This window comes from Niveibacterium sp. 24ML, assembly GCF_026586805.1.
Classification (GTDB): domain Bacteria; phylum Pseudomonadota; class Gammaproteobacteria; order Burkholderiales; family Rhodocyclaceae; genus Niveibacterium.
Window position 1 is genome coordinate 113,386 of the sequence record NZ_JAPFHA010000007.1, and the last position, 54,688, is coordinate 168,073.

A 54,688-nucleotide genomic window follows, 5' to 3' on the forward strand; every position below is an offset into this window, starting at 1 on the left:
CTGCACAATGTAGTTGCCGATGTCCTTGACCTTGTCGTCGCCCAGTTGCGAGTCGCGCAAGCGTGAAACCGCGTCGTACTCGTAGAGGCCTTGCTGGGCTTTGGTGGTGGACTTGATGTGCCACTGGAACAGCGGCAGCCCCAGTGCGCTGGCAACCTCCTCGGCAAGCATCGTCTTGCCGGTGCCCGGTTCGCCCTTGATCAGCAGGGGGCGCTGAAGCCGGATTGCTGCATTCACGGCCAGCATCAAATCTGAGGTGGCAACGTACTGGTCGGTACCTTCGAATCGCGTGCTCATGGGTTTTCGTCGTTCAAGGTTGAAGCTTCAATCATGCGGCCCAAACCCTGCCTGTGCAACAAACAGCTTCGGCGCGCGCATTTGATCCGGCGCAAAACAGGGTCTCCGAAAGGTTCTTTGACGCTTGAAAACTGCCGGGCATAGAATCAGCCCGCTGCAACGCCTCCCAACCCATACCATCAGAGGGGACACATGAGAAGAACGAAGGGGCTGTTGGTCACCGCGTTGCTGTGTGCCAGCGGCGCGGCGCTTGCGGTACAGGGTAATCCGGATGCCGGGCGCAAGAAGGTTGCCATGTGTTTGGGCTGTCATGGCATTGCCGATTACAAAACCACGTTTCCGACTGTCTACCATGTTCCAAAACTGGGCGGTCAGCATCCCGAGTACCTCGTGCGCGCGCTGCAGGCCTACAAGAGCGGTGAGCGTAGCCACCCATCGATGAAGGGGCTTGCCGAGGCCTTGTCCGATCAGGACATGGCCGACATTGCCGCATTTTTCGGAGCACAGAAATGACGCGCGCTTCGCTGACGACATTGCTTGTGCTGGCGGGGCTCTGGTCTGCGGCGGCAAATGCCGGTGATGCCGTCAAGGGCAAGGAGAAATCGGCTGCATGCGCGGCGTGCCATGGCGCCGACGGCAACTCCGCCGCGCCGGACTTCCCGAAGCTGGCCGGGCAGCATGCTGACTATCTGGTGCGCGCCTTGACTGACTACAAGGCGGGCAAGCGCAAGAACCCGATCATGATGGGCATGGCCGCGCCGCTTTCGAAACAGGACATGGCGGACCTGGCGGCGTACTACTCGGCGCAGAAAGGTCTGGTCATCGTCAAACGCTGAGGCCACGCGGCCTTGCCAAAGCCCGGCGCACGTCACGGCCGGGCTTTGTGTTTCTTGCTCAGCGTGTGCTGCGTGCGCGTCGGTGGATCGCTTCGACGTAGGCCACTGCATCAAGCGGCGAGCCATCGCGTTGCGATTGCCAGATCGTTTCTCCAAGGCTCTCGATCACGTCGTGCAGCGCGGCGTGACGGTCGCCCTTTGCGGCAAGGCACGCATCGTAGGCCGCGCGGATACCCGGTGGCTGATCGATGCTCAGCTGCTCATGCACGGCCAGGTGCAGGGAAAGATGCAGGAAGGGATTGATCTGGCCGTCCTCGGGCGCGAAATCGCGCTCGGCCGACTCTGGGTCCTCGAGCAGTGCGTGGTATTCCGGGTGTTGTTGCGCCAGTTCTGCCGCGATCTGTTCGATCGGTGTCAGCGCTTCCTTGGCGCATGCCTTCTTCCAGGCATCGATGAAAAAGCGGCGGGCCTGATCGCGGGATGGATTGAACACGTTCGACTCGATTCGTTCGGGTGGGCCTGAGGCGCGGTGCAACTCAAGCGGCTTTGTCGCGCGATTCGCACAGGTCGCGCACGATGCACGTGCCACATGCGGGCTTGCGAGCCACGCACACATAGCGACCGTGCAGGATCAGCCAGTGATGTGCGTCCAGCAGGTAGGCCTTGGGGACTCGCCGCAGCAGGCTCTGTTCGACTTCGATCACGTCTTTGCCCGGCGCCAGCCCCATGCGGTTGGCAACCCGGAAGATGTGCGTATCGACGGCCATGGTGGGCTGACGAAACAAGGTGTTGAGTACCACGTTGGCGGTCTTCCTGCCCACGCCCGGCAAGGCTTCGAGCGCCTCGCGATCTGACGGCACTTCGCCTGCGTGCCGCTCAAGCAGCATCCGCGAGAGCGCCGCAACGTTCTTTGCCTTGTTCCGATACAAGCCGATGGTCTTGATCTGTTCGGCAATGCCGGCTTCCCCCAGCGTTGCCATGGCGGCAGCGTCGGGCGCAAGGGGGAACAAGCGGCGGGTCGCGAGGTTTACGCCCTTGTCGGTTGATTGTGCTGAGAGCACAACCGCCACCAGCAGCTGGAATCCGTTTCCGAACTCAAGTTCGGTGGTCGGTTCCGGGTTGGCGTCGTGCCAGCGGCGGAAGGCTTCCGCCACGGCGGCTCGGGGCATCAGCCTGGGCATCGCTCAGGTGCTTGCAAGCGCTGCCGGGTCCTTCGGGCTTTGTGCGGCTTTGCGCGCAGCGCGTGCGTCGAGCCAACTCTTGCCCGCGATCAGCAGCGCGAGGGCAATGAATGCCCCGGGTGGCAGGATCGCGACGAGAAAGCCCGGATAGTCTGCCGGCAGGATGCGCAGCGGTTCCGCGCCGGGAATGATCATGTCGATGCCGTTCAGGATGTGGCCGGTGCCGATCAGCTCGCGCGCGCCGCCGAGCAGGGCGAGCAGCCACACAAGGCCTGCGCCCATCGCAAAGCCATCCACAGCGGATGAGAGGGCGCCGTTCTTGGCCGCAAAGGCTTCAACCCGCGCGAGGACGATGCAGTTGGTCACGATCAGCGGCACGAAGATCCCCAGCACCAGGTAGAGGCTGTGCAGGTAGGCATTGAAGGCGAGATCGAGCACCGTCACCAGTGAGGCAATGATCAGGATGAATACCGGAATCCGGATCTCGTAGGGGATCAGGTTGCGCAGTGCTGCGACCACGCCGCCCGATATCGCCATCACCACCGCGGTGGCAATGCCAAGACTGACGCCGTTGATCAGGTTGGTTGATACCGCAAGAATCGGGCACAGACCCAGGAGTTGCACCAGGCCGGTGTTGTTCTTCCAGATGCCGGCGCGGGCGATCTCGCGCAGATGTTGGAGATCCATGTGCGTTCCTAGCGGAAAAGTGATTCGCGGTTGGCGGCGGCGTAAGCGGCGACGCGGCCGACGGCGCGCGTAACCGCGCGTGCGCTGATGGTTGCCCCGGTGGCGTAGTCAAACTGGCCGCCGTCTTTCTTTACCGTCCAGGCCGATGCGGGCAGTTCCGCGCCGCGGTGCTCGAACTGCGAAATCCAGGGCTTTGCCTTGTTCTTGTCCTTGCGGGGGTCGATGTAGTCGCCAAGCCCCGGCGTTTCGCGGTGCTGGGTGACCCGAGCGCCGAGCACTTCGCCGGTTGCCGACACGGCAACGACAAGCTCAATGCGGCCCGAGTAGCCGTCAGGCGCCGCCGCTTCAATGACCAGTGCCGCGGGTTTGCCGTCCATGCGGGCGCGCCAGACGTTGCCACCCTGGTCGAGGCCGATCTCCTGTGTCGCAGGCAGGGTCTTCACGTCTGAGAGCAGTGCATTGTTGTAGGTCGAGCGCGGCAGGATCTGATCGATCAGCAGCAACTTTTCCGCTTCAGCACTCTTGGCAATGCGGTCGCGGGTGAGCAGGTAGCTGCCGGCCATCAGTGCCGTAAATGCCAGGGAGAAGACCAGCATGGCGACTGCGGTGCGGAGCGAGAGTCCGCTTGCGGTGATTTCCTTGGTCACGCTGCTCAGCCCTTCTTCTTGTGACCAAACACGGCGGGCTGGGTCTTCATGTCGATCAGCGGCACGCAGAGATTCATCAGCAAGGTTGCAAAAGCCACACCGTCAGGGAAGGCGCCGAAATGGCGAATGATCCAGGTAATCAGTGCGGCGCCCGCCGCGTAGATCAGCTTGCCGCGCGGCGTGGTGGCACCGGACACCGGGTCGGTGAGGATGAAGAAGGCGCCCAGCATCGCGGCGCCCGAGAAGAGCGAGAACAGCGCACCGGGGTAGGCTTGCGGTGCAAGCAGCGACGCCAGCGTTGCAAGCAGGGCCAGGGTGCCAAGAAACGCTACCGGGATGTGCCAGGTGATGATCCGGCGTGCAAGCAGATACACGCCGCCGAGCAGGAAGGCCGCAGTCACCCATTCCCAACCGCGCGCGGCGATATGCCCGAAGGCGGCGCCGTCGAGCAGGCTTGCGACGCCTGCACCTTCCGCGCGCAGGCCGGTGCGCAAGGCATCGAGCGGCGTTGCAGCGGTGATTGCGTCGATGTCGCGTGCGCCGCCGAAAATCAGTTCAAGCTGAGCGCTGGCGTCCAGTTGCCCCGCGCCGGGCCACTGTGACATCAATGCCGGGAAGGCGACGATCATCACCGCGTAGGCGACCATCGCCGGGTTGAAGGGGTTCTGCCCCAGCCCGCCGTAGAGGTGTTTGGCGACGATGATTGCGAAGCCGGTTGCCACGACGATCAACCACCATGGGCCGATCGACGGGAAGGACAACGCGATCAGCCAGGCCGTGACCACCGCGGACAGATCCGCGAGGGCCGGTTTGATCGGGCGGCCCCGCATGTGCAGGAATGCCGCTTCGAAGGCAAGCGCGGCGGCGGTGGCCAAGGCCAGCTGCACCAGGATGCCCGCACCGAAGAACCATGCGTAGACGGCAATGCCAGGCGCCATCGCGAGCAGAACCTCTGCCATGACCCGGCTGACGCTGGTGGGTTTGCGAAGGTAGGGTGAATTCAATGACATGACTTGGGCGCGGCCTTCAGATCGAACGGTCTTGCGGAGCGGGGGCCGTGGTGGCGGGCGCGCTGTCTGGGGCGGATGCCGGCGGCGTTGCGACCGGCGCGGCCGCCTGGTCGGCGGCATCGCGCTGCGCTTTGGCGCGCGCCATCGCAGCGGCGATCAGCGCCTTCTTGGAATCGTCGGCGGCTGTGCTTGCCGCAGCGGGCGCAGCCTCGCCTTGTTCGGCGCCCGGTGCGCTGCTTGCCGCAGCGCGGCTGGCGGCCGTTTTTGCAGCCAGTTTCTCGGCCTTCTCGCGCTTTTCGCGCTCGATTCGCTCGTTGCGGAACTCAAAGCGCTCGCGCGCAACATCCGCAGCATCCTTCTGCCGCTCGCGCGCCCACACTTCGCTTTTGGCGAAGCGGTAGTAGTCGACCAGCGGAATGTGCGACGGGCACACGTACGCGCAGCAGCCGCATTCGATGCAATCGAAGAGGTGGTACTCCTGTGCTTTGCCGAAGTTCTTGGCGCGCGAATGCCAGTAAAGCTCGAAGGGCTGCAGATCGGCCGGGCAGGCGCGGGCACATTCGCCGCAGCGGATGCAGGCCATCTCCGGCGCCGGCGCGGGGAACAGCGCCTCGCTGCCGACCAGCACGCAGTTGGTGGCCTTGACCACCGGCACGTCATATGCGGGCATGCGAAAGCCCATCATCGGGCCGCCCATGATGAAACGGTCGGTGTCGGCCTTGATGCCGGCCAGCGCGGCCAGGTGATCCATCGGCGTGCCGAACAGCACCTCGTAGTTGCCAGGGCGCTCGACATTGCCGGCGACAGTGACGATGCGCGAAATCAGTGGCCGGCCTTTTTCAACGGCATCGGCAATCGCGTAGGCGGTGCCGGTGTTGAAGCACTGCACGCCGTAGTCGGTGGAGCGGCGGCCGTGCGGTACCTCGATGCCGGTCAGGACACGGATCAACTGCTTCGCGCCGCCGGCCGGATAGCGTGTCGGGATCGCGATTACTTGCATGCTGGTGGTGCCGTTGCGCTGCACCGCCGCTTGCATCTGGGCAATGGCTTCGGGCTTGTTGTCTTCAATGCCGACCAGCACGCGCTGCGCCTTGAGCATTGCCTGCATGATCAGGGCGCCACGTACGATCTGGTCGCCACGCTCGCGCATCAGGAGGTCGTCGCAGGTGATGAAGGGCTCGCATTCGGCGCCGTTGATCACCAGCGTGTGGGTGCCTTCATTGCCGGGCTTGAGCTTGAGGTGGCTGGGGAAGACCGCACCACCCAGGCCGACGATGCCCGCGTCGCGCAATTCGTCGCGGATTTCGTCCGGGCTCATCGAGCGCCATGGCATCGGGGCGGTGTCGATCCAGCGGTCTTCGCCATCCGGTTCGATCACGACGCTCAGCGAACTCAGGCCCGAGGAATGCGCCATCACTCGCGGTTCGATGGCGAGCACACGACCCGAGGTCGGGGCATGGATTGCACTCGAAACATTGCCGTCGGCCGCGCCGATGCGCTGGCCCTTGAGCACCTGCTCTCCGGCTTCGACCAGTGGATGCGGCGTGCCGCCGACATGCTGGTGCAGCGGCACGACGAGTTGCCGAGGCATCGGCACCGGCTTGATCGGATCGCGTGTCGACGCCGCCTTGTTGGTGGCTGGCTTCACGCCACCGTTGAACTTGAAGAGCTTTTGCAGCATCAGGCGGCCGTTTTGATCGGGATGACGGGGTAGTGCCACTTCCAGGTGTCGACGGTTTCGCCGACCGGTTCCATCGTGATGCAGTCGACCGGGCAGGGCGCAATGCAGAGTTCGCAGCCGGTGCAGAGCGGATCAACCACGGTGTGCATCTGCTTGGCGGCGCCCGCGATGGCATCGACCGGGCAGGCCTGGATGCACAAGGTGCAGCCAATGCAGGTGTTTTCGTCGATGACCGCGACCGACTTGGGTTTTTCAACCCCGTTCTCGGCGTTCAGCGGCTTGAACTCGCGCCCGAGCAGATCCGCCAGCTTGCGGATGCCTTCTTCACCGCCCGGCGGGCACTGGTTGATCTCGGCTTCGCCGCCAGCGATGGCAGTGGCGTAGGGCTTGCACCCCGGGAAGCCGCACTGGCCACACTGCGTTTGCGGCAGGATCGCGTCGATCTTGTCGACCAGCGGATCGCCTTCGACACGGAAGCGCACGGCGGCATAGCCCAGGGCCCCGCCAATCACGACGGCCAGCGCGGCCATCACCAGAAGTGCACTCAGCATGGTTTCGCCAGCCTCACTTGAACCGGTCCAGCCCGGCAAAACCCATGAACGCCAGGCTCATCAGCCCCGCTGTCACCAGCGCAATCGGCGTGCCGCGAAAGTGCAAGGGCACGTCGGCGCCGTCGATCCGTTCCCGGATCGCGGCAAACAGCACCAGCGCAAGGGAAAAGCCCGCCGCACTGCCAAAACCGAACAGCAGGGCTTCAAGAAAGTTGTGCTTGAGGGCGACCGAAAGCAAGGGGATCCCCAGCACGGCGCAGTTTGTGGTGATCAGGGGAAGGTAGATGCCCAGCACCTGGTGCAAAACCGGGCTGGTCTTCTGGATCACCAACTCGGTCATCTGCACGATCGCCGCGATGACCACGATGAAGGCCAGCGTGCGCAGGTAGCCCAGGTCAAAGGGAGCAAGCAGGTAGTGATCGATCAGATAGCTCGATCCGCAACCGAGTGTCAGCACGAAGGTTGTCGCCATGCCCATCCCGATGGCGGTGTCGAGTTTCTTCGACACGCCCATGAAAGGGCACAGCCCGAGGATGCGGACGAACACAACGTTGTTGACCAGCACCGCGCCAAGCAGCAGGAAGATGTAGTGCGCCATGGGCTTTCAGGGGGAAGGCGGGGGCGAAACCGCAGGATTATCGCCGTTTCAGGGGGCCGGACTCAAGCCGCGCGCGGCGTGGCCTTGCGCGCGAACTTGAGTGTGCTTCCTTGGATGGCGAATTCAGACGCGGCTGAATGCGTCGGTCGCCTTCACTGTTTCAGCCGCCAAACCCGGCCCCTTGTAGATCAGGCCGGTGTAGAGCTGAACCAGTTCGGCGCCAGCATCGAGCTTTTCCAGCGCATCCTTGCCGGAAAACACGCCGCCGACAGCGATGATCGGCAGTTCGCCGGCCAGCAGCTTGGCGAGTTCTGCGACCACTTCGGTGGAGCGGGTGCGCAGCGGGGCGCCCGAGAGGCCGCCGGTTTCGTCGGCGTGCGGCAGGCCGGCCACGGCCTCGCGCGAGAGCGTCGTGTTGGTGGCGATGACTCCGTCAATGCGATGGCGGCGTAGCGCGTCCGCCATTTCGCTCAACTGTTCGCTTTGCACATCCGGCGCGATCTTGAGCGCCAGCGGCACATAACGGCCGTGTTCATCGGCCAGCCGCGCCTGCCGTGCCTTGAGGGCGGCAAGCAGGGCGTCGAGCTCCGAGGCACCTTGCAACTGGCGAAGGTTCTTCGTGTTGGGGGACGAGATGTTGACCGTCACATAGCTGGCGTGCGGATACACCTTGTCAAGGCAGGCGAGGTAGTCGTCGGCGGCCTTCTCGATGGGGGTGTCGAAGTTCTTGCCGATGTTGATGCCAAGGATGCCCTTGAACTTGGCCGAACGAACGTTTGCGACGAGGTTGTCGACGCCGGCGTTGTTGAAGCCCATGCGGTTGATGATGCCTTCGGCCTTGGGCAGGCGGAACAGGCGTGGTTTGGGGTTGCCCGGTTGCGGGCGCGGCGTGACGGTGCCGATCTCGATATGGCCGAAGCCGAAGTTGGCGAAGGCATCAATCGCTTCACCGTTCTTGTCGAGCCCCGCAGCAAGGCCGATGCGGTTGGGGAAGCTAAGGCCCATGACTTCGACGGGCTTGCCGCGCGATCCACAAACCGAAGGAATGAATCCGCCGAAGTGGTGCAGGCTCCAGATTGTCAGATCGTGGGCTGCCTCAGGGTCGAGCAGGAAGAAGAAGGGGCGTGCAAGTGAGTACATGCCGTGAAGTTTACCGCGACTGCCCGCTTATGTCCGGTAGCGAAATTGCTAGGCATGGATTAGACGCAGGTCAGTATGACCCCGGATCAGGGACTGCCCCATCGAGCATGAACACGATAGCCTTGCGAATGCGGCTTGCCGCCGTGCAATCGCAGTTCTTAAATGGAGGCGACATGAAAAACGTTCTGTCTCGCATCGCGTTGCTGTGTCTGGCGTTCGGGGCGTCGGCACTTGCGGCCGCCGAATTGCCGGGTGGGCAGGTGTGGTTGCAGCATGTGCAGCGCGATCTCTTGCCTTTCTGGTCGACGCCCGCAGCGATGGGCCGCCCGGTCGGCAACTTCCCGACCTTCCGCTGCAATGACGGCAGCGCGTTCGTGCTTGAGGCACCTTGCGACGAGCTCAAGTCGCCGCCAGCCTGGATCAAGCCCGAACTGGCGCGCGACTACGTTCGCATGCAGGCGCGGCAGACCTATGCGTACGGGGTTGCCTTCAATCTGACCGGCGAGCAGCGCTGGCTGGATCTGGCCAAGGCCGGCGCTCGCCGCACACTGGCATTGCTGGATCCGGCTGCGGGTGCGCCGACCTGGTTCGAGCAGGGGCGCGGCGGGCCAGCGCCTGAGGCGCGCACCGCGCAGGACCAATCCTATGCCGTGGTCGGCATCGCGATGCTGTACTACCTGACCCGCGACGAAGCGCTGGAGCGCGCCCTCATCGCCCATCAGCGCTACATCTTCGAGCGCTACTGGGACGAGGCCTGGGGCATGCTGCGCTGGGTGCCGCAAGGCGGCCCGCAGGAGGAGGCGGCCAAGCAGGAACTGGTGGCGCAACTCGATCAGCTCAATGCCTACATGTTGCTGGTGGTCCCCTACCTGCCGCCGGCTGCGCGCGACGTCTGGCATCGAGACATCCGCCGCGTCGCGAACACCCTGATCAAGCAATTCCATGATCCGGCCAGCGGTACATTCTTTGGCACCCTGGAGCGGGGTGAGGAGAGCCGCCGTGCCGGCGCTCGCCACAACGATTTCGGGCACACCATCAAGGCCTACTGGATGCTGATGCTGGCCGGGCGTGAGTTGGGCGACGCCGAGTTGGAGCGCTTCGGGCGCGAGGGCGGGCTGGCCATTCTCGACAAAGCCTGGAACGCCGACAGCGCGGCATGGGCCTCGGGCTGGCGGGCCTACGGCATCGATAAGGCCAAGAGCTGGTGGATCTACGCCGAGCTCGACCAGATGGCCAGTTTCATGGCGCTAGAGCGACCCGAGCTGCGCAAACGTCTAGCGTCGAGCTGGGATTTCTGGTTGAAGAAGCAGACAGCGCCCAACGGCGGCGAGGTGTATGGCTGGGTTGATCAGAATGGCGTGGCGCCGCCCAACAGCCTGCGCATCCACCACTGGAAGAGTGGTTATCACTCCTTTGAGCATGCACTGGTGAGCTATCTCACCGCGCAGGCGCTCGCGGGCAAGACCGGGCGGCTTTACTTTGCGGCGGGAGATCGAAGCACCGATTTCCGGCCCTATCTGCTACCCGGCAAGGTGGGCAAGCTGCGTTCGGAAAGTGGGCGTCAGGTGGTGGAGTTTGTCATTCCGGTGGCGGGCAAATAGGCGCTTACCCGCCTGAATGTCACCGCCCGTGGGCGGTCGCTCGATTGATCTTGAGGTCTGATCGTTGTGCGGCCGGCCGGGGGCGGGGTCTGAGACTTCAGTGCCCCGCTTTCAGGTGCAGGGGCTCGACATGCGTTGTGACATGCGCTCCCGGAATCGCGGCCATGATGGCCGCTTCCACTTCGTCGGCCAGGTGATGCGCGTGGTCGACCGTCCAGTCGGGCGGGACCAGCAAATCAAGGTGCAGAAAACGCTCACGGCCGGCCCGGCGGGTACGCAGGTTTTGCCATTGCGCGCCGCGAGTACCGAACCCATCCAGGATCGACACTGCGAGCGCTTGCTCTTGCGGATCCATTGCTTCGTCCATCAGGCCACCTACTGCGCCCTGCATCAGGTGGGCGCCCTCCTTGAGGATGTGGCCTGCAACGAGCAAGGCGATGACCGGGTCAAGCCAGTGCCAGCCGGTCAGCGCGACCATGCCGATGCCGGCGAGCACGCCTACCGTGGTCCACACATCGGTCATCAGGTGGCGGGCGTCGGCTTCCAGCGCAACCGAGTGCAGGCGCCGCGCAGCGCGGAACAGTGTTTGCGCGGTGGCGAAATTGATCAGCGTGCTCAGTACCGAGAGCGCTAGGCCGATATCCAGGCTGCCGATGGGTTGCGGATTGAGCAGGCGGGGGATGGCGGTCGCCGCGATTGCGAGCGATGCGATGAAGATCAGCGTGCCTTCGAACCCGCTTGAGAAGTACTCTGCCTTGCTGTGGCCCCAGGGGTGTTTGTCGTCAGGCGGGGTGCTTGCAATCAGCAGCATCCAAAGGGCGAAGCCTGCGCCGGCGAGGTTCACGACCGACTCCAGCGCGTCGGAAAGCAGGCCCACCGAACCGGTCACCCACCAGGCACCCAGCTTGAGCGAAATGGTGGCGATGGCCGCCGCGATTGAGAGCCAGGCGTAATGATGGGCACTGCGCCCCCCGGTGGAAGGCATGGTTTCGGTCATGGTGATTTATTGCGAGACGCGTGAGGCGCGATCGCGTTCAACTTTCAGGATGTAGCGGTGGATGACGTTTTCGTTGGCGGGCGTCAGGCCGACAAACTGACAGCCGGCCCGCAGCAACTCGCTGCCGTTGCGTTGCGTAACCCTGAAGATGTTGCGTACGCGCAAGGTGGTTTGAATTGGCGCGGTGTCGGGGATCTCAAGCCGGCAATTCGGGATCTCCATGTCCGGATGGAGTTTCGCATCGATCGGTGGTGCAACGATGGCGAGCCCGCCGCCAGAGATATCCAGCACCCGGGCTTCGTGAAAACCAGCGCCACCGGGTAAGGGGATGAAGCACGACATCGTGTGCGACACCGGTGCCAGCAGGCGGAAGTATTCGCGCCGCTGCAGGCGCAGCAAAACATCAGGCAGAGGGGCCGCAAAAGCCGGCGCGCCGCCGTGCGTGATCGGGCGCATCGACACCAGCTGGAACTGCACCTTCACCCGATCAAGCTGGGTGATGCAGTTGACGCTTTCGGCGGCCGTAAGCGCGGCGTTGATGTCGGGATCGGCGGCGACATCGAGCACCAACTCATTGTTGTTCGCGTCCGGGACGATGATGCTGGTCAGGCCAAAATGCGGCGATGTGTCGGGGTAAGCCGAAATGAGCGATCGCTTCGCGGCAAGCTGTTTCATCACGAAGCGAATCTCGCGCGGATCGCGCACAAGATACTGGCTGTACTCGTTGTCAGCTGCGAGGAGCTCAAAACGGACGGGATCAGTATTCGACACAGCACGGCTTCCGGTGGCGCGATCGGGCTGCCGAATATACCACGCGGCTATGGTCGCCCCTTGTCAGGGCGCAGGGGCTTCGCGCTTCTCCACCCGGTAAAGCCAGGCAAGCAATTCGGCCACGGCGATGTAGAGCTGGGGCGGCACTTGAGCGTCGAGATCCACATCCATCAGGAGTGAGACCAGCTCGGGCGACTCATGCACAAAGACCCCGGCTTCTTTGGCGCGCTCGATAATTTCCTGGGCCACCAATCCGCGCCCCTTGGCGACTACCTTCGGGGCGGTGTCGCCGGTTTCGTAGGCGATTGCAACTGCCTGCGCGCGGGCGGAATTGCCTTGTTCAGCTGATGGTTTCATGTGCCACCGCCGCGCCGGTCAAGGGGATGCCCACCGCATCGAGCGAAGTGCCCAAGGCCGGCAAGGCCGCGTTAAGCCGAGCGACGGTGCTTTCGTCTTCTGCGGCAAATCGGATCGCGACGCCGCTGGAGGTGAGGTAGAGCCGCGCCTCCACACCGCCGAGTGAGGGCAGCGTCACCTTGAGCGAGGTGCGCCACTGCATCTCGTCGCCTTGTGCACCGCGCCCGTGCGCGTCGTCCGGCGGTTGCTCGATGTGCCATTCCATCGTTTGGCCGGGCCAGACCTGGCCTTGCCAGCTCAGCTGCTGATTCACCAGTGATTCCAGCTGATTCAGCACCAGGGGCGCGATTTCTCGTGGCACAAGCTGCGCGAGCATCGCGCGTTCGCTCGTTTGCCCTGCGCTGGACTTTGCGGCCGCCTGGTCGGCAATCTCGGCCAAGGCTGCTTTGCCTGCTTGCCCTGCGGCACTGAGCTCGGGTTTTGCCGTGGCGGTAGATGGGCGCTCTGCCTGTGGCGTGGCTTCGGCTTCTTCGGACGGGGCAGGCGTTATCGCATTGGGCTGTGCCTGTGGTTTGGGCGCCAGCGATTGCAGCAGCTTGGCCTGCGGCTCTGCGAGGAGTTGCGCGAAGGGGAACTTTCCCTCGACCCATTGGGCTTGATGGGCTTCGTAGAACATACCGCTGCCGCTCACCGCCCGCTGCAAGAGCGGCGCGAGGGCGGCGCCCGATTTCGGCGGTTCTGGCAAGAGTGGTGCGCCGGCGTTGAGCGGCGCTGGCTGCGCATTGCCCTCGCGGCCGGTGAGCAAATGGCTGATCAGGCGCCCGGTGGTGGAGAGTGTTGCGGCCGGTTGTTGTTGGGCTGCGGCCTCAGCAGAACGGGCGAACACCGCCTCGGGGGTGGCTCGCGTGACGACAAGCTCAAGCACGTCACCGTTCTTGACCGACTTCGGGAGCGATAGGGTCAGCGTTCGCCCGGCGACGATTGCGCGAAAAGTGCCGTCGGGCAGGGCTTGGGTGACTTGTGCGGTAAAGCGTTGGCCGGGCGAGAGATCGGGCAGGATCTCGCGAACCGGCGCGGTCTTGCCGACCTCCGGAAGCGGGAGGTCGAGCAGGTTCTTGATGCGGATTGAAAGGTCGGTCGGGATCATGGTTCACCGCCGCGATCCGGCGACCGGACAGACTTACTCAGCGACGACGCTGTACGCCGCCCGCATCGCACGCCCGCGGGAAGCGCCGCCAAGCATCGTGCGCACACTGTCCATCCAGGGCTCGGTGTGGCGACGGACCTCACGGTCATCGGCAAGGATTCGCTTGATCAGGTCTGCCTTCTTGCGGCGCTCGGTGTCGGACATGAGCGGAGCGGGGCGATCAAGCGAATCGGCATTGAGCAGATCGTTGCGCAACTGCGTGATCTGGGCTTCGAGCGCGCTGACGCGATCCCAGTCGTTCTCGCGCGCGGCGACCGCCATTTGTGCCGAAAGTCCGCTCATGTTCTCGTAGAGGGCAAGGGTGCTCATGCTGGGCTCCGTCAGGCGGCGCTCGCCTGGTCGCGAATGGCTTCCCAGGCACCTTTGATCTCGAGCAGCAAGCCTGCGACTTCCTTGAGCGCAGCTTCGCTGTTGTGCATGTTCGCGTACAGCAGGCGCGAGACCATGTAGTCGTAAAGAGCGGCTAGGCGCTGAGCGAGCTCGCCGCCGGCACTCATGTCCAGGCTTGCTTTGAGGCCGCTGGTGATGATCTCGATCGCCTTGGAGATCGCCATGCCTTTGCCGGCGACATCCGCATGCGATATCGAGATCGCCGCGCTGTTGACGTTGAGGATGGCGCCGTCGAAGAGCATGACGATCAGCAGATGCGGGTTGGACGCAGCGACGTTCGATTCGAGGCCGACGCGGCTGTATGCACTGGCGGGTGATTGCATGGTGGGATACATCCTCTGTTCGTTCCGTTTATATGCCCGGCCTACTTGGGCAGGCGGGCTAGTTGTTGTTGCAGATAGGCGCTGGTGACATTCATCTGCCCTATCGTTGTGTCGAGTGCCGTGAATTGCCGGCGATAGCGTTCTTCAACGATTGCCACACGCGCTTCCACTTCCCCGATTCGCTTGTCGAGCGCGCTGATCGTCTTGTTGATGCCATCGGTGCGCGTGGTGATTACACCTTCTGTGTTCAGCAGTGCAGCCGCTGCGCTTGATACCCGGGTGGCAATGCCCTCTGTTCCGGTAATGCCGGTGAAGAGCTTCGAGATGTCTTTGGCGGGGTCTGCAATTGCAGCCTTGAGTTTGTCGGAGTCCACTTTGAGTGTTCCGTCAGCTTCGAAGCTGATGCCTACATCGGGCAGACGACCGAATCCACCCGGCGAACCAGCCACTGAGCCGATGGCGGCCGAGCGCATGCGCTCCTGAACTGTACGAACAGAGAAGTCGCCATTGAGTGCACCGGCAACTTTGGTGTCGGCGTTGTATGACGAGGTGTCCCGCAACACCTTGTTGAGGTCGTTGTAGGCCTTGACGAAAGCGTTGATCTTGGTTGCGACCGCATCGGCGTCTTTGTCGATGCTGATCTTGACCGGTGTTCCGGTTGTTTCCTTCGCGAGATTCAGGGTGATGCCGTCGATTGCGTCGCTCACCTTGTTCGACGAACGCTCCATTGCGATGCCGTCGATGCTGAATTGCGCGTTCTGCGCGGACGTGATGACCTTTGACGCGTCGCCCGCTGCGACCGACGTGCCGCTATAGCCGAAGGCAAGATCAGCCACCCCGGTCGAGCGTATCTGGTTGTCCGCGCCGCCCTGTTGCGAGGTCAGGATCAATTTGAACGGGGTCGTGCCTGAACCGTCGTTGACGATCGTAGCGGTGATGCCGAGCCCGGCTGCGTTAACCGCGTCGCGTACGCCGGCGAGCGAGAGGCCCTCGACCGAAATCGAGGCCGACTTTGTTTCGGCGAAGCCATCACCTGTCGTGATCGGCTTGCCGAGTTCCAGGTTCATGGTGCCGGAGAAAGTCTTGCCGGCATCAAACGCGAACTTGAGCTTTTGCGCTTGCGCCAGTTGGGTGACTTCAACGTCGTATGAGCCACCAACCGCGCCAGTGGAAGCTGTTGCCGATGCCACCGATGAATCGGAAGAAGTTGCCTTGAATGCGGCAAAGCTTGCCGTCGTTTTGAGCGCGTCTGACGCGCTTTGCAGGGACGACAACGCACTCTTGACCTGCCCGATGGCGGAGAGTTGCGATTTCAGCCCGGACTGCTGCTTCTGCAGCAGCGTGATCGGCTGGCGCTCGACCTTGACCAGGCCTTCAAGCAAGGTGTTGAGGTCCAGGCCCGATCCGATGCCAAGACTACTGAAGGATGCCATGCTGCCCGCCTTCCCGCCGAAGCACTCTCGTCATTCAGACTCAAGCCTTCTGCTTCAAAAATACTCCGATCGTTGATTCGCCATCACCCTTGTTGAGGGCTTTTGCGATGGCGAGTACTTCCTCGCTCGGAATCTGTCTGATCACTTCTTTCGTTGAGGTGTCCACCACCCGCACGACCGTGCGACCGGTGTCTTCATCGATCGAGAATTGCAAGTTGCGTGCCATTGGATCTACCGCCTTCTTCACTTCCTGCAAGGCACGTTCAACCGCTTCGCGATCGGGTTCTTTCTTGCTAGAGGCGGCGGTTGCATTTGTCAGGGCAAGCGCGTCGGCCTCGGGGTCTTTGCGGGGCTCGGATGGCGCAACACCGCCTGCAGGGGCTGCCTGGGCGGTGGGCCTTGCTTCGAACTTGCCTTTTGACGGCGAACCCGACGACGGCGGGAGCGCCCCTGGAGGCGAAGACCCAATGGATGGAATTGTCGTCATGTTGCCTTCTCCTACCCTGACTCACCCGCGCGGCCCAATCCGGCACGGCGGGCGAGCTAGTTCAAGTTTCAGGGTTAGCGGAGCAGGCTCAGCGCCTGCTGCGGGATCGCGTTCGCTTGCGCGAGGATCGCAGTACCGGCCTGCTGCAGGATCTGCAGACGGGTCAGGTTTGCGGTTTCTGCGGCGAAGTCGGCATCCACGATCCGGCCACGTGCGGCCGATTGGTTTTCGACAGCGATTGACAGGTTGCTGATCACAGCCTGGGTGCGGTTGATCGCGGCACCGAAGTCAGCACGGTTCGTCGTGACCGTGTTGATCGCTTTGTCGATCGCAGCGATCGCGGCGAGCGCTTGAGCGGCACCAGCCGAGGCCTTGACTGCACCGCCGACGTTGATGTTGCTCGAGCCAACCGACAAACCACTGCTGGCCTGAAGGTTCTTGGTCGTTACCGAGATCTGGTTGTCCGAACTGGTCTGGGCGCCGACCTGGAAGCTGAAGCTCTGCGCAGAAGAGTTCGTCAGGGCAAGGTTGTTGAACTTGGTGTTCTGTGCAATCCGGGTGATTTCCTTTTGCAGCGCGACAAATTCCACCGAGATGTTGGCGCGGTCGCTTGAGGTGTAGGTGCCGTTGGCCGCCTGCACCGCCAGTTCGCGCATGCGCTGGAGGTTATCGCTGATCTTGGATGCAGTACCGTCGGCAACCTGCACCATCGAAATCGCATCGTTGGCGTTACGCATTGCGACGTTCTGGCCGCGGATGGTGGAGCCGATACGTTCAGAGATCGCCAGGCCTGCCGCATCGTCTGCCGAACTGTTGATCCGCAGACCTGATGACAGGCGCTGCAGCGGGTTGGCCAGATTGGTCTGGGTGGTATTGAGGTTGCGTTGCGCGTTCAACGAATAAACGTTGGTGTTGATCGTCAGTGCCATGATGAAACTCCTTGTCGTTCCGTTTCCGTATGTATTTAGCAACCGACTTTGCCGGTTGATTCAAGCGTCGTTGCGCTTGATTTTGTTAGCGACGTTTGCCTGGAAAACTTTAGGATTTTCTTTGGCTTAGCAAGCTTTGTGCGCCGCATTAAGTGTTATTACGGCGTCAGCGCAGCAAGATTTAGGGGCAGACAGATCTGAGGGTGCGCGTTCGATCGAATCCTCAGGAAAGCAGGGCCTTTCCAGTGTTCTTCCGATCCCACTCGCAGGGCTTTCTGGCTCACAATCGGCACCTGCCGTGGTCTATTTGCCTGCTTTTCGCGGGGCCAACCCTGAGTGATGCGAACAACATGAATGAATCAGAAAGCGCTGCGCCGGCGGAATGGACGCCTCTGCAGGAGGCCTATATCCAGAAGCTGTATGCGACTTACCAGGCGAATCTCTACTTCTTGCGAGCGCACTTTCCTGCAGTCTTTGACACCTTGATGGCGTCGAAGCTGCCTGCGCCATTTGAAGTGGATGCGCAGGCACGCATGACGATCTTCAGCGGCAAGCATGCCGGCGGCGTTCGCGACTTCACCGATCTGGGCCGTGTGCTGCTCAACGAGTTTGAGCTTTCAACCGACGGTACAAGGATCTGGGTTGAAGCGGGCTACCTTGAGAATCCAGCAGAGATTACCGACTACGCGGGGAATCCCGACTTCTTCCGGCCCGTCGAGCACCGCTTCCGCGCCGAGATTGTTCGCCGTTTTCATGAGCGCTGCCCGCGGCCCGAACAGCGCCATCGGCGGCCTGTATTCGGTGATCATGTGCTGCCTGTCGTGATTGTGTTTGGTAGCGGCTTTGGCTGGCACCTTGAACGCCTGGTCGATGAGTACGAAATCTTCCATTTGTTCATTGTCGATACCGATGTCGAGCGCTTGAACATGTCGCTCTATTTCGTCGACTACATCGCTTTGCATCAACGCTTCGAGCGCAACGGGCGCACCTTCTCGATAGCCTTGCACGATGACAACGAGTTGCTCGCCGCCAGCGTACTGGCGACGATCCAGAAGCATGCTGCGCCATACATGGTTCAGGGCGCGGCGCTGTTTTTCCACGATTACGATTCCGAACGCGTTCATGACCTCTGGAAGCGTATCGGCGCCGACATGACGAAGTTGTTTCGCGGTTGGGGCTTCTTCGATGATGAGGTTCTTGGCCTTCGCCATGCCGTTGAAAACGCGATGGCGCGGCGACCGGTCTTTGTCGGCGGCGGGGTAGTGCCGACCGATGCCGTGGCGGTGGTGGTTGGCGCAGGGCCTTCGCTAGACACGTTGTTGCCGGTGTTGCGGGCTCACCGTGATCAGGTGGTTGTGTTTTCCTGTGGCACGGCAATCTCGGCGCTTGCCAATGCCGGGGTTGATCCGGACTTTCATATCGAGATCGAGCGCACCGCGGCGACCTACCGGATTCTCGATACACCGCGGACACGGGCCGTCCTGGCGCGCACGCCGCTGCTCACCTCGGCAATCATGTATCCCGGCGTCTTCGACCTCTCGCCGAATCCGGCCATGTTCCTCAAGGACATCGATTTCGGTTCGAACATGCTTGATTTCGACCGCCGCTTGCCACGGGTTCGCACCAACCCCACCTGCACGAATGGTGGGCTCGATCTGGCCTTGAAGATGGGGTTCCGCAAGGTCTTCCTCTTTGGCGTCGACCTTGGCTTCCACCCGGATGGTGCACACCATTCCCGCAACTCGATCTACTACAACGGCGAGGCCAAGGGTGACTACCTCACGGGTGTCGTTGCCGGCACAAACTGGCTGCACCGCAGTGGCAACCCGGTACCCGGCAATTTTTGCGAGACCGTCTTGTCGACCGAGCAACTGACCTACTCGCGCGATGTGTTGCAGGTATCGATTGCCGCCCACCCGGACGCGGTGGTGTACAACCCCAACGACGGCGCCCGCATTGCCTGGACAGAACGGATCCGGCCTGAAGAAATCCGTATCGATGCCTCGCCGGCCTCGCGACAGGCTGCGATCACGGCCGTCTCAAGCGCGTTCATGCGCGGCGTTCTGGATGACATGCCGGGAAACATCGCCAATCTGCTTGCGCAACTTGACGCCGTGATCGCAGACCTCACCGAACTCTTCGCCCGGCCGCTTCAACGCAAGGCGGACCTCTTCGTGCGCCTGGCCGATATGCATGCGTACTTCTTCAAGGCCGAGCATCAGGATAGCCAGGTGTTCCCTCTGGTCCGCGGGTCCATGCAGCACATGGGGCGCTTTGCCAACGACTGTTTTGCGCTGATGAAGGATGAGGCCGACGCGCTGAGCTACGGTGCCGAGGTGTTTGATCTCCTGCTCGAGTTCCTGCGGGCAGGGCGCGAGAACATCCTTGCATTGCATACCCTTGCAAGTACGGGGACACTGCCGGAAAAAAGGGAGGAGTGATCGATGTTCAACGACAAGAGCATCCTGGTAACCGGAGGCACAGGTTCTTTCGGGCGGCGCTTCATCGCCACCGTGCTGGAGCGCTACAAGCCGCGGCGCCTGATCGTGTTTTCACGCGACGAACTCAAGCAGTACGAAATGGCGCAGCACTTCACCGACCCGTGCATGCGCTACTTTCTTGGCGATGTGCGAGACGGCCAGCGCCTGATCCAGGCCATGCGCGACGTTGACTATGTGGTGCACGCCGCAGCGCTCAAGCAGGTGCCAGCTGCGGAGTACAACCCGATGGAGTGCATCAAGACCAACATCCACGGCGCGCAGAACGTGATCGAGGCGGCGCTTGCCAATGAAGTGGAGAAGGTCATCGCATTGTCGACCGACAAGGCGGCCAACCCGATCAACCTGTATGGCGCCACGAAGCTCGCCTCCGACAAGCTGTTCGTCGCCGGCAACAACCTTGCCGGGCGGCAACGGACGCGCTTCTCGGTGGTGCGCTACGGCAACGTGGTTGGTTCGCGCGGGTCGGTCGTCCCGCTATTCAAGAGACTTGTGGACGACGGCGTCGCCGAGTTGCCGATCACGGATCTTCGCATGACCCGGTTCTGGATCACCTTGCAGGAGGGCGTCGATCTCGTTCTCGAAAGCTTCGCCCGCATGCACGGTGGCGAGGTGTTCGTGCCGAAGATTCCGTCCGCACGGATCGGTGATCTGGCCGAGGCGATCGCGCCCGGGCTTGCCCGCAAGATCATCGGCATCCGGCCGGGCGAGAAACTCCATGAGGTGATGGTGCCGGTCGACGATGCCTTCCACACGCTGGAGTTTCCCAACCACTACGTCATAAAGCCGAGCATCCAGTTCGTTACCGAACCCGAATACGAGACTGATGCAACCGGCGATTGCGGTGTGCCGGTGGAAGACAGTTTTGAATACAGTTCGGGCACCAACCCGGTGTTCCTGACCGTTGACGAAATTCGCAGCCTGCTCGTTCGTGCAACATGATTCCGTACGGCCGCCAGAGCATTTCGCATGAAGACCTCGCCGCTGTCGAAGCCGTCCTGCGCTCCGACTGGCTGACACAGGGGCCTGCCGTGTCGCGCTTTGAGGCGGCCGTGGCCGATTACGTCGGCGCACGCCACGCGGTGGCGGTTAACAGTGCTACGTCTGCGCTTCACATTGCCTGCGCGGCGCTCGGCGTGGGGCCCGGTTCTCGAGTCTGGACGGTGCCGAACACCTTTGTCGCTTCGGCCAACTGTGCGCGGTATTGCGGCGCCGAAGTGGGTTTCGTCGACATCGACGCCCGCAGCTACTGTATCGATGTCGCGGATCTCGCGCGTCGCTTGCAGGCCGCACGCGCTGTGGATGCGCTGCCGGATGTGCTGGTGAGCGTCGATTTCGCAGGGCAGCCCTGCGACTATGCGGCGATCGCCGATCTCAAGCGCGAATACGGCTTCCGCCTGATCGAAGATGCCTCGCACGCGATCGGTGCCACGCTGGCCGGGGCGCGGATCGGTGCTTTGCCTGTCGCCGACATCACGGTATTCAGTTTCCATCCGGTGAAGATCGTGACCTCGGCGGAAGGGGGCATGCTGCTTACGGCCGATGCGGACCTCGCCGCTGCGGCGCGCAGGCTTCGCAGCCATGGTATCGAGCGGGATCCGGCGCGCCTGACCCAGCCAGATCAGGGCGGGTGGTACTACGAACAACAAGAACTCGGCTGGAACTACCGCATCACTGATCTGCAAGCTGCGCTCGGCGCCAGCCAGATCGCGCGGATCGATGCCTTCCTTGAGCGTCGCCGAGCGCTGGCACAGCGCTACGATGAGGCGCTGGCTGACCTGCCGCTTCAAAGGCCGTGGCAACGGCCGGGCGCGCTGTCGGCCTACCATCTTTACCCAATCGTGCTGCGCGATGCCGATCAGCGCCGGCAGGTGTATGAGCGCCTTCGTGAAGCCGGCATCGGCGTGCAGGTGCATTACCTCCCGGTTCATCTGCAGCCTTACTACCGAGCGCTGGGCTTTGCGCCGGGGCAGTTTCCGGTGGCCGAATGGTATGCCGAGCGAACGCTCTCGCTGCCGCTCTACGCAGACCTCACCGAGGCCGCGCAGGACTGTGTGATCGCGGCGATGAGAGAGGCGCTCAAATGAAACTGTGCGTGATTCCCGCCCGGGGCGGCAGCAAGCGCATTCCGCGCAAGAATATCCGCTCGTTTGCCGCCCGGCCGATGATCGCGTGGTCGATTACCGCGGCGCTGGAAAGCAGGCTTTTCGACCGTGTTGTGGTGTCGACCGACGATGCCGGCATTGCCGCGGTGGCGCAGGAGTGGGGCGCGCAAGTGCCGTTCACCCGCCCGCCAGCGTTGTCGGACGACCATGTTGGCACCGCGCCGGTGGTGGTGCATGCGATCGATTGGCATGCGGCGGCAGGCGAAACGCCGACAACGGTGTGTTGCCTCTATGCAACCGCGCCATTCGTCAGGGCGCAGGATCTGATCGCAGCCAACGCGGTGCTTCAGGAAAGCGGCGCCTGTTTCGTGTTCACCGCGACGACCTTCGACTTTCCGATCCTGCGTGCAATCACGCTGGATGCGCAGGGCCAGCTCGGGCCGATGTTTCCCGAGTACATCGGCAAGCGTTCGCAGGATCTTCCTGAAGCCTTTCACGACGCCGGCCAGTTCTACATCGGCGACGCGCAGCACTGGCGCGACAACGTACCGATGTTCGGGCCGCGTGCGCAGATGTTCCTGCTGCCCCGCCATCGGGTGCAGGACATCGATACCGAAGAGGACTGGCGCAGGGCCGAGTGGCTGTTCCGCGCGATGCGCGAAGTCGGCGAATGAAGGTCGTCTTTCGTGCTGATGCGTCCCCGGCTATCGGCCACGGCCATGTCATGCGCTGCCTTGCACTTGCCGACGCGCTGCGCGTTCACGGCGCGCAGTGCATCTTCGTGTGCCGGCGAGGGGGCGACGCGGCTGCTGCGGCGGTGAGCGCGGCAGGGTTCGCCCTGCGCGTGATCGTCGCCAGTGATGGTGAGCTGCATGCCGACGCGGCCGCGACATCGGCGGCGCTGGCGGGCGATTCGGTCACGGATTGGCTCGTCGTTGATCACTACCAGCTTGACGCAGCATGGGAATCGGCCTTGTCGGCCCAGGTGGGGGCGGTGATGGCCATCGACGATCTGGCCGATCGGCCGCACGCTTGCCGCTTGCTGCTCGATCAGAACTGGCACGACGATCCGGCCGCGCGCTACGCAGGCCTGCTGCCTCCGGGCTGTGACACCCTGTTTGGCCCGGCATGGGCGCTCCTTAGATCGGAGTTTGCAGCCGCCCGCGCAACTCGCCCGGCAAGGCGCGATCAGCCGCATCGGGTGCTCGTGTGTTTCGGTGGTGGCGATGCACCGAACGCGACCGGGCAAGTGCTGCAGGCCTTGGCGCCGCTTGCGCCGCGCTTTGAGCTGGACGTTGTGGTTGGCGCAGGGAACCCGCACCAGCACGCACTGCGCGATCTTTGCCGCAGTCTGCCTGGCGCGAGCCTTACGATCGGCGCGGGTGATGTTGCGCACCGCATGGCCGCCGCGGATCTGTTCATCGGCGCGGGCGGCACGATGACGTGGGAGCGCGCTTGTCTTGGGCTACCCGGCATCACGATCGCGATTGCGGATAACCAGTTGGCGCTGAGCCGCCGGCTGGCTGCAGCCGGCGAGGGGATCGATCTCGGCAGCTTGTCGCCGGACGCGCTTGCGCGATTGCCCGCGGCGGTCGAAGCCATGCTTGCCGATGCAGATTCGCTGCAGAAGATGAGTGAGGCGCTCTCGCGCCGTTGCGATGGCCTGGGCGCCGCGCGGGTTGCGGAACGGCTCTACGGCTTGCGCGCGAGCTGAACCACGTCGAACACCGCTTCGCCGCGGCGGCGCTGGTAGCGCCCGGTCTCGCGAAAGCGATGGCGCAAATGCATTTGCAGCACGGCGGTGTTGAACGCGAACACCTCACAACGCACTTCGTTTGCGCCAAGTTGTGCTTGCGCCCAGGCGAGCGACGCGACTTCCATGCCATTCCAGGCCCGCAGCCGCTCGAGCCCGTCGGCGAAGCCGTCTGGATCGAGGTAGAAGCCCCATAGCCAGGCGCAGTCGTCGTCGGCGCAGCGCGAGAAGGTCACCACGCCGCAGGGCGTAGCCTGGTGTTCGATCACCAGCAGCTGGTAGTCATCGCGGGTTTTGAGGCTGGCCCACCAGCGCGCATGTTCGGCGGCGCTGATCTCATGCTCGGTGAACATCACGCGGCGCACCTCTGGGTGGTTGCGCCAGCGCAAGATGGTGGCGGCATCTGCATCGACCGCCTTGCGCAAGATGGTGTTCTGCGGCGCGTTCATGCGATCACCACATGACGCGAGAAGGCCATCAGCAGGTCGTGCCCGTCCCAACAATCGCCAAAGCGCAGCGCATCGCCGATGGGCACCACCCGGTCCACGGCGCGGTCGGGCAGGGTTTGCACCCAGTCGGTGAGTGCCGCGCGCTCAAAACCGAAGTAGGCGACCGTCTGATCGGCTGCGACGAACAGGTCGCGCGTGTCGCCGAGATGTGCGCGCGTGATCTCGTAGAACAGGCCGTAACCGCAGTGCCCGCCGCGCAGCTCGGGGGTAAACGTGTCGGCATCGAGCCGCAGTGGCCAATCGCTGAGGCTGCCGTGCGGTTTGACGTCCCCCGCTGCGGCGGCACGGTGGGCCGCGACGAGCCGGTTCGCCAGTTCGCTGGCATCCGGCGTTTCGCCGCGGCGGGCGAGTTCCTCGCGCACAGCTTGCCAGAATCGGTTCTTTGCCTGGGCAACCTGGGTCGTGGCGCCAATCCACACCACGGCGCGTGGCGACGAGCAGGCCTGCTGCGAAAACCAGAATGCATCGTTGTGGAAGGCACTTGCGAGGCGGCTGATGGTGTCGTCGTCCGCGTTGATGAGCGAAGCGGCATCGAGCAGCGCCCAGGATTGGCGATCCGGGAACACGAGTTCGGTTGCGAGCGGCGGTAGGGGGATGCGGCGAAAGTGCGCCACCGTCTCGTTTCCGCCCCACACGACGCGTAAGCCGCAGCGGGCCGATAGCTCGGCGCTGATTGCGTCGTCACGTTCGTAGGCAAGGACAGCATTGCACGCGGCAATGTGCGGATGCGCGGCGAGCGTGTCGGCAAGCAGTTGCAGCAAGGTCGCGCGATGCGCATTGTCGCGGCGCGAGATCCGCACGATGTTCCGGTTGCCACACAGCAGCGAGAGGAACCAGCTGTACACGAAGACCGCGTCCACATTCGCCGGCGCGACATGGAACACAACGCCCCGCGGTCGTAGCACGCCGCTGGCGGCCAGCCTTGCGTGCCTTTGCCGCAGCACCTCGACCGCTGCAGGGCGGAACCAGTAGCCCAGCGCGACCAGCTCCGGGGCGCTTCGCAAGGCATGGTCTTGCAACAGCCGTGTGGAGAAATCGGTGAGGAAGGCGAGCGTCCTGGTGTCAAAGGCCTGCAGGGTGCGCTCGCCAAGGCCGTCGATTTGGGCGCGTGCGTCGGCGTCGGCACGGTGCGGGAGAATCAGATCCATGGCGTCCTCATGCCGCGCGGGTGTCACTGCAGCCGCGCAGCTCCGCGCGCGGCAGGCGGCCATCGACCCGAAGCGCGCGCCCCATTCGCCCGCAGGGGCAATCGTCCTCGCCGAGAATGGCGCCGATGTCTTCGGTCAGCAGGCTGTGGCCGGGGTAGCTGCCGGGCAGGTCGCTGAGCAGTTGAATCACACCGGTGCTGCCTAGTGGCAACGGGGCGAGGCTGATCGGATCGCGCACGATCGCCTCGGCATAGTCTGGTGTGTGCAGCCGCCCGGCGCCGCATTCCATGAAGATCGAGCCGACCTGTTCGGCCATGCCGTAGTAGTTATGCACCTGTTCGATGCCGAGCACTTCGGCCACCGCTTGTTTGAACTGCGAATTGCCAACCTGCTGGTCGGTCAGCCGTTTCCAGCCGCCGCCGTGCAACATGATGCTCCCCGGCGGAAACGCCAGGCGCTCGCCGCGCGAGCGAAGCGTCTGCACGAGATCGCGCCACACCACAAACGTGAAGCCAAACACCAGCACTGCTTCGTCGGCGAAGCGGGTGACGAAGTCGCGCACCGCATCGAGATCCAGGCTCAGGTCCGGTTTCAGCGCGTAGCTGTGCTGGCGGCCGAAGTTGCCGAAGCCGAGCACCGCAGCGCCGCGCGCCGATAGCGCCTCGCCGGAGCGCAGCAAGTCATTGCGGTCGACCACCAGCATCGGCCGGCGGGCACGACCCAGCACATCGCCGACGATGCGCGCGAGCGCACGCGTCTGGTTGGCCGCTGTGTCATGATCAAGCAGCACGCGCGAAGGCAGGCTGCCGCTGGTGCCAGACGAACGCAGCTCGCGAACGATCTGTTCGTCTGGAATGCTGGCGAGCCGCAGGTGCTTGAAGATGCCAACGGGAAGCCAGGGCAGGGCTTCAAGCGAGTCGGCGGCGCGCCAGTCGGCATGCAGGGAATCGAGCATCCGCGCGTAGGGGGCGCAGTGGGCGTAGTGCTGTGCGGTGAGCGCGTGAAGGCGCTCGAACAGCCGTGCGCGCTTGTCGGCCTGCGGGATCGCGAATGGGCCGACCGCTTGTAAGGTGTCAGCCATCGGTTTGGCCCTTCAGTTGCAGGCGCAGCGCCGGGTAATCCAGTTTGCCGGAGCTTGTGAGCGGGAACTCGATGACGCTGCAAACGCGCAAGCCGCTCGGATGTACGCCCAGCGTGCTGCGCAGCACCTCAAGTGCAGCCGCTTCTTGGCGCGAGTCGGTCAGCACCACGCGTAGTGCGTCGTCTTCATCGAGTGCGGCGACCGCACTGCCGAGCCGAGCGCCGAGTAGCGTCTCGACTTCATCGAGATTCACACGATTGCCGAACACCTTGGCGATCCGCTTGATGCGGCCGGTGAGCCAGAAGATGCCGTCTTCATCCTGGCGAGCGAGGTCGCCGGTGTGTAACACGCCGTTCAAGGTGTCGCCCCAAGCAAGCTCGTCGCGGGATTCGGCGTAGCCGAGCATGACATTGGGGCCGCGATAGACAAGTTCGCCCTCGTCACCCAGTGAGAGGGCGCCGCCGGGAATCGCCTTGCCAATGGCGCCGAGTTTGGTGGCCAACAGGTCGGGTGGCAGATAGGCAATCCGTGCGGTGGCCTCGGTCTGCCCATACATCACGAAGAAGCGCCAGCCCTGGGCCTCGGAAACCCGGCGGAAGTGTTCAGTCAGTTCCGGTGACAGGCGGCCCCCGGCCTGTGTCAGCGTGCGTAGCGACGGCAGGGACATGCGCTCGATGCGCAGGCGAGCCAGCATTTGCCATGTGAAGGGCACGCCCGCCAACGACGTCGCACCACCTTCGCGGAAAAGATCCCAGAACGGGCGTGAGGTGACTGCGTCGTCGGTCAGGAGCGCTGCCGCACCCACGTGCAGATGGCTGTTGATGACCGATAGCCCGTAGGAGTAGTGCATCGGCAGCGTCGTGATCGGCCGCTCGCTGCTGTTCAGTTCAAGATACTCGGCGATCGACGCCGCGTTCGCAGCCAGGTTGGCGTAGCTCAGACGCACCATCCGTGGGCTGCCGGTGGTGCCGGAGGTGGACAGCAGCAGCGCCAGATCCGGGTGGATCGGGCGTTCATCGCGCGGCAGCAGGGCCAGGCGCTTGTCGTGCCAGTCGAGACCACCGCGGTCTTGCATGCGGGCACGGGGCCCGAGCAGCCAGTCGGGCAGGTAGCGTGCGATCAGCGCATCAAGCTCCGCGTCGGGGAGGGTGTCCGGCAGCAGCGCCACGCAGTCGCCCGCGCGCAGGCTTGCGAGATAGGCCGTCAGGCTCGGTACATCGTTACGGCAGAGCAGGAAGCCAAGACGTTTGTGCTCGCGCCTGCCCAGCATGGCGTTGAATCCGTCGCAGGCGGCGGTCAGTGCCCCGTAGGTAATCGTCCGCAGCGGGTTGCCGACAAGCAATGCCGGCGCATCAGCGTCGCCCGCGAGCAAGCAGAAACTCATACCTGCATGCCGCCGTCCACACCCAGCACCTGGCCTGTGATGTAGCCGGAAAGGTCCGACGCAAGGAACAATGCGGCGTTCGCAACTTCGTCCGGGGTTCCGGGACGACCCATGCCGATACCGGCGATGACACGTGTGCGAACCACATCCTTGTAGTGCGCGGTCATCGCTGTATCGATGAAGCCCGGCGCAATCGCGTTCACACGGATGTGTTTCGGTGCGAGCTCGCGTGCAGCGGACTTCGTTGCGCCAATGACGGCGGCCTTGCTGGCGGCATACAGGGTCTGATTCGCACCGCCGACCACACCGATGATGCTGGTCAGGTTGATGATGCTGCCGCTGCCATGCCGCGCCATCAGCCGCGCGGCGTACTGCATGTGGTGAATCGTGGCAGCGACATTGACCTGCAGGGTGCGGTCGATCGCTTCGGCGCTGATCATGCCGAGCGGCGCGTCCTGCATGATGCCGCCAGCGTTGACGAGGATGTCCAGGCGCTTGTAGGTGTTGGCAAAGCCCTTCAAGGCCGCGGCGATTGCGTCGGGGTCATCAAGGTCGTAGGCCAGTGTCGTCAGCGGGGCGAGCCCCTCTGCCCGCAGAGCTTCTACCTGGGCGGAGAGCCGCTCGGCGCTGCGGGACGCCAGCGCGACGCGCGCACCCTGTGCGATCAGCTTGCGCGCGATGGCGCCTCCGATGCCGCCGGTGGCGCCGGTTACAAGTGCTACGCGCTCACTCAGGTTGAAGCTGGTGTCGGGATGCATGGGGGCAAGAGATATTCGATGGCGTCGGTGAGTCGGGCTATCCGTGCGCTGGCGTGCGGATCATCCGGCGCGCTGTGCAGCGGATCGTACAACAGCCGGTGAGCGACACCCGCCCTGGCACCGGCCTCGGTGTCGCTCAGTTTGTCGCCGATCAGGATCGACGTATCAAGCGTGATGCCGAGATCGTCGCGTGCGCGGAACAGCATGCCGGGGGCAGGCTTGCGATCCGGGGATTCGCGGCGGTACTCGCCGATCCCGTGGTCCGGATGGCTGGGGCAGTGATACACCGCCGAGAGGGGCGCGCCCGCTTCGTCGAATCGCGCACGCATCCACTGCATCAGTGCATCGAACTGCGCTTCGCTGAAGTAGCCGCGCCCGATGCCGGCTTGATTGGTGACGACGACGATACGGTAGGCCCTCGCGTGCGCGGCGCGTGCCAGCTCGAAGATGCCAGGGATGAAGCGGACGTCTTCGGCGCGATGCACGTAGCCGGGGTCTTCGTTGATCACGCCATCGCGATCGAGGAACAGGGCGCTGCAATGGTTCATGCGACGCGCGCGAAGAAGTCGGCCCCTGCGGCATAGGTTTCCGGCGTGCCGATATCGATGAAATGGCGGGACTCGCAGCGTGCGGCGATCCGCCCGTCGGTGTAGGCCGGAAACACCTCGCGCTCAAGCGAAACCGCACGACCGTCGGGAATCGCGGCGATGACTTCGCGCTCGATCAGGTAGATGCCGGCGTTGATCCAGCCACAGCCACCGGAAGCCTGCTTTTCGCGAAAGGCGCTGACGTAGCGGCCGTCGCGATCGAACGCCAGCGCGCCGTAGCGCGACACGTCGGTGACCTGCACTGCGCAGAGCGTGATCGCTGCGCGCGCAGCACGATGGGTGGCGAGCAGGGCTGCCAGGTCTGCTTCGACGTAGGAGTCACCGTTTAAGACCAGGACCGTGCTGCTGTGAAGTTGCGGCAGCGCGTGGCGCAGGGCGCCGCCAGTGCCGAGCGGCGTGGGTTCAATCGATGTGAGGATTTCCGGGCCGCGCTCGCAGCGCCACTGATCGAGGATCGGGGCCGCAGAATCGGCCAGATGGCCCAGCGCGAAAACAATGCGCCGGACGCCGGCCCGCCTGAGCTGACGAAAGATTCTCGCTGCAAAGGGCTCGTTCGCTACGCTCGCAAAGGCCTTCTGGCGATCTGCAACAACGCTGCGCAGGCGCGTGCCAAGACCGCCGGCAAGCACCACCGCATCGATTTCGGCTAGATCAAGCGAGTTCATCGTCGAAGGGCGCGTAGTAAATGATTTGACTGCCTTGCGTGTCAAAGCGGAAGGGTACGCACAGCAGATGCTTGAGCGCCTCGCGGATCGCTGCGTGCCGCTCCGGTTCGGCAATGAAGAGCATGAAGCCGCCGCCACCTGCGCCCAGCAGCTTGCCGCCAGCGGCGCCGGCCTTGATGCCCGTCTCGTAGATCTGGTCGATCGTGTTGGTGCTGATCAGGTGCGAGAGCTGCTTCTTCACCTGCCACTGTTCGTCAAGCAGGCGGCCTAGCTCGGTGATCGGCTGATCCACGTTGACGAGAATCCGCACCGATTCATCAACGATTTCGCTCATCCGCGACAACTCGCTGGCCTTCTTCGGCGTGGCCTTGACCTGCTCGGCGGCGATCTCGCTCGCCTGACGCTGCAAGCCGGTGAAGAACAGCAGCATGTGCTTCTGCAGATCAGCGAGGCGGGAGGCCGACAGGATCACCGGTTCGACCATCACTTCCTGCTGGCCACCGAAGTGGATCAGGTTGAGCCCGCCGAAGGCGGCAGCCGTCTGATCCTGTGAGCCGACCTGTTCGCCCAGCACGTTCTGCTCTATGTGGATCGCCTTGACCGCGAGTTCGCGCTTGGTCGGCATGCTGTGGGTGAGCGCATGCAGGCTGTGCAGCATGCCGACGGTGAAGCTGGAACTCGATCCGAGCCCGGACATCGCGGGCAGGTCGCCGTGGTGCACGATGTCGATGCCGCGTTCGACGCCCATGTAGCGCAGGCATTCGCGGATCGCCGGGTGCTTGATGTCGTCGAGGCAATTCACCTCTTCGCGCTTGTAGTAGCGGATGCGGTACTTGTAATCGAAGAATGGCGGCAGGTAGCGCAGCGTGATAAAGCTGTACTTGTTGATCGAGGTGCTGAGCACCTTGCCTCCGTGCTCGCGGTACCACGCCGGGTAGTCGGTGCCGCCACCGAAGAAGGAGATGCGGAGCGGGGTACGGCAGATGATCATGGCAGTCCCCTCAGGCGAGCGCTGCGTGATGTTGCAGGATGCGATCGAGCACCTGCGCGCGGCCGATGCCGGCTGCGTCGTGGATCTGGTCGCGCGCGCCGATCTCGAAGATGTAGCGATCACCGACGCCCATCGCTTCGAGCTTGCCGCCTGCCATGCGCCGCAGCGTGTTCTCGATGCTGCGATCGAGTACTGCCTCTTGAAGCAGCAGCGTGCGTGGTACGTGCGCAAGCTCGGCTTCCAGTGCTGCGGTGTCGACGCAGTTGTAGGCGACGAGGTCGATCAGCAGCGGGTCGATGCCCTCGGCGCGCAGTTCGGGCAGCAGGCCAAAGGCCACATGGCTCATGTAGCCGGTGCTGACGACGGCCAGATCGCGCCCGGCGTTCAGCACGCGGAATCCGCGTTCGATCAGGCCATCGTTGCCGGCGTCGCAGACCGGCTCGTGCGGCTTGGCATCGAAGCGCAAGTACTTGATGCCGGGCGTGGCGAGGCAGTGCTTCGCAAACAGCGGCGCCTGGGTGTGGTCGCTGAGGGAATAGACCGACAGGTTCGGCAGGGCCGACATCACCGCGAGGTCTTCAATGCAGTGGTGCGTGGGGCCGGAGACGTCGTAGCTGAAGCCGGCGCCGACGCCGACCAGGGTCACGTTCATCGGCCGCAGTTGCGAGAGGATCGCGAGGCTCACACGGATCTGCTCGAAGCAGCGCATCGTGATGAAGGGTGCGATCGCGTAGCCGATCACGCGGAAGCCTTCGAGCGCGAAGCCAGTGGCGAGGTTGATCAGGTTCTGTTCGGCGATACCGACGTTGACGAAGCGATCCGGGAATTCGGCGCGGATAGCGTCGATGGCTGGCGCGCCGAAGTCGGCTGACAGCAGAACCACATCGGGCGAGGCCCGCATTTCCTCGAGCACCGTCGCGAGGAAGGTGTCACGCATCGTGGTCTTCATTGCGCACCTCCGTCACCGAGGATGGCGTCGATTTCCGCGCGGCCGACGCCCATCACATGCGCCAGCGGTGAGCTTTCGAGCGAGGCGACGCCCTTGCCCTTGAGCGTGTTGGCGATCAGCACTTTCGGTTTGGGCGAATCGGAGCTAAGCAAGGCATCGAAGCCGGCAAGCAGTTGCGCCACATCGTGACCATCCTCGACGGTGTGCGTCTGCCAGCCGAAGGCGGCGAACTTGGCGTCGAGCGGGTTCAGGTTCACGACGTTCTCTGTGTAGCCGAGCATCTGGCGGCCGTTGCAATCGACCATCGCGATCAGGTTCTTCAGCTGGTGATGGGCGGCGAACATCACCGCTTCCCACACTGCGCCTTCGTTGAGTTCGCCATCACCCAGCAGCACAAAGGTTCGCTGCGCTTTGCCCTTGGTGCGAAGCGCCAGCGCGGTGCCGCTGCCGACGCCGAGACCATGCCCCAACGAGCCGTTGATGGTTTCGTAGCCGGGGATGATCGGGTCCGGAATGCCGCCGAGGAAGCTGCCAGGTTTGCAAACGGTTTCCAGCGCCGCGAGCGGGAAGTAGCCACGATCGGCGAGGATCGGGTACATGCAGATCGAGCCGTGGCCCTTGCTGATGATGATGCGGTCGCGGTCGGCGTGCAGGGGCTCTTCGGGGGTAATCCGTGCGATGCCGCTGTAGTACAGCACGGTGAGCAACTCGACGGCGGACAGCGAAGACGCAACACGCGTTTCCGGCGCGCGGCGGTGAATCGCCAGCGTCTGCTCGCGCACCCAGCGCGCCTTGTCGGCGAGCGCCTGTGCCCGCGTCGCGGGGTTGAGGAATTCGGCTCGGGCGTTCATGTGCATCTCCTCAGGCCGTGGCAGGTGCTACTTCGAGCAGCTTCCGACGCAGCTTGATCGAGAGCACTTCGTCGAGGTGGTCGAGCACCGGCTGCCCGAACTTCTCGCGCACCATGTCGCGGTAGCGCGGCGCGCTGAAGTAGGTGTTGAAGGCGTGATCGCGGAAGGCCAGGATCTCTGCGGCGCTCAGCGCCTTGTTGGCGAGGGGCATGGTGTCCCAGGCGTGCTGCGAGTAGGCGCCCCAGTGTGGCGGCAGGGCGATGCCTTCGCGCTGCGCCAGGGTGTAGAGCTGCGAGCCGGGGTAGGCCATCGCCGAGTAGAAGTTGGCGAACTCGCAGTTCAGTTCCAGTGCGAGATCCAGCGTGGCCTGCATCGATTCGTGGGTGTCGTCGGGCAGGCCGAAGATGTAGTTGCCCATCACGCGGATGCCGTGCGCCTGGATCTTGCGCACGATGTCGATGATCTCGTCGGAGCCGAATGACTTCTCGGCGCCGTCGCGCACATGCTCGCTGCCGCTCTCGATGCCCAGGCACAGCCAGTTGAAACCGGCGGCGCGCAGCTTGCCGAGCATGTCGTCCTTCACCGTATCGACACGGGCGTAGGCCCAGATGTTGAGGTCGTAGTCGCGCTCGATCAGCAGGTCGCAGATGCCTTCAACATGGCGCCGGTTGAGCACGAACATCTCGTCGACGAACTTGATGTTCTTCACCCCGTAGGTCTTCACCAGATGGTCGATCTCGGCGACTACGGTTTCGGGACTCCACATGCGGTAGGCGTTCTTGCCGAAGGGCGCGTTGATGCAGCAGAAGTTGCACTTGAACGGGCAACCGAGACTGGTGTGGATCGATGCGTAGGGCGTGCGCTGCTCGATATGGTCGAAGCAGTGCCAGTTGTGCGCGCGGTAGCGCGACATGTCGAGCAGATCCCACGCGATGCCGGGCATCTCGGTGTCGAGGTCTGCGACCAGGGCTTCGGCCGATTGCGGCGCCATCACCAGCTTGCCGCGCTTCCACCACAGCGAGGGAATCGCCGAGAAGTCGGTCGTGCCCGCATCCAGCGCTTCGACGGTCTTCAGAATCGTAACGGGGCCTTCAAGGCTGCAGACGAAGTCGACCTGTTCTTCGCGCATCGTCAGATTGGGCAGGGCCGCTGGGTGGGTGCCGGTCATCATCACCGGCACCTCTGATTGCGCCTTGATCAGCCGGGCGATCTTGCCGGCCGATGGCATGTTCTGTGTCGAGGCCGAGGGCTGCAGGCCATACACCACCAGCACCACAAGCTTCGGGGCGTAATGCGCCAACATGTTCGTGACTGCCTGCTCGGCCGATTCGCGCGTGGCCGGCACATCGTAGATGGCGACACGCTTGCCCTTGTTGCGCAGGTAGGTGGCGAACAGGCCGGCGAACACCGGCGGCTCGATGGCGGCGATGGTCTCGCCCAAGCCCTGATAGGTGCCGCGATGATCGCCCGGGTTGATCAGCAGGACGTCGATGGTGTCAGCCATGCTGGCCTCCCTTGTTCAGCGAGTAGCGCAGCCACGCGATGTTGGTCGCCGGGTCTTCGATCTCGCCACGGGCGAGCATTTCGCGTACCTCGGCTTCGGGCAACCAGTCGAATCCGGTGTGGCCCATTTCGGGCCCCGCGGCGCCAAAGGCCCCCGGCAAGTGCGCCACGAACAGCGCCACGCGCGCCTGCAGCAGCGCAGCCTCGGGCGTGAAGTAGCCGAGCGGTTCCAGGTGTGCGGCGTCGATGACGATGCCGGTCTCTTCGACCAGTTCGCGCTGCGCGGCGGCCAGTGCGGATTCGCCCTCGTCGATGAAGCCGCGTGGGATTTCGTAACCGCTGCGACCGAGCGGGTGACGCCACACCTTCAGCAGGCCAACCTTGCCGACCGCGAGTGGAAGCACGCACACACCGCCGAGTTGATCGGCCCCCAGCGCTTTGGGCACGACCGCAAGGAAACTGCCGACCTCCTCCCCGTTGGAGCTGCGGATGTGATCGAAGCAGACGCGGTACACCGTGTTCTGCGCGATTTCCTTGCGAGAGAGGAGGGTGATCGGCGTGTCAGACATTGCCGTACTGCGTGTTCTTCAACATCTGGTAGCCCTTGATCAGCTCGCGGATGCCGTCGTCGAGCGTGTAGGCGGTGCGGTAGCCGGTGGCCTCGACCTTTTCGTTCGAGACGATGTAGTTGCGCTGATCCGGGTCTTTGCCGAGCGGGGCTTCGAGGAAGGTGAAGTCCGGCACCTGAAGGGCAATGCGCTGGCAGAGTTCCAGCTTCGAGATGTTCGCGCTGGAGAGACCCATGTTGTAGATCTGGCCGCGCATCGTTTCGAAGTTGTCGAAGCCGTGGATGAAGGCACGCACCACATCGCGCACATGGATGTAGTTGCGCTTGAAGTGGGCTTCGAACAGCACGATGAAGCGATCGTTCACGGCGCGGTAGGTGAAGTCGTTGACCAAGAGGTCGATCCGCATGCGTGGTGACATGCCGAACACCGTGGCGAGGCGGAAGCTGATCGCATTCGGGTGTTGCAGCAGCATTTGCTCAACCTTCACCTTCTCGATCGCATAGAGCGATATCGGTTTGAGCGGTGAGTTTTCGTCGCAGTAGTTGTTCTCGTCGCCGGTGCCGTAGGCCGAGTTCGTCGTCGGCATCACGATGCGCTGCTCTTTGCTGACATGCCGCAGCATCATCTCGATCGCATCGTGGTTGGTGCTCGATGCACCCACCGGGTCGCGCGCGCAGAGCGGCGCGCCGACGTAGGCGGCGAGCGGGATGATCGCGTCGGCCTTGGCGATGAGCGGCTTCATGACGTTCTCTATGCGCACATCACCACGCACTAGGTCGAACTTCGGGTGCGCGCAGACATGGCCGAGGCTGGCCTGCTTGTACATGAAATTATCGACCACGGTGACTTCGTGGCCGGCCGCCAGCAGTTCGGGGACGAGGACGGAGCCGATGTAGCCGGCACCGCCGGTGACCAGAATCTTCATGGTGTCTCTAAGCCTTTACGCGTTAGCGGGTGGCAGCGTCGAGCACGCGCTGCAGGGTGTCGATACGATCGCGCAAATCGAAGGGATGGTTACCGACGAAAAAGCCCCGATCATGGGCGGTATTCGCGTTGATGATTTCACCCACGCAGTCGTAGTCGTAGTACTTGATCGCGTCGTGGCGCAGGAAGTTGCCGCCGGTGATGATGCGGAAGCCGATGTCCGCCTCCTTCATCGAGCGCATCACATGGCGCCGGTCCAGATCCATCTCGGGGTTCAGGATCAGCGTGAAGGAGAACCAGCTCGACTCGCCGTTCTCACGCTGGATGATGAAGCGCGGGTCGTTCGCGAACAGCGCCTGGAAGTGGCGCGCGTTGGCGCGGCGCGCGGCGGTGAAACCGTCCAGCTTGTTCAGTTGTTCCAGCCCTACGGCGCCGGAAAGCTCCAGCGGGCGCACGTTGTAGCCGGGCACGATGAAGCGGTAAGCCTCGAAGAAGTCGTCGTCGCGCTTCTCGTACAGCGGGCTGCCGGGCGGCTGGTCGCGTGTCCAGCCATGGTTGCGGATGGCGCGGCACAGCGCGAACAGCTCGTCGTCGTCGGTCAGGATCATCCCGCCTTCCATCGTCGAGATGTGGTGCGAGAAAAAGAAGCTGAAGGTGTTGATGTCGCCGAAGGTGCCGGTGAAACGGCCGTCGACCTTGGCGTCCATCGATTCGCAGTTGTCCTCGAACAGATAGAGGCCGTGCTGGTCGCAGAAGGCGCGCAGCGTTGGCAGCTCCGCCGGGTTGCCGAGAATGCTCACTGCCATCACCGCGCGGGTCCGCGGCGTCAGTGCGGCTTCGAGCTTGCTGACGTCGATGTTCAGCGTCTGCAGGTCGACGTCAACGAAGCGCAGTTTCAGGCCGTACTGCTGCAGGGGGTGGAAGGTGGTCGACCACGAAATCGCCGGCACGATGATCTCGTCGCCGCGCTGCAGCGGCTTGTGCTGTTTGAACGAGAGCGCCGCGACGCCGACCAGGTTGGCCGACGAGCCCGAGTTGACCATTACCGCATGGCGCTTGCCAAAGCGCGCGGCGAAAGCCTCCTCGAAGCGGCGCACGTTCTCGCCCATCGTGAACATGCCGCTGTCGATGACGCGGTGGAGCGCCGCGATTTCCTCGGCGCCCCAGGTGCTTGCTGCCAGTTCGTAATACATGATGCGTTCCGTTTGTTCGGGGATCAGTCGTTTGCCGGGTAGCGGGCCCGATAGTCCGCCAGCGCAAGTCGCAGTCCCTCGTTGAGCGAGACGTTCGCTTGCCAACCCAGCGCAGCCATCCGGGAATTGTCGAGCAGCTTGCGCGGCACGCCGTCCGGTTTCGATGGGTCGGTACGAATCTCGCCCGTATAACCCACGATATCGGCAACTTTTTGCGCCAGCTTGAGGATAGAGACTTCCGTGCCGCCGCCGATGTTGATCACCGGGTAGCGGCTGGCGGCGAGCAGGGCGTCGAACTGGGCGTCCGGCAAGTCCGCCAGCAAGTGGATTGCCGCGGCGCAATCATCCACGTAGAGCAGCTCGCGCAAGGGCGAACCGGTGCCCCAGATGGTTTCAACCGGCGTGCGGTCTTTCGCCGCCCGCACGAAGCGGCGGATCATTGCTGCCGCGACATGCGAGTTCGCTGGATCGTAGTTGTCGCCCGGTCCGTAAAGGCTGGTCGGCATCACCGCGAGGTAGCGCGTGCCGTACTGCTGATTGCAGGCGCGGCAGAGCTCGATCGCCGCCAGCTTGGCCATGGCGAAGGCCGAATTGGTCGGTTCCACCTCGCCCTGAAACAGACTGGCTTCGGCAATCGGTTGCGCCGCCGCGCGCGGGTACGAACAATTCGATCCCACGAAGATCAGGCGTTCCACCCCTGCGCGCCGCGCCGATTCGATCACGTTGGTGTAGATCGCGAGGTTGTCGGCAAGGAATTCGACCGGGTAGGTGGAATTGGCATGGATGCCGCCGACGCGGGCGGCCGCAAGGACCACGCGGGTCGGCCGCTCTGCCAGCATGAAGTGTTCAGCAGCGGCTGCATCGCGCAAATCGAGCGCATCGCGTGTGCGCAGGACCAGAGCGCTGTCGTTTGCCGCCGCGCGCACCAGCGCGTTGCCTAGCAGGCCGCGATGGCCCGCGATGAAGGTCCGGACGGCGCGTGCATTCGAGACGGTGGCGATCATGCGTTGAGCCCTCGCGCTTTGAGCAGTTCGAGCAGGCCCTCGCCAAGCGGGATCCGCGGCGACCAGCCGGGCAGTGGGTTCGCTGGCCGCCAGGGCTGCATTGTCTCGCGCGGGCGATTGGCGCGCAGAGCCTGTGCCCGCAACGCGCTGGGACCCGCTCGGCCTGCGTCCTCTCTGGTGATCACTTCGCAAGAGTCATCAGGCGCGATGAACACTCTACGTCCGCAGTGTTTGCTTTCTATCCTCGGCACTATCGGTCGCAGCTGACGAATCGCACTCATGCACGCCAACCATTGCCTACGAAGGCTCACAGTAGAAGTGGGTGAAATACGAACATGGTGAGGAGAGCGATTGTTGTTCTTCATCGATGCCGCTCATGGGGTTCAAAGCCAATCGAAATCAATCCGCCTGCAATAATAATCGACCGCAACGCCAAATCCGGCGCGGGTTTCGGGTTCTTCAAGTGCCTGCTAGCATGACCCCCTCTTTGTTTCCGTTGGAGTTGGAGCTCGTGGCGATCATTCTCGGCATCTCCGCCTTCTACCACGACAGTGCCGCCGCTTTGGTGCGCGATGGCGAGATCATCGCCGCCGCTCAAGAAGAGCGCTTCAGCCGCATCAAGCATGATCCGGCGTTTCCGGCCCAGAGTATCCGTTACTGTCTGGCGGCCGCCGGGGTGACGCTGGCCGAGGTCAGCGATGTGGTGTTTTATGACAAGCCGCTGCTCAAGTTCGAACGGCTGCTGGAGAGCTACATGGCCAGCGCACCGCGCGGCTTTGGCTCTTTTGTGCGGGCGATGCCGGTCTGGCTGACCGAGAAGCTCTACCTCAAAAGTCTGCTGCGCAAAGAGCTGGCCCGGCTGTCTGGGCTCGACAAGCGGTCGCTGCCGCCACTGCGCTTTAGCGAACACCATCAGTCTCATGCTGCTTCGGCGTTTTTTCCCAGCCCTTTTGAACGGGCGGCGGTGCTCTGCCTTGATGGGGTGGGCGAGTGGGCTACCAGCTCGGCGTGGCTCGGTGAGGGCAATCGACTCTCGCCGCTGTGGGAGATCCAGTTTCCCCATTCGTTGGGGCTGCTCTATTCCGCCTTTACCTATTGCTGCGGTTTTCGGGTTAACTCGGGCGAATACAAGCTGATGGGGCTGGCACCCTATGGCGAGCCCCGTTACGCCGACCTGATCCGTCGCCATCTGATTGATATCAAAGAAGACGGCAGCTTTCGTCTGGATCTGAGCTACTTCAATTACGTCACCGGCGACACCATGACCAACGCGCGCTTTGCGGCGTTGTTTGGCGGCCCACCGCGTCAGCCTGAAGCGCCCTTGACCCAGAAAGAGATGGATCTGGCCCGTTCCATCCAGCTGGTGACCGAGGAGATTGTGCTCAAGCTGGCGGCCAGCCTGAAAGCAGAAACCGGCGCTGACTATCTCTGTCTGGCCGGCGGTGTGGCCCTTAACTGTGTGGCCAATGGCCGGCTGCTGCGCGAAGGCCCGTTTCGCGATATCTGGATCCAACCAGCCGCTGGTGACGCGGGCGGGGCGCTGGGCGCCGCGCTGGCCTGTCACTATCAGCTGCATGATCAGGCGCGTGCAGCAACCAGCGTTGACCGTCAGCACGGCAGCTATCTTGGCCCGGCGTATGACGACGCTGCCATTGCCGCGGCGTTGCATGACTGGCAGGTGCCAGCAGAACGGCTGGAGGACGATGCGCTCTTTGCCGACGCTGCCGCTGCGCTCGCTGCTGGCGCCGTCATTGGCTGGTTTCAGGGGCGCATGGAGTTTGGGCCACGCGCCTTGGGCAACCGCTCGATTCTCGGCGATCCGCGCAGCCCGACCATGCAGGCGCAGATGAACCTCAAGATCAAGGAGCGTGAGTCATTCCGCCCCTTTGCGCCGGCAGTGCTGGCCGAGGCGGTGAGCGACTGGTTTGCCCTAGAGCGGCCAAGTCCCTACATGCTGCTGGTGGCACCCGTCGCTGCCGACAAGCAGCTCGCCGACCCAGACGGAGAAGCACTGTTTGGCCTTGATCGTCTCAACCGGCCGAGGTCATTGGTGCCGGCAATCACCCATGTCGATTACTCGGCGCGGGTGCAGACCATTCACGCCGATACCAACCCGCGCTTTCATCGTCTGATCAGCACCTTTGCCGCTCAGGGCGGGGTGCCGCTGGTGATCAACACCTCGTTTAACGTGCGTGGCGAACCGCCAGTCTGCAGTCCTACCGATGCGATCCGCTGTTTTCTGGCCACGGCCATGGATCAGCTGGTGATCGGTAACTACCGCCTGCTGAAGAGTGCTATGCCCGCAGACGCCATCGCCCGCGCCCGGGCCGTTGAATTTGCCCCGGACTGACCCACATGCAACAGATCGCCCGTGATGATGTAAAGAAACTGCGCCAGTTCGGATTGGGGCTGGCCGCCGTGATCTGGCTGTTTTTCTTCCTGCTGTTGCCCTGGTGGTTCGGCCATGAGCGTCACCCCTGGCCCCATCTGGTGGCTGCAGTGATTGCCGCTGTCGCCTTGCTGCGGCCGCTACTTATCCACCCCCTGTTTGTTGGCTGGACGTGGATCGCGCGGCCGCTGGCCTGGTTTAACACCCGATTGATCCTTGGGGTGGTGTTCTTTCTACTGCTGCTGCCGCTGGGTGGCTGGTTGTTCTGGCGCGGCAAACTGCACTTCAAGGCCGGCTTTGACGCGACGGCAACCAGTTACAAGGTGCGGCGTAGCGGCTTTGACCCTAAACAGATGGAGCATCCGTTCTGAGGCTCTATCGAACCGCTGATTCATTCGCTCATCGGCGCGCGGCCGGTGACATGCCTTTGGGATAATGGCGACAGCCCAGCCACGACGAGACCTCACCGCATGCGATCGAGCTTGTCCGATCTGGAGTACGCGGCCAAGAAGATGCAGACGCGGCGCGACCGTTTCCCGGCCGAGATTGATGCCGCGACGCCGTGACGCCGTGGTCGGCGCTGGCGGCCGAGATTGAGCCGTTCTACCCTAAGGGAGAAGGCCGTGTGCGACCGCCGGTCGGCGTGGTGCGGATGCTGCGGATGTGCGTGGCGCAGCAGTGCTTCGGGTTCTCGGGTGCATGATCGCGACGCACGACCCAGGCGTCCTCGCGCAAGGCCACATCCAGACGCCAGTGCAGGTCGTTCTCCACGGCCCAATGCCTAGGTACCATCCCGGCGCACGACTCGGTGTCCAGCTCGGCCGAGCTGATGTAGTAGCGCTGCTCGATGCGTCGGGCCTGTCCGTTTACTATGCGCAACGAGAGCACCCGGCCGCGGCTGCGGTAGTCGGTTCCGCGTTGTGCGTCAACGTGCCCGGTGTTGGAGAGCACCTGCGCGATTTGCTGTGTCTGACGTCCGTGGCCGGTGGTGTTCGACTCACGGGCCACCGTGTCGGGCTGATCGGCAAAGGCATCCTCGAGCGGCTCGCGCAAGCGCGGCTGGTTGCCGTTGACCGCCAGCAGGTGGTCGGCGCCGCGCTGGCGGATTTGGCGGGCGATCTGATGCAGGGCGATTTTAAGACCGCCTTGGCGGGGACGTAGCACGCTTTTGTTTTGACTTCGCCAAGTGCGCGCATCGCTACCTGGCGGAGGTACAGTGCCAATTCAACCGCCTTGCCGATCTGGCCGCCCCGGTACCACGGCTGGCCGTAGCCTTCATGCGCGCCAAGCCATGCCCGAGAAGGCTCAACGTCGATGTGGCTGGCGTACGAACATAGTCAGGACCTATTGAATCTTCACTTCGACGCAACCAGCACAAGGGCAACGGATGACAGCGCAGGTGGATGTCGCGATTCTGACTCGCAGCCGCGGCAGGTATGTCGCCAACGCCCTGCGCTTGGTGTTGCCGCAGATAGTGGGCAATGAACGGGCGGGGGTGGTGGTGATCGACATTGACTGCACCGACGACACCGCTACCCAGGTGGCCCAACTGCAGCAGCAATGGCCGTTGTTGTGTTATGAGCGCTGCGCGGAACTGGGGCCGGGCCAGTCCTGCAACCATGAGCTGGCGACAACCCTAGCTCCTTGGCTGGCCATTCTGGACGATGACGCCGAGCCTATCGCCGACGGGGTGTCCCAAGTGCTGCGGTTGATCGACGACGACCAGTTCAATGCCTTAGGCGGGCTCTACGCCGCCTGCTTCGCCGAAAGGCTGCAACCCTGGTTCCATGGCCGCTGTGAGAGCAACGACAGTCTTGTGCCGGCGGGCGAGCAGTTCCGAATGACCAAGGGCTGTCTTTCCAGTGGCATCGCCGCCTATCGGGTCGAAATGCTGCGTCAGGCGGGTGGCTTGCCGGTGCGGTTCGGCATGCGCTGCGGTCAGGTCGGCTATGGCGAGGAGCCCCCCGCCCGGCAGCAGATTGCGATGCGCGGGGCGCGGTTGGGGGTTGGCCGGCGCTGTAGCGTGCACCAGCTGGTGCCACAGCGCAAACAGCGCAGGCAGTGGACGCGGCGGTGTCAGTTCGCCATCGGCCGCGATTTTTGGCTGATTCTTGACAAGCCCGCGCACTGGCCGTTGCAACGCCACTGTCTGCGCCTGGAGCTGGCGAACAGCTGGCGCCAGACCGGCACGGCGCTGAGCGGGGTTGGTAGCGGCCAAGGTTGGCAGAACCTGCTTGCCGAGAATGCGCGCTGGTCGCGGTTGGCTGGGTTGTGGTGCGGCTCTCGCAATTCGCAGCAGGAGCATCGGTGATGACGACCACCCCAAAACGCTTGCTGATCTACATCGCCGAGCCGTACTTGTTGGACTACTTTCAGGAGGTGGTGGAGGCCCTGGCCGACCTGCCGGGGTTGCAACTGGAGCGGGCCGCTCCGTTTCACTGTGACGACAGCGCTATTCGCCTGCTGCTACGTCAGCAGGTGGCGGCTGAGCAGTGCGATCTGGTATGGACCACCGCTGAGCTGCTGCCGTGGATGCCAGCCGAAGCCCAGCGGATCGCCAGTTTTCACCATGCCGGCTACGGCGAGCATCGCTTTCTGCTTCATCCGGGGGTGCTGGACCACGCCGATCTGTTGTTTTGCGCCAGTTACCGCCCCTCGGCCGTGCTGGCAGACTGCGATGGCTACCGGCCGCTGGTAGCGCGCGGGCGACAGACGCCCCTGCGGGTGGTGCCCGTTGGCTACCCCAAGCTGGATCGCACCATGGCGGCGGTGGCCGCCCGACCGGCGGGCAAGTCGGTGCTCATTGCGCTGTCGACCCTGGCCGATAACCCCTACGCCATCGACCAACCGCTGCGCGCCTGCATCGAGCGGCTGCTGGCGGTCGGTGAGCAGGTGATCCTGCGCCCCTTTCCGCGCGATATCGTGCAGGAGCCGCTGATCCGCCAACTGCTCGTTGACTACGGTGATCATCCCGGTTTTGCGCTGAGCGAAGGCTCCTATCTGCCCGCCTTTGCCGCCGCCCGCGTGATGCTGTTCTTTGGCCGGCCAGATGCCACCACCGCCTTTACCTTCAGCTACAGCAGCCTGCGCCCCTGTCTGTTCTATCAGCCGCAGGCTGCGCAGGGTGGCGAGCCGCACCCCTTGGGGCTTGCACTGGGCGATGGCGAGGCGCTGGCCGAGCAGGCGCTGACCATAGAGCCCGGGCGGTGGCGGGTGCGGCTGACGCAGGCGCGGGCCGAGGCGCTGGCCTACGTCGGCACCAGTGCCGCACGGCTGCGTCAGGTGGTAGGCGCGCTGCTGGCGGGGCAACCGCTGGCTGACAGCTACAGCTATCACCGCCAGCCAGGCGATGGGGAGCTGGCGCTTGCCACCCTGCAGCGGCTTGAGGCCGAGGTGGGTGGGGGCAGCAGCTACCTGCTGATGGCCCACTTGCAACGCTGGCTGGCGTCAAACCGTAGTGGGGCGAGTGATACGGAGTTGATGGCGCTCTGTCAGTTGCTGACTGGACCGCTGGGCGCCGGACCGGCCCAGATCCTGCTGCAGGCGCTGGTGGCGGTTGGGCCGCTCTTGCAGGCACGGCTGACAGAGGCTCAGTGGCGTCCATTGTGGGCCCTGGCCGAGGCGCGCTATCAGCAGCAACCTGTGCCGGCGCCATGGTTGCGGCTGTCGCTGCTGCGCTTACGGCTGCTGGCGAACGATGAACCGGGCAGCGCGGTGCTGGCTGCTCAATTGCTCGTTTGTGGCGACAGTGCGGTGCTTCATGCCCTGGCGGACTACTACCAGCCACGCGATGCCAGCCCTTATCAGGGGGCCTGCGCCGCCTTTGTTGCCCACAGCGGCCTGTGGCAGCTCGATCTGCTGCAGCAGTGGGCGGCGCGGGCAGGCGGTTATGATCTCTTTGGTGACGGCCGCGCCAGCCGCATGCTGCTCGCGTACCTGAAGCAGCAGCAGTGGCCGCTACCGCAACGGGTGTGGGCCGATGAGCCGGCGGCAGAGCTGTTTGACGGCGTGCCGGTGTCCCGTCTGGACGGCGCTGCAGCCACCAGCGTGAAGCTGCCGCTGCTGATCGCCTCGCCGGAGTTTGCCGCGCCGATCCGTCAGCGGCTGCTGGCGCTGGGGGTAGCGCCAGCGCTACTCATTGACCTGGCGACGAAGGGTGGCTAGCTGAAAAACAACCGCTGATAGAGCGCCAGATCGCTCTCGGCGTCGACTTCCCCCCAGGGGTCGGCGTAGGGGCAGACAGTGATGGCTGGCTCGCCCTGCTGCAGCAAGCGTTTGAGCAGCGCGGTCATGTCCAGCCGGTCCCAGCTAGCGCCATCCAGCTGCTGTTGCAGCCGCTCAACTACCGCCCAGCTGGCCGGGGTAAAGCGCAGCAGCCCCATGTACTGCCCCCGGATCTCGGCGGTGGATGCGGCCCGGCCGCCAATGGTCAGCAGCCGTTGATGCCGGTCGTAGCTGAAGGTCTCGGCATCGCTCAGCGGATCGGCAAAGCGCTGCTGCCACAGTGACAGCCAGTTCTGATCAAAGGTGATGGCCAGCTCGGCGTTGCTGTCGATCAGCGGGCGCACGGCGTTGCTGGTGTAGAAGATGTCGCTATAGCTGACCACGCAGGGCTGCTGGCGCAGCCAGCTGGCGGCACAGGCCAGCGAGGCCACCATGTTGGTCTCGGCCCAGCGCGGATTATGAAAAAAATGGAGGGGACGCTCGGCCAGCGCCTGCTGCTGATAGCCGGTGACCACAGCGATGTCGTCGATGCCAGCCTCGCGCAGCGCCTGCAGCTGGCGGTCGAGCAGGGCCACGCCCCCCACCTTGACCAGACATTTGGGCTGCTCGGCGGTCAGCGCCCCCATGCGGCTGCCACGGCCAGCGGCCAGAATGATCGCTTTCACGGATGTTCCTCGCTAAACAACTGATGAGCCCGCGCCAGCCAGAGCGGGTCGAACGGCTGGTCCCGTTCCGGATGCCACATCCACCCCTCCCACTGGCGCTGTCGATGGCGGATCGCCTCGATCTCGCCATCCACACTGGTGGCCAGCAGCCGGTAACCGGGCGGGCAGGCGGCTAGCGCCTGCTGATGGTAACTGTTGACCCTGCCGGTCAGCTCGCCCTCAAGCTGATGGTGGCAGGCGACATGCCCCTGACAGGGCTGAAGTGTGCCCCCGGCGTGGTGCGCCAGTAGCTGCATGCCACGGCAGATACCGAGCACGGGCTTGCCTCGTTCCTGCGCCCAGTCCAGCAGGGCCAGCTCCAGCTGGTCGCGCGCCGGGCAGCTGCCGATGTCGTTGCCGCCCGACAGCAGCAGGCCATCGCCGTCGACCTGCGCCAGCCAGTTGGCCAATGCTGACGGCGTCAGGCTGCAGCTGACGGCAAAGGGCAGGGCGCCGAGGGCCTGCAGCCAGTGGTTGAGGTTGAGATCGAGCGCTTCGCGCAGCTCGTCGCGGCCAGCGACAGCGTCGACCCGCTGGGTGACGATCAGGCGCAATGGGCGGGTGCTCATTCGATCACCTCAACCCGGCGCAGGGCGCAGTCGATGGCCAGACGGCGGGCGCTGCTCCAGCGCCGGAAATGGCTCTCGCCGGCACCGATCACCGCCGGTAGCCCCAGCTCACCGGCGCGAATGGCCATGTGCGAGTTAACCCCACCCCAGGCGGTGATGAGACCGGCGATCGGGTAGCCGAACAGCCAGTCATAGCCGGGATCGGCATTGGGGATGCAGACGATCGCCCCGGCTAGCGCGGCGCGTTCTTCATGGCTGACTACGCTGGCCATCACCTGCTTCTGGGTGATGAAGTTGGGCACGGTTTCCGGCCAGCTGAAGGCCCAGACATCGGCCAGATTGCGGATCACCGGTGGCAGGGCCAGATGGCGGGTGTCGCTGTAGCTCTGCTGGCCGCGCTCGATGCTGTGGCGCAGCAGGCTGTGGGCATCGACGGCGCAAACCTCCAGCTGCTGGATGCACTGGATGTCGCAGCAGGCGATCTCCTCGGCGCTGAAGCCCAGCTGCTGGCCGTAAGCCGAGAGCAGCGACAGCGCGTCCGACACATTGCGGGTAAAGCAGAATTTGGCGTATTCGCGCAGCTCGATGCCTGCCTGCAGGAACTCGAACAGACCGACCACATCGTGGTTGAGGCCATGCTCCTGCAGCAGGGCACTGATCCGTTTCATCTGCGCCAGAGTCAGGGCAAAGGGGGCAACCGCTTCTGGCGCGGGCGGCTGCTGCTGCCAGTCAAAATACTGATCGGGCGCTTCGTCGTAGCGGGGCGAAAGCAGATCGTAGGTGCCGGGGCGCAGATGGCCGTAGCGGGCCAGAAACAGTGAACGGTCGCTGCTGCTGCGGTCACGGCTCATCTGTTTGCTGACGGTGCTGATGCTGGCCAGAAACTGGTCGTAATCGGCGCTGCTCAGCACCCCCACATCCACCAGCGAGCGCAGCAGCTGCACCGCCACAAAGCCAGCCCGGGCCAGCCCGGCGAAGGGCAGGGTGCCATAGCGCTTGGCATCCTCCAGCAGCCAGTAGATCTTGGCCGGCGCATCGAGGTCGGCGTTGAGCACCGCCTCGCGCCGTTCGCGCAGGGTGTCGAGCTTGGCCGCGTCCTGCCGCCACAGGCCGCTCTGGCCATCGATGATGCCGTTGGTCAGGCGGCGCAGGCTGTCGGCAATCTGGGTCAGCTCATCGGCGCTAAAGCCGTGAGCTAGCAGTGGCTGCAGCCGCTCGGGCAGATCCAGGGTGTAGCAGGAGAAGACGATCTCAAACTCCACTTTGTCATGCAGCGCCGGTTGGGCCAGCAGTTTGTCGATGTAGTAGTCGACCAGCCGCCCGGCCAGGCTGTCGGGCAGATCGGCCGGGATAAAGGAGTTGAACGACAGCCGCACATCGATATAGGGCAGGCCGCAGAAGTGCTGCATCAGCGGAAAGCTGCGCAGGTTACGGTAGCCGTAGTTATGGCGCTGATAGGCCCAGATGGCGTCGGTGACCAGCTCGCGGTAAAGCGACAGGGCCAGAGGTTTGGGGCGGATGCCGATGATCTCGGCCGGGTTCCAGTCGGGCATCACCCCGTAGATGGTGCGCTGACCGATCAGCAGCGGGTGAGGCTTGAAGCCTTTGGCCACCTTGCTGGCGATCAGGCTCAACAGCTGCTGCTGGCGCTCGCTGCTCTGGGGTGGTTCACGCAGGATCAGCGGCCGTAGCTGCAGCAGCCACAGTTGCGGCTGGCTGTCCGCCTCGGTCACGGCAAATTCGAGATCAAAGGGCTGGTCGCCGGTCAGCGCCTGCAGCTCCTCCATCAGCGCCAGCACCGGCGCGATCGGCGCAGGCGGGGTGACCTCGGCCGGCAGCCAGGCGGCGCCCTGCCAGGTCTCGCTGCCGCTGCTGCCGCTGCTGCCGCCGGTAACGGCGGTGGTATCGCTGCCATCACGCCAGCTGATCACCCGATAGGGGGCGCAGGTGTTGGGATCATGAGAAAAGGCCACACCACTGCGCGCCACCCGCTGCAGCATCGGCTGGATCAGCACCTCATCCTCGGCGGCGATGCGGCCGTAGGAGGCGATCACCGCGTCGATGGCGGTGGCCACAGCGGCGCAGTCGTCGGCGGCGATATCCAGCCGTGACAAAAAAGCGCCAGCCTGACTCTGCTGGTGGCAATCCTCCAGAGTGCAGCTGGAGCGGATGATCAGCTGCTGGCCGGCGAACTGCTGCTGGACCTGCATCAGGCTGGCCGCGCGCTGCTGCTGCCAGTCCGCCACGCCGAGGCGCAGCAGCGGCGGGATGGCGGCCAGCGTCAGGCGCCCCTGCAGCGCCTGCAAGGTGCCGGCCTTGGTGGCAAAGGTGAAGCTGGCCATGGTCTTTTAGCCTTTGCGCCGCGCCGACCAGGCGCGGGTCAGATAGGTGGCTTCGATCACTGGCAGGCCGGCGATGCGCTGCTCGACAAAATCGAGAAACTGCTGGAAGCGCTGTGGGCCAAGCTGGGCCTGCAGATCGTTGACCGAGCGCCAGGCGCCGAGATAACGCTCGGGGCTCATGGCGATCACATGGCGCCCCTCCAGATAGACCACATCCTCAAACCGGGGGCTGTCCCACAGTAGCTCGGTCAGCTGTTCGGTGATGCCAGAGCGGCCAGAGGAGACACGTTTAACATTGGGCTTGAGGGTGTTGAGGTGGGCCTCGATCTCCACCAGCAGCGGGTTAACTTCCAGCAAGCGCGGGTTCCACAGCGCCGTGAAGCGGCCGCCGGGGCGCAGAATGCGCTGGAATTCGGCGGTGGCCCGCTCAAAGTCAGCCCAATGGAACGACGACGCCATGCTGACCCAGTCGCAGCACTGATCGGCCAGCCCGGTCTGCTCGGCGCTGCCAGCCAGCCAGCGGATCGGCCGTGGCTGGTGCTGCTGTTGATCGAGGGCGATAGCGGTGGAACGCATGTCGTCATTGGGTTCGACGGCGGTGACCGAGGCCACCCCGGCATCGCGCACCATGCGCGTCCAGATGCCGGTGCCAGCCCCGACATCGACAAAATCGACCTGGCTGGCCGGGCAGGGCAGCAGGCCAAGCAGTGCCTTGAGCACCGACGGACAGTAATCGGGACGGTAGCGGGCGTAGTCATCGGCCAGGCCGGTGAAATCGCCAGCGACAACCGGCTGGACGGAGGGGACTGTGGTCATGGCCGTTGCTCCTGAGACAGGCGTTGCACAATCTGGTCGACAAACTGCTGGGGCGCTGAGTCGGCGCTGCCGCACAGCAGCAGGTGAGGGTCGCGTGGCTCATCGACCAGCAGGTCCAGCCCGGCCACATGCTGCAGTTCGCCAGCCGCATGGCGGGCATAGATGCCCTTGGGGTCACGCCGGCGCAACTCATCCAGTGGCACCTTGAGGTAGACCTCGAGATAACCGGGCAGGTGACGGCGGTTCCAGTCGTGAACTTCATGAAACATCGAGATGGTGGCGATGACCACCGTCACCCCCGACTCGGCCAGCATGGCGCATAGCCGGGCGTAGCGCAGCGCCAGGTTCAGCCGCACCTCACGGCCGTGGTTGGCGGCCGATGGATCGACCGCATCGAACAGGCTGCGCAGGCGGTCGCCATCAAGCAGCACCACCGGCTGCTGCTGGCGTAACCGTTCGGCCAGCGCCGTCGCCACCGTCGACTTGCCAGCGCCAGAGAGGCCGGTGATCCAGATCACCTGAGCCTGTGGCCGCATAACGCTAGCGTTGCTGGTCATGGCCGGCTCCGTCAGATGGGGCATGAGCAGCGCTTACCACAGGGTGTAGTTGTCGCCCTCGCGCGGCTGTTTGCGACGCTTGTCCCAGTGGTACAGACCAATGATTACGACCAGCGCCAGAATCAGAAGTAGCCATTTCATGCTGTGAACTCCCTGCTGTTGGAGTGGGGTTGGGGCCGCGCCCGTGGTTGGCCATCAGCGTTCAGCCCTGCCCGCCGGCGGTCACCGCGGGGGTGAAGATCTGGCGCAACTGCCCGGCAACATAGTCGGCGACCCAGTCGCAACCCAGATCGGTGAAGTGTACCGAGTCAAACATCATCTCGCGGGTCTTGGGGATCGCCCGATCAAGGTCGATGAGAGGAACCTGCAGTTCCGTCGCCACATCGCGCACGCACTGGTTCAAGCGCTGATAGTAGCCGCACACCTCGTCATAACTGAGTCCTTTGCCGTCCATCATCAGGGTCACATGGTTGACGATTTCGGGGTCGCCATTGGCGATCAGTCGGCTGGCCTGAGTCAGCAGAATCGGTGTGATCCCCTTGATCGTGCAGATGCTGCAGAAAACGCGCAGGTTGTCGCTAAACAGCTGGTCGAAGGTGTTGGGGTCGAGCCGGCTTTGCTGCTGGCGCAGCGCCGCAAACTCATCTGTCGCCGCAACCTGGGGCGCACGCCTGAGCAGCCGCTGCCAGCTGCGCTTAAGGGCGTTGCTGATGAGCCGCTTGCAGGCGCCCTCCGCCGTCATGCCATCAAACTCGGTGCGGACAAACAGGTTGCGCGACGGAATGCGCGCGTGCCAGTAGTCCTGCTCGTGGATCATCAGCACCAGATCATTGATGTTATGCATCAGCGCGCAGGCGGCAGGTTTGAGCGGCAGGATCTTGTTAAACAGCAGGTTGATGCTCTGGGCGGTGGTGTTGCCCCACACCCCGGAGTTAATGGTGTTGATGGCCGCCACTTCCGGATAGCGCGCATTGTGGATGGCCGCGACCTGATTGGGCCAGCGCCGATCTTCGTTGTTCCAGATGCATTCGGTGGTGCTGCCACCGAGAAAGACGATGGAGGGGTCCCGCCCCAACTGGCCATGCTGGGGGTTAATGAAGCCATGTTCATCGGTGGTCATGGCAAAGAACTTATCCGGCAACTGGCCGTTGGTCTCGGCGATCTTGGAGGGCGGCGCCTTGATCAGGTACTTCTTGTGCGGCGGATACTCGCGGCATTGGATCTTGCGGTAGAGGCCCGGGGTGACCAGGCCGATATAGCGGACGTAGCCATCACTCATTGCGATGTTTCCGGTTGCTCAGTGGGGGCGGCGACAGCCAGCAGCAGATGGCCGTCATCATGTTCTTCACCGTCGTCATCGAAGCGGGCCTGCAGCATGCGGTAGCCCGGGGCCTGGCGGAAGTAGTGCACGGCGCCATCGAAGTGGTCGATGATGGCGGTACCGTAACGCTGCTCGCGGGCAAAGGCGTTGCTGATCAGCAACCGACCATCGCTGGCCAGCAGGGTGCGCACATTGGCCAGCACCTGGGGCAGATCGTCGAGGATGTACCACAGCAACTGGTTGAGGATCACCAGACCAAAACGCTGGCCGCTTAGCTCTGGGGGCAGCGGGTTGGCGCCGATATTGGCGCAGAAAAAGGGCAGCTGCGGGTAGCGCTGGCGGGCACCGGCAATGGCCACACTGCTGATGTCGAGCCCGCATACCTCGCTGCCGGCAAAGCGCTCGGCGATCAGGCGGGTGACATGGCCGTGGCCGCAGCCGACTTCCAGAATGCGCCCGAGGTTGGGGCTGGTGGCGGCGAGGGTCAGCAGCCGGGCGCGTGACAGCTGGTAGTAGCGCCCCATCTGGGCATTAGCGGACTGCTCCCAGGGGTCGTCGCTGTCGCGGTAGTAACCGTCGAAATCGCCGACAAAGGCCAGTTCGCCGTCGCGCTCCTTGAAGATGTAGCTTTTCGATTTGGACATCGGTTAACCCTTGTGGCGCAGCGCATCATCCAGCGCGCGATAGGCAATATGGTTGACCAGCAGTGACTGAGGATTGCATACCGCAAGTTGAATCCCATTAGGCTTCAGCACCGTCTGGTCAACCAATTGGAGGTAGTCACCAATGGTCAGACAACCCAATTTGTCAGTGATGGCTCGGTTAGCGGTGGCATGGATCTGGTCCGGCTGACGATCCCACTGGCAAGCGCGATAGTCGGCTTCAATTGCCGCCTTGGCGCGGGCAAAGGCTGGCGAATCGGACGGTAGATCGAAGAAATACTGGTTGCCGCTCAGGTCGACTCCCAGCAGGCAGATCTCGCGATACCCCTGGCGCACGGCGAAGTTGATGGCGCAGTCGAGGTTGGAACTGTGGTGGATGAGCGGTTCGCGCGTCGCCAGGTAGTAGCGTTTGAGCAGGCGCGACAGCAGTGCCTGATCGCGGGTGGGCAGGGTGGTTGGCGAGTAGAGCCGAGTTCGCTGGGGGGGGCAGTGAAGCAGAGGCCGTCCGGGGGCGCTGTTGAGCACGAAGTCGTTGTTCAGCAGATGGCGGATCTGCATGTAGACGATTTCATGCTGGCGATCGGGGTTGTTGAGCAGCTCGTCACGTACCGCCGCCAGTGCCTCTGCTGAGCGGCCGACTTCGATGAGGTGGTAGCGAGGCCGGAAAGGATGAACGTAGAAGTAGTTCACGCCAATGGTGTCGAACAATGCCAGCTGCTGCCAGCTAGCGTCGTCGATCCGGGCGATGCTCGCGCCGCAGCCAAGAATGAAGACCCGGTCGCTGCGTCTTGCTCCGGTGCTCATTGCGTCGGCGGTGATGCCGCCCAGGGCAGGGGCCTCTTCGTTGAAACGGCTAGCTAGGTAACGGTCCCAGTAGATGTTGGTCAGCTCACGTTGTTCGTCAGGACCACCACCATGCCAGCGGCTGTCGAGCCAGCCGCGAAGCCGGGTTAGCCGATGCAACCAAGGGGCGTAGAGGCGATAGGCGGGGGTTTTGAATCCGAGTTGGCGCACAGCTTAGGCTCCACTGATGAGGCAGCCAGCTGCGGCAGCCAATACCTGCTGGCACAGCCAGTCGATGTCGGCTTGCTGATGGCAAAAGCCGGTAAAGACGATGCCGTTGGTAGGCCAGAGCACGCCAAGCTCCAGCAGCTGCTGGCGGAAACGGCTCTGGGTTGCGGCAGGCAGCTCCAGCGCGTCGCGCTCGGCGCGGTTGCGAAAGCTGCTGGCGGTAAAGGCGACCCGGTTGAAGGAGCCGATGCCGATGGCCGAGAACGGCAACCCCTGCTGTTTGAACCCCTGATTGAGCTGGTTGCGAAAGCGCTCACCCAGTTGGTCGATGTGGCGGTAATCGGCACTGGCCAGCTGGCTGAGCACGGCGCTGCTGGCGGCGGCAACCAGCGGGTTGGCGGAGAAGGTGCCGCCGGTCAGGATCCGTTTGTGGCGGTCGCCAAAGGTGCGGGCGGCAACCTCGTCGGTGCAGCTGGTCAGGCCGATCGGCAGGCCGCCGCCGAGGATCTTGCCCCAGGTGACGATATCGGGCTGCAGCGGCCAGTACTGGCCGGCGCCACCGGGCGCGAGGCGAAAGCCGGTGATGATCTCGTCATGGATCACCAGAATGCCGAGGCGGCGGCATTCTGCTTCCAGCCGTTGCAGAAAGTGCAGGATGTCGGCGCGCGGATTCGAACCCTGCACCGGCTCGATGATCACTGCTGCCAGCTCTTGGCCGTGGGCTGTGATCAGCTCGAAGGCGCGCTCGTCGTTGTAGGGCAGCAACAGGCTGAAATCGAGCACCGGCTGGGGGATGCCGTCGGGCAGGGTGGTGATGCCGGCGCCAAAGCGGCCTCCATCATCCAGCAGGGTCCATTCATTCATGCCGTGCCAGCCGCCGTGGAAGCAGGCGATGCGCTGACGGCCAGCAGCGGCACGGGCCAGACGCAAGGCGCGCAGGGTGGCTTCGGTGCCGCTGTTGCTGAACACATAGTGGCACTGGGGCGCTGGCAGCAGCGTTGCCAGCCGCTGGCACAGGTCATGGATCTGCGGGTTGTTGTAGAGATAGATGCTGCCATCGGCGATCTGGCGCTGCACAGCGGCCACCACGGCCGGGTGGGCGTGGCCGAGGATCTGGCTGCCGGCGCCCAGGCCGGCATCAAACAGCCGGCGGCCATTGTCGCTGTAAAGGTAGGCACCCTCACCGCGGACGATCACAGGTTGGCTATCGGTGCCGTAGCCGGCGTTGTGCAACTGGTAACTAGACATGGGCAGGCTCACCGGGGCGTTGGGCGATCACCAGAATGTTGCCGGCCTGACGGGTCTCGACAAGCAGCTGGGCCAGCGCCGCCGCAAAGTCGTCGTCATGGATGCGCTCGCCAATAAAGTGGCCGGCATTTGCGCGGTGGCCCGGATCGCCGGCGGCCAGCAGTTTGCGCACATAGCTGACATCGAGGCTGCCGTTGGGGGTGTGGTAGTCGATGAGGCTGAGCCCGGCACTGGCCAGCAGCACCCGCACCGACTCGAGATTGAACAGATTGATATGGCCCGGCGGCAGGATCTGCACATGGTCAGTGCCGGCCACTGTCCACTCGAAACTGGTGGTGTTGGGGGTGGAGAAGAACCAGTAACCACCGGGGCGCAGCAGCCGGCGAATGGCGCCCGCTACCTCATGGGGGTTTTGCACGTGTTCGAGGGTATCCCACATGGTGATGCCGTCGAACTGGCCATCCAGCTGCAGCTCTTCGACCATTGCCTGATGCAGCTGAACCCGCGGATGGTGGCGTTTGAGATGCTGGCAGGCATCGTCGCTCGGATCGCAGCAGTGCACCGCAAACGGCGCTTTGCTGCGGTCCAGCGCGGTCAGAAAGATGCCAATGGCGCTGCCCACATCAAGAAGCCGGCCAGCGCTCAGGTACTCCTGAATGATGGCGATACGGCGGCTGAAGATCGGCACCCGGTTCTCGAACGACTCGATGAAAAACTCGTTCTCGAACGCCTTCATCGGGCTGTTGTAGTAGTAATGCAGCTGCGCCTTGCTCGGCATCGGGTTGCAGAACAGGTGGTGACAGTGGCCACACCGCTCGAGGCGGAAGCCGAACTTGTCGGTGAAGTGGTGCAGCTCGCGCCCCTGACAGATGGGGCAGTGGTCGCTGCGCGGCTGGTCATTGCCGATCTGCAGCACCGCAGCCGCCGTTTCCGCCATCATCCGCGCCAGATTCTCCTGCTTTTTGCGGGTATGGATGGCATCAAAGGTGATGACGGCCGGCCCTGTCACTTCAGCGCCTCCTTCCATACGGCAGCATGGTTGAAGCCGTGCAGGGTGCCGTCGGTGTTGCACTTGTGGCAGGGGCTGCAGGCGCGGTTGCCGTTCAGAAGCTTCTTGCGGTACTGGTTGAGCGCCTTGCTCTGCCACACCTCCAGCAGCCGCTGGGTGGCAACGTTGCCGAACTTCATCTTCTTGTTCCAGTCCTGCATGCACAGCATCACATCGCCAT

The 54,688-nt window shown here is 63.8% G+C and carries 58 protein-coding genes and 1 pseudogene (2 of these 59 running past the window's edge); 13 read left to right on the forward strand and 46 right to left on the reverse strand.

Annotated features, from left to right (window positions below; genetic code table 11):
* Positions 1-297 carry the 5' end (the start) of an AAA family ATPase gene (locus OPU71_RS08340; RefSeq protein WP_267727236.1) on the reverse strand. The gene continues 552 nt to the left of window position 1, outside the view, so the window shows 297 of its 849 coding nt (coding positions 1-297); its start codon is at positions 295-297; its stop codon lies off the left edge, out of view.
* 192 nt (positions 298-489) lie between these two features.
* Between OPU71_RS08340 and OPU71_RS08345 the strand changes: the two genes are divergently transcribed.
* Both OPU71_RS08345 and OPU71_RS08350 read left to right on the forward strand, forming a co-directional pair.
* Positions 490-810, forward strand: coding sequence for a c-type cytochrome (locus OPU71_RS08345; RefSeq protein ID WP_267727238.1), 321 nt, complete (start codon positions 490-492; stop codon positions 808-810).
* Complete coding sequence (locus OPU71_RS08350; RefSeq protein ID WP_267727240.1) at positions 807-1,133, forward strand: c-type cytochrome; 327 nt, start codon at positions 807-809, stop codon at positions 1,131-1,133. Before OPU71_RS08345 ends, OPU71_RS08350 begins: the two co-directional genes overlap by 4 nt.
* 58 nt (positions 1,134-1,191) lie before the next feature.
* On the opposite strand, the gene OPU71_RS08355 is transcribed toward OPU71_RS08350, so the two are convergent.
* The 9 genes from OPU71_RS08355 to OPU71_RS08395 all read right to left on the reverse strand — a co-directional run bounded on the left by OPU71_RS08355 (position 1,192) and on the right by OPU71_RS08395 (position 8,628).
* Positions 1,192-1,626, reverse strand: a complete 435-nt coding sequence (locus OPU71_RS08355; protein ID WP_267727243.1) for a DUF1841 family protein — start codon at positions 1,624-1,626, stop codon at positions 1,192-1,194.
* Between the two features lie 43 nt (positions 1,627-1,669).
* Positions 1,670-2,302 carry an endonuclease III gene (nth, locus tag OPU71_RS08360; RefSeq protein WP_267727245.1) on the reverse strand — a complete coding sequence of 211 codons (633 nt, stop codon included), beginning with the start codon at positions 2,300-2,302 and terminating at the stop codon, positions 1,670-1,672.
* Positions 2,303-2,317: 15 nt separating this feature from the next.
* Complete coding sequence (rsxE, locus tag OPU71_RS08365) at positions 2,318-3,001, reverse strand: electron transport complex subunit RsxE (RefSeq protein WP_267727247.1); 684 nt, start codon at positions 2,999-3,001, stop codon at positions 2,318-2,320.
* 8 nt (positions 3,002-3,009) lie between these two features.
* A complete protein-coding gene (gene rsxG / locus OPU71_RS08370) occupies positions 3,010-3,648 on the reverse strand; it encodes an electron transport complex subunit RsxG (RefSeq protein ID WP_267727249.1) in 639 nt (212 codons plus the stop codon).
* Positions 3,649-3,653: 5 nt separating this feature from the next.
* Positions 3,654-4,658 (reverse strand): RnfABCDGE type electron transport complex subunit D, encoded by a 1,005-nt coding sequence (locus tag OPU71_RS08375; protein WP_267727251.1) that lies wholly within the window; start codon positions 4,656-4,658, stop codon positions 3,654-3,656.
* Between the two features lie 16 nt (positions 4,659-4,674).
* On the reverse strand, positions 4,675-6,339 hold the full coding sequence (gene rsxC, locus OPU71_RS08380; protein ID WP_267727253.1) for an electron transport complex subunit RsxC: 1,665 nt from the start codon (positions 6,337-6,339) through the stop codon (positions 4,675-4,677).
* Complete coding sequence (gene rsxB / locus OPU71_RS08385; protein WP_267727255.1) at positions 6,339-6,890, reverse strand: electron transport complex subunit RsxB; 552 nt, start codon at positions 6,888-6,890, stop codon at positions 6,339-6,341. Before rsxB ends, rsxC begins: the two co-directional genes overlap by 1 nt.
* Positions 6,891-6,903: 13 nt before the next feature.
* A complete protein-coding gene (rsxA, locus tag OPU71_RS08390) occupies positions 6,904-7,488 on the reverse strand; it encodes an electron transport complex subunit RsxA (protein WP_267727257.1) in 585 nt (194 codons plus the stop codon).
* A 123-nt stretch (positions 7,489-7,611) separates the two neighbouring features.
* Entirely contained in the window at positions 7,612-8,628 is a 1,017-nt protein-coding gene (locus tag OPU71_RS08395; RefSeq protein WP_267727259.1) for a quinone-dependent dihydroorotate dehydrogenase, read from the reverse strand.
* A 173-nt stretch (positions 8,629-8,801) separates the two neighbouring features.
* Between OPU71_RS08395 and OPU71_RS08400 the strand changes: the two genes are divergently transcribed.
* Entirely contained in the window at positions 8,802-10,229 is a 1,428-nt protein-coding gene (locus tag OPU71_RS08400; protein WP_267727264.1) for a hypothetical protein, read from the forward strand.
* A gap of 97 nt (positions 10,230-10,326) precedes the next feature.
* Here OPU71_RS08400 and OPU71_RS08405 read toward each other — a convergent pair whose 3' ends face one another.
* From OPU71_RS08405 to OPU71_RS08445, 9 genes are all read right to left on the reverse strand, one after another.
* Positions 10,327-11,226: a cation diffusion facilitator family transporter gene (locus OPU71_RS08405; RefSeq protein WP_267727267.1), complete on the reverse strand. Its 900-nt coding sequence runs from the start codon at positions 11,224-11,226 to the stop codon at positions 10,327-10,329.
* A gap of 6 nt (positions 11,227-11,232) precedes the next feature.
* Positions 11,233-11,997 carry a flagellar brake protein gene (locus OPU71_RS08410; RefSeq protein ID WP_267727271.1) on the reverse strand — a complete coding sequence of 255 codons (765 nt, stop codon included), beginning with the start codon at positions 11,995-11,997 and terminating at the stop codon, positions 11,233-11,235.
* Positions 11,998-12,060: 63 nt separating this feature from the next.
* Positions 12,061-12,354, reverse strand: a complete 294-nt coding sequence (locus tag OPU71_RS08415; protein ID WP_267727274.1) for an EscU/YscU/HrcU family type III secretion system export apparatus switch protein — start codon at positions 12,352-12,354, stop codon at positions 12,061-12,063.
* Entirely contained in the window at positions 12,338-13,501 is a 1,164-nt protein-coding gene (locus OPU71_RS08420) for a flagellar hook-length control protein FliK (protein ID WP_267727277.1), read from the reverse strand. Before OPU71_RS08420 ends, OPU71_RS08415 begins: the two co-directional genes overlap by 17 nt.
* A 33-nt stretch (positions 13,502-13,534) precedes the next feature.
* Positions 13,535-13,870 (reverse strand): flagellar protein FliT, encoded by a 336-nt coding sequence (locus OPU71_RS08425; RefSeq protein ID WP_267727281.1) that lies wholly within the window; start codon positions 13,868-13,870, stop codon positions 13,535-13,537.
* An 11-nt stretch (positions 13,871-13,881) separates the two neighbouring features.
* Positions 13,882-14,274 (reverse strand): flagellar export chaperone FliS, encoded by a 393-nt coding sequence (gene fliS / locus OPU71_RS08430; RefSeq protein WP_267727285.1) that lies wholly within the window; start codon positions 14,272-14,274, stop codon positions 13,882-13,884.
* A 41-nt stretch (positions 14,275-14,315) separates the two neighbouring features.
* Complete coding sequence (gene fliD / locus OPU71_RS08435; RefSeq protein ID WP_267727289.1) at positions 14,316-15,707, reverse strand: flagellar filament capping protein FliD; 1,392 nt, start codon at positions 15,705-15,707, stop codon at positions 14,316-14,318.
* A 40-nt stretch (positions 15,708-15,747) separates the two neighbouring features.
* Positions 15,748-16,194 carry a flagellar protein FlaG gene (locus tag OPU71_RS08440; RefSeq protein ID WP_267727291.1) on the reverse strand — a complete coding sequence of 149 codons (447 nt, stop codon included), beginning with the start codon at positions 16,192-16,194 and terminating at the stop codon, positions 15,748-15,750.
* Between the two features lie 74 nt (positions 16,195-16,268).
* Positions 16,269-17,123, reverse strand: a complete 855-nt coding sequence (locus OPU71_RS08445; RefSeq protein WP_267727293.1) for a flagellin — start codon at positions 17,121-17,123, stop codon at positions 16,269-16,271.
* A 350-nt stretch (positions 17,124-17,473) separates the two neighbouring features.
* On the opposite strand from OPU71_RS08445, the gene OPU71_RS08450 reads away from it, so the two are divergent.
* Genes OPU71_RS08450 through pseG form a run of 5 tightly spaced genes read left to right on the forward strand, consistent with a single transcriptional unit; the run spans position 17,474 to position 23,440 of the window.
* Entirely contained in the window at positions 17,474-19,564 is a 2,091-nt protein-coding gene (locus OPU71_RS08450) for a motility associated factor glycosyltransferase family protein (RefSeq protein ID WP_267727294.1), read from the forward strand.
* Positions 19,565-19,567: 3 nt separating this feature from the next.
* Positions 19,568-20,563 carry a UDP-N-acetylglucosamine 4,6-dehydratase (inverting) gene (gene pseB, locus OPU71_RS08455; protein WP_267727296.1) on the forward strand — a complete coding sequence of 332 codons (996 nt, stop codon included), beginning with the start codon at positions 19,568-19,570 and terminating at the stop codon, positions 20,561-20,563.
* Positions 20,560-21,708: a UDP-4-amino-4,6-dideoxy-N-acetyl-beta-L-altrosamine transaminase gene (pseC, locus tag OPU71_RS08460; protein ID WP_267727298.1), complete on the forward strand. Its 1,149-nt coding sequence runs from the start codon at positions 20,560-20,562 to the stop codon at positions 21,706-21,708. The genes pseB and pseC overlap by 4 nt, the downstream gene beginning before the upstream one ends.
* Positions 21,705-22,400 (forward strand): pseudaminic acid cytidylyltransferase, encoded by a 696-nt coding sequence (gene pseF, locus OPU71_RS08465; RefSeq protein WP_267727299.1) that lies wholly within the window; start codon positions 21,705-21,707, stop codon positions 22,398-22,400. The genes pseC and pseF overlap by 4 nt, the downstream gene beginning before the upstream one ends.
* The gene (gene pseG / locus OPU71_RS08470) at positions 22,397-23,440 is read left to right on the forward strand and encodes a UDP-2,4-diacetamido-2,4,6-trideoxy-beta-L-altropyranose hydrolase (protein WP_267727300.1); all 1,044 of its coding nucleotides are present in this window, start codon (positions 22,397-22,399) and stop codon (positions 23,438-23,440) included. The genes pseF and pseG overlap by 4 nt, the downstream gene beginning before the upstream one ends.
* Here pseG and OPU71_RS08475 read toward each other — a convergent pair.
* From OPU71_RS08475 to OPU71_RS08545, 15 genes are read right to left on the reverse strand one after another with little or no spacing between them, the layout of a single operon-like run.
* Positions 23,419-23,928, reverse strand: a complete 510-nt coding sequence (locus OPU71_RS08475; protein ID WP_267727302.1) for a GNAT family N-acetyltransferase — start codon at positions 23,926-23,928, stop codon at positions 23,419-23,421. The genes pseG and OPU71_RS08475 overlap by 22 nt on opposite strands.
* Complete coding sequence (locus tag OPU71_RS08480) at positions 23,925-25,136, reverse strand: acyl-CoA reductase (protein WP_267727304.1); 1,212 nt, start codon at positions 25,134-25,136, stop codon at positions 23,925-23,927. The genes OPU71_RS08475 and OPU71_RS08480 overlap by 4 nt, the downstream gene beginning before the upstream one ends.
* 7 nt (positions 25,137-25,143) lie before the next feature.
* Complete coding sequence (locus OPU71_RS08485; protein ID WP_267727306.1) at positions 25,144-26,217, reverse strand: acyl-protein synthetase; 1,074 nt, start codon at positions 26,215-26,217, stop codon at positions 25,144-25,146.
* Positions 26,210-27,601 carry an AMP-binding protein gene (locus OPU71_RS08490; protein WP_267727308.1) on the reverse strand — a complete coding sequence of 464 codons (1,392 nt, stop codon included), beginning with the start codon at positions 27,599-27,601 and terminating at the stop codon, positions 26,210-26,212. The genes OPU71_RS08485 and OPU71_RS08490 overlap by 8 nt, the downstream gene beginning before the upstream one ends.
* On the reverse strand, positions 27,598-28,359 hold the full coding sequence (locus OPU71_RS08495) for an SDR family NAD(P)-dependent oxidoreductase (protein ID WP_267727310.1): 762 nt from the start codon (positions 28,357-28,359) through the stop codon (positions 27,598-27,600). Before OPU71_RS08495 ends, OPU71_RS08490 begins: the two co-directional genes overlap by 4 nt.
* The gene (locus OPU71_RS08500) at positions 28,332-28,907 is read right to left on the reverse strand and encodes a D-glycero-alpha-D-manno-heptose-1,7-bisphosphate 7-phosphatase (protein ID WP_267727312.1); all 576 of its coding nucleotides are present in this window, start codon (positions 28,905-28,907) and stop codon (positions 28,332-28,334) included. The genes OPU71_RS08495 and OPU71_RS08500 overlap by 28 nt, the downstream gene beginning before the upstream one ends.
* A complete protein-coding gene (locus tag OPU71_RS08505) occupies positions 28,904-29,632 on the reverse strand; it encodes a nucleotidyltransferase family protein (RefSeq protein ID WP_267727313.1) in 729 nt (242 codons plus the stop codon). Before OPU71_RS08505 ends, OPU71_RS08500 begins: the two co-directional genes overlap by 4 nt.
* Positions 29,619-30,623: a kinase gene (locus OPU71_RS08510; protein ID WP_267727315.1), complete on the reverse strand. Its 1,005-nt coding sequence runs from the start codon at positions 30,621-30,623 to the stop codon at positions 29,619-29,621. The genes OPU71_RS08505 and OPU71_RS08510 overlap by 14 nt, the downstream gene beginning before the upstream one ends.
* 10 nt (positions 30,624-30,633) lie before the next feature.
* On the reverse strand, positions 30,634-31,572 hold the full coding sequence (locus OPU71_RS08515; RefSeq protein WP_267727317.1) for a transketolase family protein: 939 nt from the start codon (positions 31,570-31,572) through the stop codon (positions 30,634-30,636).
* Positions 31,569-32,423: a transketolase gene (locus OPU71_RS08520; protein ID WP_267727320.1), complete on the reverse strand. Its 855-nt coding sequence runs from the start codon at positions 32,421-32,423 to the stop codon at positions 31,569-31,571. The genes OPU71_RS08515 and OPU71_RS08520 overlap by 4 nt, the downstream gene beginning before the upstream one ends.
* A 10-nt stretch (positions 32,424-32,433) precedes the next feature.
* Positions 32,434-33,927, reverse strand: a complete 1,494-nt coding sequence (locus OPU71_RS08525) for a B12-binding domain-containing radical SAM protein (protein WP_267727322.1) — start codon at positions 33,925-33,927, stop codon at positions 32,434-32,436.
* The gene (locus OPU71_RS08530; protein ID WP_267727324.1) at positions 33,920-34,495 is read right to left on the reverse strand and encodes an NUDIX hydrolase; all 576 of its coding nucleotides are present in this window, start codon (positions 34,493-34,495) and stop codon (positions 33,920-33,922) included. Before OPU71_RS08530 ends, OPU71_RS08525 begins: the two co-directional genes overlap by 8 nt.
* Positions 34,488-35,420, reverse strand: coding sequence for an NAD-dependent epimerase/dehydratase family protein (locus tag OPU71_RS08535; protein ID WP_267727326.1), 933 nt, complete (start codon positions 35,418-35,420; stop codon positions 34,488-34,490). The genes OPU71_RS08530 and OPU71_RS08535 overlap by 8 nt, the downstream gene beginning before the upstream one ends.
* A 22-nt stretch (positions 35,421-35,442) precedes the next feature.
* Positions 35,443-36,612 (reverse strand): DegT/DnrJ/EryC1/StrS family aminotransferase, encoded by a 1,170-nt coding sequence (locus OPU71_RS08540; protein WP_267727328.1) that lies wholly within the window; start codon positions 36,610-36,612, stop codon positions 35,443-35,445.
* Between the two features lie 23 nt (positions 36,613-36,635).
* Positions 36,636-37,616: a GDP-L-fucose synthase family protein gene (locus tag OPU71_RS08545; protein ID WP_267727330.1), complete on the reverse strand. Its 981-nt coding sequence runs from the start codon at positions 37,614-37,616 to the stop codon at positions 36,636-36,638.
* A gap of 475 nt (positions 37,617-38,091) precedes the next feature.
* Between OPU71_RS08545 and OPU71_RS08550 the strand changes: the two genes are divergently transcribed.
* The 3 genes and pseudogenes from OPU71_RS08550 to OPU71_RS21335 form a co-directional block, all read left to right on the forward strand.
* Positions 38,092-39,966, forward strand: coding sequence for a carbamoyltransferase (locus OPU71_RS08550; RefSeq protein WP_267727332.1), 1,875 nt, complete (start codon positions 38,092-38,094; stop codon positions 39,964-39,966).
* Between the two features lie 5 nt (positions 39,967-39,971).
* Positions 39,972-40,376 (forward strand): SxtJ family membrane protein, encoded by a 405-nt coding sequence (locus OPU71_RS08555; protein WP_267727334.1) that lies wholly within the window; start codon positions 39,972-39,974, stop codon positions 40,374-40,376.
* A gap of 99 nt (positions 40,377-40,475) precedes the next feature.
* Positions 40,476-40,699, forward strand: a pseudogene (locus OPU71_RS21335) (IS5/IS1182 family transposase); the annotation flags it as partial.
* Here OPU71_RS21335 and OPU71_RS08565 read toward each other — a convergent pair.
* Positions 40,609-41,169, reverse strand: coding sequence for an ISAs1 family transposase (locus OPU71_RS08565; protein WP_420712365.1), 561 nt, complete (start codon positions 41,167-41,169; stop codon positions 40,609-40,611). The pseudogene OPU71_RS21335 and the gene OPU71_RS08565 overlap by 91 nt on opposite strands.
* A 223-nt stretch (positions 41,170-41,392) precedes the next feature.
* Between OPU71_RS08565 and OPU71_RS08570 the strand changes: the two genes are divergently transcribed.
* Together OPU71_RS08570 and OPU71_RS08575 are read left to right on the forward strand one after the other, a co-directional pair.
* A complete protein-coding gene (locus tag OPU71_RS08570) occupies positions 41,393-42,316 on the forward strand; it encodes a glycosyltransferase (RefSeq protein ID WP_267727336.1) in 924 nt (307 codons plus the stop codon).
* Positions 42,316-44,169, forward strand: a complete 1,854-nt coding sequence (locus tag OPU71_RS08575; protein WP_267727338.1) for a hypothetical protein — start codon at positions 42,316-42,318, stop codon at positions 44,167-44,169. The genes OPU71_RS08570 and OPU71_RS08575 overlap by 1 nt, the downstream gene beginning before the upstream one ends.
* Here the strand turns inward: OPU71_RS08575 and OPU71_RS08580 are convergent.
* From OPU71_RS08580 to OPU71_RS08630, 11 genes are all read right to left on the reverse strand, one after another.
* Entirely contained in the window at positions 44,166-44,894 is a 729-nt protein-coding gene (locus OPU71_RS08580) for a phosphocholine cytidylyltransferase family protein (RefSeq protein WP_267727340.1), read from the reverse strand. The two genes, OPU71_RS08575 and OPU71_RS08580, sit on opposite strands and share 4 nt — an antisense overlap.
* Positions 44,891-45,502 (reverse strand): gamma-glutamyl-gamma-aminobutyrate hydrolase family protein, encoded by a 612-nt coding sequence (locus OPU71_RS08585; RefSeq protein ID WP_267727342.1) that lies wholly within the window; start codon positions 45,500-45,502, stop codon positions 44,891-44,893. The genes OPU71_RS08580 and OPU71_RS08585 overlap by 4 nt, the downstream gene beginning before the upstream one ends.
* Positions 45,499-47,844 carry a PEP-utilizing enzyme gene (locus OPU71_RS08590; RefSeq protein WP_267727344.1) on the reverse strand — a complete coding sequence of 782 codons (2,346 nt, stop codon included), beginning with the start codon at positions 47,842-47,844 and terminating at the stop codon, positions 45,499-45,501. The genes OPU71_RS08585 and OPU71_RS08590 overlap by 4 nt, the downstream gene beginning before the upstream one ends.
* A 6-nt stretch (positions 47,845-47,850) precedes the next feature.
* Positions 47,851-48,660, reverse strand: coding sequence for a class I SAM-dependent methyltransferase (locus tag OPU71_RS08595; protein WP_267727346.1), 810 nt, complete (start codon positions 48,658-48,660; stop codon positions 47,851-47,853).
* Complete coding sequence (locus OPU71_RS08600) at positions 48,657-49,217, reverse strand: adenylyl-sulfate kinase (protein ID WP_267727348.1); 561 nt, start codon at positions 49,215-49,217, stop codon at positions 48,657-48,659. Before OPU71_RS08600 ends, OPU71_RS08595 begins: the two co-directional genes overlap by 4 nt.
* A 202-nt stretch (positions 49,218-49,419) precedes the next feature.
* Positions 49,420-50,496 (reverse strand): SGNH/GDSL hydrolase family protein, encoded by a 1,077-nt coding sequence (locus tag OPU71_RS08605; RefSeq protein ID WP_267727350.1) that lies wholly within the window; start codon positions 50,494-50,496, stop codon positions 49,420-49,422.
* Positions 50,493-51,182: a class I SAM-dependent methyltransferase gene (locus OPU71_RS08610; RefSeq protein WP_267727352.1), complete on the reverse strand. Its 690-nt coding sequence runs from the start codon at positions 51,180-51,182 to the stop codon at positions 50,493-50,495. Before OPU71_RS08610 ends, OPU71_RS08605 begins: the two co-directional genes overlap by 4 nt.
* Positions 51,183-51,185: 3 nt before the next feature.
* A complete protein-coding gene (locus OPU71_RS08615) occupies positions 51,186-52,214 on the reverse strand; it encodes a hypothetical protein (protein WP_267727354.1) in 1,029 nt (342 codons plus the stop codon).
* A gap of 3 nt (positions 52,215-52,217) precedes the next feature.
* Positions 52,218-53,459, reverse strand: coding sequence for an aminotransferase class III-fold pyridoxal phosphate-dependent enzyme (locus OPU71_RS08620; RefSeq protein WP_267727357.1), 1,242 nt, complete (start codon positions 53,457-53,459; stop codon positions 52,218-52,220).
* Positions 53,452-54,468 carry a class I SAM-dependent methyltransferase gene (locus OPU71_RS08625; RefSeq protein WP_267727359.1) on the reverse strand — a complete coding sequence of 339 codons (1,017 nt, stop codon included), beginning with the start codon at positions 54,466-54,468 and terminating at the stop codon, positions 53,452-53,454. The genes OPU71_RS08620 and OPU71_RS08625 overlap by 8 nt, the downstream gene beginning before the upstream one ends.
* A protein-coding gene (locus OPU71_RS08630) for a radical SAM/SPASM domain-containing protein (protein WP_267727361.1) crosses the window boundary here: on the reverse strand, positions 54,465-54,688 show its final stretch. It continues 637 nt past the right edge of the window; only the last 224 of its 861 coding nucleotides appear in the window; its start codon lies beyond the right edge, outside the window; it ends in the stop codon at positions 54,465-54,467. Before OPU71_RS08630 ends, OPU71_RS08625 begins: the two co-directional genes overlap by 4 nt.

Bases quoted from the DNA above. Each gene is read 5' to 3' on its own strand.
- OPU71_RS08445 (WP_267727293.1), bottom strand. From the start codon at position 17,123: ATGGCACTGACGATCAACACCAACGTTTATTCGTTGAACGCGCAACGC.
- rsxB (WP_267727255.1), bottom strand. From the start codon at position 6,890: ATGCTGAGTGCACTTCTGGTGATGGCCGCGCTGGCCGTCGTGATTGGC.
- OPU71_RS08585 (WP_267727342.1), bottom strand. From the start codon at position 45,502: ATGAGCACCCGCCCATTGCGCCTGATCGTCACCCAGCGGGTCGACGCT.
- OPU71_RS08495 (WP_267727310.1), bottom strand. From the start codon at position 28,359: ATGCATCCCGACACCAGCTTCAACCTGAGTGAGCGCGTAGCACTTGTA.
- pseF (WP_267727299.1), top strand. From the start codon at position 21,705: ATGAAACTGTGCGTGATTCCCGCCCGGGGCGGCAGCAAGCGCATTCCG.
- OPU71_RS08520 (WP_267727320.1), bottom strand. From the start codon at position 32,423: ATGAACGCCCGAGCCGAATTCCTCAACCCCGCGACGCGGGCACAGGCG.
- OPU71_RS08480 (WP_267727304.1), bottom strand. From the start codon at position 25,136: ATGGATCTGATTCTCCCGCACCGTGCCGACGCCGACGCACGCGCCCAA.
- rsxA (WP_267727257.1), bottom strand. From the start codon at position 7,488: ATGGCGCACTACATCTTCCTGCTGCTTGGCGCGGTGCTGGTCAACAAC.
- pseB (WP_267727296.1), top strand. From the start codon at position 19,568: ATGTTCAACGACAAGAGCATCCTGGTAACCGGAGGCACAGGTTCTTTC.
- rsxE (WP_267727247.1), bottom strand. From the start codon at position 3,001: ATGGATCTCCAACATCTGCGCGAGATCGCCCGCGCCGGCATCTGGAAG.
- OPU71_RS08345 (WP_267727238.1), top strand. From the start codon at position 490: ATGAGAAGAACGAAGGGGCTGTTGGTCACCGCGTTGCTGTGTGCCAGC.
- OPU71_RS08440 (WP_267727291.1), bottom strand. From the start codon at position 16,194: ATGACGACAATTCCATCCATTGGGTCTTCGCCTCCAGGGGCGCTCCCG.
- OPU71_RS08500 (WP_267727312.1), bottom strand. From the start codon at position 28,907: ATGAACCATTGCAGCGCCCTGTTCCTCGATCGCGATGGCGTGATCAAC.
- OPU71_RS08505 (WP_267727313.1), bottom strand. From the start codon at position 29,632: ATGAACTCGCTTGATCTAGCCGAAATCGATGCGGTGGTGCTTGCCGGC.
- OPU71_RS08600 (WP_267727348.1), bottom strand. From the start codon at position 49,217: ATGACCAGCAACGCTAGCGTTATGCGGCCACAGGCTCAGGTGATCTGG.
- OPU71_RS08620 (WP_267727357.1), bottom strand. From the start codon at position 53,459: ATGTCTAGTTACCAGTTGCACAACGCCGGCTACGGCACCGATAGCCAA.
- OPU71_RS08525 (WP_267727322.1), bottom strand. From the start codon at position 33,927: ATGGCTGACACCATCGACGTCCTGCTGATCAACCCGGGCGATCATCGC.
- OPU71_RS08595 (WP_267727346.1), bottom strand. From the start codon at position 48,660: ATGACCACAGTCCCCTCCGTCCAGCCGGTTGTCGCTGGCGATTTCACC.
- fliD (WP_267727289.1), bottom strand. From the start codon at position 15,707: ATGGCATCCTTCAGTAGTCTTGGCATCGGATCGGGCCTGGACCTCAAC.
- OPU71_RS08405 (WP_267727267.1), bottom strand. From the start codon at position 11,226: ATGACCGAAACCATGCCTTCCACCGGGGGGCGCAGTGCCCATCATTAC.
- OPU71_RS08535 (WP_267727326.1), bottom strand. From the start codon at position 35,420: ATGAAGATTCTGGTCACCGGCGGTGCCGGCTACATCGGCTCCGTCCTC.
- OPU71_RS08515 (WP_267727317.1), bottom strand. From the start codon at position 31,572: ATGAAGACCACGATGCGTGACACCTTCCTCGCGACGGTGCTCGAGGAA.
- OPU71_RS08375 (WP_267727251.1), bottom strand. From the start codon at position 4,658: ATGTCATTGAATTCACCCTACCTTCGCAAACCCACCAGCGTCAGCCGG.
- OPU71_RS08415 (WP_267727274.1), bottom strand. From the start codon at position 12,354: ATGAAACCATCAGCTGAACAAGGCAATTCCGCCCGCGCGCAGGCAGTT.
- OPU71_RS08450 (WP_267727294.1), top strand. From the start codon at position 17,474: ATGAATGAATCAGAAAGCGCTGCGCCGGCGGAATGGACGCCTCTGCAG.
- OPU71_RS08485 (WP_267727306.1), bottom strand. From the start codon at position 26,217: ATGGCTGACACCTTACAAGCGGTCGGCCCATTCGCGATCCCGCAGGCC.
- OPU71_RS08510 (WP_267727315.1), bottom strand. From the start codon at position 30,623: ATGATCATCTGCCGTACCCCGCTCCGCATCTCCTTCTTCGGTGGCGGC.
- fliS (WP_267727285.1), bottom strand. From the start codon at position 14,274: ATGCAATCACCCGCCAGTGCATACAGCCGCGTCGGCCTCGAATCGAAC.
- OPU71_RS08425 (WP_267727281.1), bottom strand. From the start codon at position 13,870: ATGAGCACCCTTGCCCTCTACGAGAACATGAGCGGACTTTCGGCACAA.
- OPU71_RS08570 (WP_267727336.1), top strand. From the start codon at position 41,393: ATGACAGCGCAGGTGGATGTCGCGATTCTGACTCGCAGCCGCGGCAGG.
- OPU71_RS08575 (WP_267727338.1), top strand. From the start codon at position 42,316: ATGACGACCACCCCAAAACGCTTGCTGATCTACATCGCCGAGCCGTAC.
- pseG (WP_267727300.1), top strand. From the start codon at position 22,397: ATGAAGGTCGTCTTTCGTGCTGATGCGTCCCCGGCTATCGGCCACGGC.
- OPU71_RS08550 (WP_267727332.1), top strand. From the start codon at position 38,092: ATGACCCCCTCTTTGTTTCCGTTGGAGTTGGAGCTCGTGGCGATCATT.
- rsxC (WP_267727253.1), bottom strand. From the start codon at position 6,339: ATGCTGCAAAAGCTCTTCAAGTTCAACGGTGGCGTGAAGCCAGCCACC.
- OPU71_RS08555 (WP_267727334.1), top strand. From the start codon at position 39,972: ATGCAACAGATCGCCCGTGATGATGTAAAGAAACTGCGCCAGTTCGGA.
- OPU71_RS08395 (WP_267727259.1), bottom strand. From the start codon at position 8,628: ATGTACTCACTTGCACGCCCCTTCTTCTTCCTGCTCGACCCTGAGGCA.
- OPU71_RS08540 (WP_267727328.1), bottom strand. From the start codon at position 36,612: ATGTATTACGAACTGGCAGCAAGCACCTGGGGCGCCGAGGAAATCGCG.
- OPU71_RS08605 (WP_267727350.1), bottom strand. From the start codon at position 50,496: ATGAGTGATGGCTACGTCCGCTATATCGGCCTGGTCACCCCGGGCCTC.
- OPU71_RS08590 (WP_267727344.1), bottom strand. From the start codon at position 47,844: ATGGCCAGCTTCACCTTTGCCACCAAGGCCGGCACCTTGCAGGCGCTG.
- nth (WP_267727245.1), bottom strand. From the start codon at position 2,302: ATGCCCCGAGCCGCCGTGGCGGAAGCCTTCCGCCGCTGGCACGACGCC.
- OPU71_RS08420 (WP_267727277.1), bottom strand. From the start codon at position 13,501: ATGATCCCGACCGACCTTTCAATCCGCATCAAGAACCTGCTCGACCTC.
- OPU71_RS08610 (WP_267727352.1), bottom strand. From the start codon at position 51,182: ATGTCCAAATCGAAAAGCTACATCTTCAAGGAGCGCGACGGCGAACTG.
- OPU71_RS08350 (WP_267727240.1), top strand. From the start codon at position 807: ATGACGCGCGCTTCGCTGACGACATTGCTTGTGCTGGCGGGGCTCTGG.
- OPU71_RS08530 (WP_267727324.1), bottom strand. From the start codon at position 34,495: ATGTCTGACACGCCGATCACCCTCCTCTCTCGCAAGGAAATCGCGCAG.
- OPU71_RS08545 (WP_267727330.1), bottom strand. From the start codon at position 37,616: ATGATCGCCACCGTCTCGAATGCACGCGCCGTCCGGACCTTCATCGCG.
- OPU71_RS08475 (WP_267727302.1), bottom strand. From the start codon at position 23,928: ATGAACGCGCCGCAGAACACCATCTTGCGCAAGGCGGTCGATGCAGAT.
- OPU71_RS08490 (WP_267727308.1), bottom strand. From the start codon at position 27,601: ATGAGTTTCTGCTTGCTCGCGGGCGACGCTGATGCGCCGGCATTGCTT.
- pseC (WP_267727298.1), top strand. From the start codon at position 20,560: ATGATTCCGTACGGCCGCCAGAGCATTTCGCATGAAGACCTCGCCGCT.
- OPU71_RS08400 (WP_267727264.1), top strand. From the start codon at position 8,802: ATGAAAAACGTTCTGTCTCGCATCGCGTTGCTGTGTCTGGCGTTCGGG.